The sequence below is a fragment of the Sphingobacterium sp. UDSM-2020 genome (genome assembly GCF_016132525.1).
Classification (GTDB): Bacteria; Bacteroidota; Bacteroidia; order Sphingobacteriales; family Sphingobacteriaceae; genus Sphingobacterium; species Sphingobacterium anhuiense.
Map to the genome: position 1 here is coordinate 5124578 of NZ_CP066166.1, position 57671 is coordinate 5182248.

Here is a 57671-nt window from a genome sequence, read left to right on the forward strand (position 1 = left end):
CAATGCACAATTGGGGCTTGACTATATCTCAACTTTATATTAAATTTGGGGATAGACTAAAGCTCGACAGAGGCTTTTAGGAGTAAGTCAATTATCCAATGACACAGTTGAAGTTACACTCCCGCGACTATACATTCACAACCATGTACTATATTTCCAGAAATAATGCAACTATCACCTTCTTTCATGACATGTACAACATTACCAATAGTATAGTGAAATACCCCAGATTTAACGTATGAAATTTGTGTATGAGGATGTTGATGCAATTCGCCCCTAGCCCCTTCTTCAAATTTGACTTTAGTGAGCATCATAACTTGATTATGTACTGCAATTTGTCTTTGAACTCCCTTACCTAAATCTTCCCAACCATTGCTATTTTCAAAGTGAAATACTTCATTTTCCATATGTACTTGTATTTTTACTATATTTTTTCTGCTAATATATAAAGGATTCATTCAATAAAAAATACCCTCAATTCATACATGAGAACTAGTTACGACAAAAATAGACCTCTCTTTAATTTGTGATTTTGTCATAACTCTTTCCTAATTATTAAAAAACATTAAGCACTACGTTTCATCCACCACGTTTTTCTATTAATTTCGAAAGGAAACTGCTTATTTATTTTATAAATAACTGTGCAAAAGATCGCGATGATAATGGTTAAAAATCTGAAAAAGTTCGAATAAGTTCCTCCTAAAACATTAGTATCAACATCAAAAATAAGCCAGTATAAATTCATGAAGCAATGTAAAAAAATAGCTGTCCATAAATTGAATTTCCATTCAGCATAAACCCAGGCGAATAAAACTGAACCTGAAAATGTCATCGCAAATATTCCGATCAACTCGTTGATATCATTCCCTTGATATAAATGTGCAGACCCGAATAATAATGAACCTAAAAATACAGAAGGAAAAAAACCTAGACGTGTATACCTGTATAATTGTCCAAAAAGAAATGCACGATAGATAACTTCTTCAAAAAAAGCAGAAGAGATGGTATTAACAATAATTGTATCAAAAGATAGTTCCTTGTTTAATGGAAATTTCACAATAAAACCGATTAACATGGGTAGTGTGGTTATTAAGGCAAATAAAGTAGCTGTCCAGATACCTTTGGATATTCCCAATTTCTCAGAAATGTTTCGATAATCTTTATGAAGAACCCCAACGGTCATAAATAAAGGTATCAATGTTATACCATATGCAACAACATGTCCTACGGCTTTTGAGTGAGTTACTATGAATATTTGTTTTAATATTAAGGTAAAGAAATTGGTGTCGATGTAAAAGTAAATTACAAATCCGATAATGAATACTAAATAAAATCTTAATCTGTCCATAACTGTTTTTTTTTATAATTACGAAGATAAAAGACCTAAAACACCATGGCAAAACAAAGTGGTGGCTAACAACAATTAGGGACGAATAGCAAACTTTTTTAAAAGAGGCGCAACCGAACTAATGTAGTTTCTCGACACTCTTAATTCTTTATTCATGTTTTCCAGTGTTATACTATATCCTGAAGTATTTCCTTTAAATTTTATAACCTTTTTGAGATTTACAATTAATGAACGGTGCACTTTTCGTATGTTATCACGCTGAATTTGATCCAATAATTTTGTAAGTGAAATTCGAATTATTTCATTTTTAAGGATATCATTTTCATAAAAATGAAGAACACAATAATTATCAGCAGCTTCTGCAAAAACAAAATCCTCAACAGCTATCTCCATGAAAATATTGGAATTTTCGGAAATGATACATAGTTTTAAACTACGTTCTATCGCTAGGCAATGATCTGTGTCTGCAATGTTGTCGTTTTCAAGATTTCCTGCCTCTTCATTAAATTGGCTATTATTGCTGAGATAAATATATTTTGCCAAGATATAAATACACGAAACTGGAGTTCCAATTGCCACAGAATATGCAAACATGTACAAAAAATTCTCACATGAGAGCCTCACCCTACTTAAGAATAAAGTATTGTAGAAGTATGCGAATATTGAAATTATAAATAAAATGAAAAAAATTTTTAAAATTTCTCGACCTGTTGTCCATTTCTTTTTCCATTGCATAGATAAGATATTGACAATGTAAAACGAAAATGTGGTAATAATTGCATAAGGAGCTAGTAATAAATATTTAAAGGTATGTTCAAATTGACTTGTACCAAAAGGTTGATATACAATCAAGAGTATGTAAAATAAAATACCTACCAGTGAAGATGTTAAAATAATTTCTTTACCTGACCTGCTTTCAGGGTATAAAGTGCTTAATTTCATGCTTAATTATAATTGAAAATGGTAATAATTAAATATCTGAAATTTTAACCACAAAAATTATTAATCTCTCACTTATTATCCAGGTCAATATCGAGATTATCTGTTCCATTTACGGCATCAATACCGACACTTACCGCTCATAAGGTAGCATTTACCGAATACTACCAAACAAAATGAAATAATCCTTTGATATTTAATCAATTAAAATACTGCAAAAGAAAAAAACAAAAGATAGCTCACTTTAAATAAACAGGAATGAAATTAACTATCCTCCTACTCTTTATTACATTTTTTACCATATCCTTAGTTTATCCTCAAGTCTCTGAGCGAAAATTGGTATCCATTAATAATAAAAAAATGGCTTATATTACATTTGGTCTTGAGAAGAGAAAAATTGATGAACCGATTGTCGTATTTGAAAGTGGACTCGGTTCTTCTGGAGGAAGTAATGGAAGTTTATTTCCATTTATTCAGGATAGTTTTGCAGGTATCGTTTATGATAGAAACGGAATTGGTGAATCTGAATTAGATAGTGCAGTAAGAACCGATGCGGATGTGATAAAAAGACTTCACGATTTACTGACTACTTTAAAAATAAGCCCACCCTACCTGCTAGTTGGACATTCGATAGGCGGACCCTTTATTCGATTGTTTACTTCAAAATACCCTGAAGAAATAGCTGGTTTATTTTTCATAGATCCAACAGATTTTATGTTGACCAAAGAAGAAGATGATGAAGTAAAGTTAAAAACAAGTAGTAAAACAGGATATCAGGAACTTTTGAGTATAAACCTCCAAAATATCCTAAAAGATCCTACTATATCTAGAGGTTTCCGACATGAACTGAAGAGAGAGTTGGATGAAAGCACCCCATATTTTTTCAAAAATTATACTTCTTTACCACCACTACCCGACATTCCGGTTACCATAATGATTGCATACAATAAGCATATCGAACAATACGAAACTAAAATGAATGAAGAGTTGAAATTGGGTATCAACTTAATCCAGTGGTGGAAAGCACTCGATCAACTTCGTATACAACACTATGCGGAAATGATAAAAAATAACCGTAACAGTAAATTAATCTTATTACCAAGGTACAGTCATGGTATCCATCAACAGGATCCTAAACTAGTAGCTGAAGCTTTAATTTCAACATATAAAATCTGTATAAAACGATGAAAATCAAATCATTCCTTAAAATAATTTGTACAAACTATTTCTAGATTTACGTTACATATACGATCAATCCAAGCACATTGATAATAAAACTATAAATCACTAAAGCAATTAATTTAGAATAACAATAAAAGCCGCATCTCACGACGGGGCTTTTTATTTTCTAAACATATGATACTTATGAGGGTTACGCTATTTATATTAAAAAAATCAATTACCCCCAGAATTGATTAGAACTAAAATTCTATTGATAAGTATGAATAGAAGCTATAACTTTCCAGTTTCCATCTTCATTAATTAAGGTGATCAGATCAATCTTCGTAAAAGATTCAAATTTCATGATAACCTTAGCAATCATATAATGTGCACATTCATCAATAATTTGAAGTGTCGTTTGACAGTTCATCTTCTCTCCTCTTTGCTTTTTCAAAAAACTAATAATTTCCGAACGGCTATAATTTGAAAATTTCAAACCTTGCACACGTTGACAAAAATCAAGCGCAAATAATTCCTCTATCCCTTGATATTGCCCCTCAGTTATTACATCCATATAGTGATGGATAGCATGTTTTGCCATTGAAAAGTTGATGCTCCTTTTGACAGGTCTTCCGTCAGCCATGGCACAAAATGACAGTATAACTAAAAATGCTGCTAAACCTATTTTTATTGAAGTCTTCATTGGTTCTTTTCTTACAGGTTCCCTTTGAGACTAACATCCCTAGTTAAAGTGATCAAAGTGAATAGATCAACTACAGCATTGATTACATTAACGTCTATTCTGAACTACATCATAACTTTTGCAATTCCAAGTTATTATTAGATAGTAATATCCCATAAATCTCACTCCATGACAATTAGAGTCGTTATTCTGTTATAATCATGATAGCGCAAAGTTTCACAAATTATAAAATAAAAAATAACCCTCCGAAACTTTAGTTCCGAAGGGTTACAAATAATGCTTGCAATAACCGCAAAATAGGTATTAAAATGAATTGAGGATTAGCTTGTTATTTTAAGCGACAATGCGTTCAATAGAGCTTTAGCTTCGTTTAGATTCGAATTCCAAACTTTAGTTCTTTCTGCACTATTTAACTTTTGTATCGCTGCTTCGAAACGTTTCAAATCTTCTATTAATCCCTTCTCTTTAAGCGCCTTCTTTACGATCTGCACTTTTTCGTAGTCCTGAACACCTTCGAGTGTTCTTTCATAACGGATCGAGCTTCTCCCATTTGGATACACGATATAGGTATCACCTGCTGGCCAGGTGCGGAATCGGGAATCTAAAATCGGGTTTTCCACCCATGAGTTGAATGCCCAATGCAATAATCCATCAAAATCAGCAGCTTCAGCATACCATCCCATGTAAGCAGACTCTGCAGGATCTGAAAATGTAAATTGATTTGGAAAATTATTCCCACAGTACACATAAAAAGTAGTGATCAAACCTCTTTTTTTACGATCGAGCAGATCTTCATGAGAAAAGGGATGATTTGCAGCAATACTAATATCTTTACTGTCAGGATAGCGCTGATAGGTTTTCTGATTATCCGCATAAGAAACACCTAAAGTTGGTGCCACCTTTTTTAAAAGAGACAAAGCACCATCTACTTCTTCTTTTGTACGTTCGTCCATGGCGATATTTGTAATTCCCAACCAACCTTTTGAATCCAAATGTTTTACAAGGTCTTTTAAGAAAGGGGTCCATAATTCCTCAAATGCAGGTGTTCCTGGTTTTGCAACAACATTGACAACTTCATTTTTTGCTACATCGCGATAATGTATTTCATTATTCCATGGAACAATTGAATATATATTAATCATCTTTTTAATGCCTAGGTCCATCATAAACTGAACCCAGCGATCAAATACTTTATAATCATAAGCCCAAGTACCGTCTGCATTTTTATTCCAAACAATCATGTCAGCATATGGATCATAAGTCTGTACATTCCATGGATCTTTATTCATGGTTGCAGTGATCACTTTCTGTCCTGCATCAGCTAACATTTTCATAACTGGTTTCATCGCTTCAAAATGGGCATCACTCCACATTTCTAATCCATGCACACGTGCTACAGCCGATGGATGTTGCCATTGATCCAAATGGAAGACCCATTCACTAGGCTTTGGCAATATATTTTCTAAAACAGTAACTTTTAATGTTAATTGGTCAGTAACCTTTCCTTTACTCTCGATGCGCACTTTAGCTTGATATTCTCCAGGGGTAGCATCACTCGGGATCTTCACCGTCAGCCAAACAGGGCGGACCTTGCTAGCTTCAAGATCGAATGATGTTAAATCATCTAGCATATCTGGTGATAATGAAGAAGCAAAGTCCTCTTTCTTCCGATATCCACAGCCAGCGGCAAATTCATCAGTCATTACGTAGCGAACAAAACGTGCTGAAGCAACATTTGAAGACATTTTAGCACCCTTTATACCTTTGAAATCTGATATAGTCACCGTGACATCGGGCGCAGTATCTTTCGTCCATAATAACACTTGTGATGAAACACGTTCTCCACGCCAACCTACTACTTCATCGCTAACTTTCTTCTTCAAGTCAGGAACCAACGATTTAGGATACCGTTTATCAATTGTTACGAATGAGCTATGTACGCCCTTCTTAACCGCAGACCAGTCTGACAATGCATCTTTCGTTGGATCCGCCATTTCTTGAAAATTTACCATTTCAAAGGCCGGTGTCTGTGCCTTCACCGTTTGTACAGTCCATAGCGCTCCGACAAGAAGTGCTGACACTAAAGTTGTATTCTTAAAGCTCATATTTATATAACTTATTTTTCAATTCAGATTTATCCTACCGATTTGATTAGTTTTTAAACAAGTATATTTAAAAACTAATCACAAAATATATTTTCACAATATGAAGCAAACTAATTAAATTTTAAGATGTATACAAATGCTAAACAAGAACAAACGATTGCTCATTTTTATCACCCCGTTAAGTCCATACTTTTTCATTGTAAGCAGCCTCCCAAAATTGATACTCCAGTCTAGATGCTAAAACAAATGCTTCACTCATCTTATTACGAATAGCAACAGTCGTATTTGCAGCTACTTGATCACACATAGCAATTGCTTGTCGTACAGAAATAGCAAAATCTTCTCCTCCATACGTATCAATCCATTTTTGATAAGGATTATCAACTGTTTTTTCTTGTCTAGCAATATATTCCCCCACTTCTTTATATATCCAAAAACAGGGTAAAGTTGCGGCCATCCCAACCTCTACAGGATCTAACGCTGCTGTACTTTTTAGGTAATGCACATAATGATGGCAAACAGGCTGTATATAACCTTTTTCGGTGACACCAAAATCCTTAAAATAAGAATCGTGCAAAGCATTTTCGACAACAATCGCATTTTCTCCAAAACGCATATAGGATAGCGCATCTTGAACATCATATGCCCGAGCACCAATAAGGGCTAATGCTCGACCAAAATGTTCAAGATAAAGCGAATCTTGAGCCATGTAAAATTGAAATTTTTCTTTCGGCAAATTTCCTGTCGTAAGTTCCTTTATAAAAGGCATGTCTAATATAGACTGATATTTATCTGAGATACTATTCCAGACCTGTTCAGACCAATTCATATTTAATTTGTTTTTGAGGATTAAAAAAATGATTTAAAGGACCGTTTCCCATCCCTAATTGTACATCTGCTCCCTGCTCTATTGCCATAAAAACATAATTTTGCGCTAAAGAAACGGCTTCAGATATCGTATGCCCCTGTGCCAGATAAGCGGCTATTGCAGATGATAGTGTACAACCGGAACCGTGTGTATTCTTCGTTTTAATTTTTTTACTTTTAAATATTTCTGGGTGACTATTCTTATCAAATAATATAGATTGCAGCGTATCTTGTTCCAGATGCCCCCCTTTTACCAAGACACGCTCACAACCTAATGCAAGGATGCTTTCCCCTGCAACGTACATATCTTCTAAAGTTTCCACTGATACCTTGGCAAGTATACCTGCTTCATCCATATTCGGTGTAATCACATCTGCTAAAGGGAATAGTAGGTCGATCATTGCAGCAATAGTTTCTTCCTCAATAAGCTTGTGGCCACTGGTCGCAACCATAACAGGATCAAATACAAGGGGTACTTTTTTATATTTTTGAAGCGTCTGTGCGATCGTAATAACCAATTGTGGTGTATGCACCATTCCTATCTTTATGGCATCAGGAAAGACATCGTCCATAATAGATTCAATCTGATCTGCTACAGCTTCCAGCGCTATAGGATAAATTTTGCGGACACCCATCGTATTTTGTACAGGCAATGCTGTCAGTACTGAAGTAGCGTAGCATCCTAATGCTGAAAAAGTTTTGATGTCGGCTTGGATTCCGGCTCCCCCACTGCCGTCGAAACCTGCGATCGTCAGCGTACTTGGATAACGGTATTTTTTCATTTCAAAATTTCATTTTTAAGTTCATAAGCTGCTTTTTCTGGATCTTCACTTCCACATATAGCAGATACTACAGCTAAACAATCGGCACCTGCTTGTATAACACGACGAGCATTTTGTATGTGAATATTGCCGATAGCAACCAGCGGTTTGTCTGTACGTTGCCGAATCTCTACAATACCCTTTAAACCCCATTCTGTGATAGTGTCTTTTTTCGTTTCAGTATTAAATACAGGGCTGATACCCAGGTAATCGGATAATGGAATTTGCTCATTTTTTAACTGTTCAAGATTTTCAATAGAATAACCGACTAGAGGTCTTGGGCTATACCAGACTTCTCTAATACCACGAGGAGAAATATCACGATTACCAACGTGAATACCATCCGCACCTACTTTTTGGGCCACTTCAAGATTATCATTGATGATTAGCGGAATTGTGTATTTATCAGTAATCTCTTTCAATTGTTTAGCTTTTGCTAAGTATAGTTCAGATGTTAGATTTTTTTCTCTAAGCTGTATGACATCGACACCACCCAGAATTGCTTTCTCTGCTACGTGAAGGAAATTTTTCCCACGGCAATCCTGCTCTGAAATTACGAGGTATAGCTGATAAGGAAAAGATGTATCTAAATTCATAATATGCCAAATTTTAATGTATTATTAAATTCAGCCTCAGTGATATTATATAGTTTATCAAGAAGTTTAACTTGCAAACTACCCGGCCCATTACTTTCCTTCTCAGCTAACTCCCCCGCTACTCCGATTAGAGCCATTGCAGCAGTTACAGCCTCTGTTTTATTGGTGATTACAGCCATAAATGCGCCAATAAGCGCAGTTGCAGAACAACCTAAACCGGTTACTTTTGTCATCAAAAGATGTCCATTTTTTAGATGAATCTCCTGACTCCCAGAAATCACGATATCTGTTTCACCAGAAATACAAACAATGGAACCATATTGTTGATGAAGATCCAATGCTGCCAAAACTGCTTCACCACTTTGAGAAGTACTATCCACTCCTTTCGTCTTTATAAGATTAGTTTTGTTTAGTGCGATAATTTCAGATGCATTACCTCTTATGACAGTGGGTTTTTCACGAAGCAATTCTTTTAGAATATGATCGCGATAAGATGTCGCCCCCGCTCCAACAGGATCTAAAACCCAAGGTTTTCCTAAATGAGAAGCAGTATTTGCGGCCAATAACATAGATTCGGACCAAACTTCGTCTAATGTTCCTATGTTAATAACAAGTGAATCGCTGATTGTCACCATCTCGACTACTTCAGATTTAGCATGCGCCATAATGGGTGAAGCACCAACAGACAACAAGGCATTGGCAGTATTATTCATGACCACAAAATTACTGATATTATGTACGAGTGGCGATTGCGCTCTTACTTGTTGGATATACTTCCAAAGTGTTTTTTCCATGTTCATTTCATTTAATAAAAAATCGAATGCTTTAGGAAAAAACCACATACAAAACAGCACAGGTGTACTGTATTGCTTTTCCCTACGTCGGTATTAGCCGTATCAGGTTCAAAGGGACTCTCTCAATTCTTTTTAGAATACCCCTAAAGCATAACAAAGATATAAAATATTAACATTCATTCTTATAGCTATGAAAGTTTATATTGATAACCACAGGATGTATTTTAATACAAGATTGACACCATAATAAAACAACATCAATTCCTATCAAACAGTTGTTTTAACTAAGCTGGCTAATTTTTTCCACTTGTTTTGAGGTAGATGGGTTAATTTATTCATACTATAAAGATGCAAATAAGTAAGATGAAAGAGCTATCAACAAACTATTTTGAATATATTAATTACAGCAACAGAAGAAAAAATACATATCTAATTATTGAGTTATTTGATCTCATCGATTAGAATCTCTTTCAACCAGAATATCAATATTTTTTAAAATAATATTATTCAAAATGTATAACCATTGAAATATACTATTTGTATCTCACCTAGGAGACTAATAAAAAGATGATAATAAAGTATAAAATTAGGGTAAAAAACTTTTATTTTTTTTTTAAAAAGTGTTTTAATCTTTATGTTTTATTTTATATTTGCAATGCCTATTCTTAACAAAAAGAAAATAATTTCATAAAGATTTTATTTTAAATAATATTTCTCTTTTAAGATTTTTTCTGATTGTTAAGTGCTAATCAAACATTATTACGCATTCTATTAATTTAAGATCTAATAATCTTGTTAATTTATGTCAACGATAATTTAACTATTCAAACTAGCTAATAAAAACATAAAGTCAATAAAAAACACACTAACCAAAGAAAAAATTATCAGAATAATACCAACTAAACAATTTTATTTTACCTATTTTTTTATGCATGTATTTTTAAAAAGAACCACAGGAATTGCGTTATGCACGCTATTTAGTGCAACCTCCTTGTTTGCCCAGCAAACCATAAAGGGCACAATTTCTAATGAAAAGGGCCCTATAGCGGGAGTGACAATTACAGTTATCGGCTCAAATCGAGCTGCACAAACTTCACATGATGGAACATTTTCTATCTCTGCTAATCAGGGAGAAAAGCTTCGTATTTCGATGATCGGATATCAAAGTGAGGAAATTACTATTGGTAGTAATAATAGTTTGAAAGTGAGTTTAAAAGAAACTTCTGCATCTTTGGACGAAGTTGTGGTAACAGGCTTTGGTGAGTCGCGTGAGAAACGTCAATTGGGTTATGCAATGACACAAATCAGTGGTGACGAAATCCGTCGAACGAATGCGATTAATCCTATTGCCGCACTACAAGGAATGGTTCCTGGTTTACAGGTTAATGTCGGCACTGGAGGACCACAATCGACTCCAAGATTTCAGATCAGGGGAGCGGGATCATTAAACCAATATGGTAATACTCCTTTGGTGGTTGTCGATGGGATTATTATGGATGAAGAAGTTGTGCTTCCTAATCGTGGTGGAGATCAGGATTTTGGTAATGTGCTTAAGAATATTAGTCCAGACGATATAGCAACAATCTCAGTTCTAAATGGAGGCTCAGTTACAGCATTGTATGGAAGTCGTGCAGCTGGTGGGGTTATTCTAATCACAACAAAAAAAGGATATTCACAAAGAGGATTTGGTATTGGTTTTACACATACTCAGGGCTTTGATAAACCATATGCTACTGCGGATATGCAAGACAAATATGGTCCTGGATCTAATCCAAATGCAGTATATGTGGCTGGAACAGATGGCTATGAACAAATTCCAACAACAAATTATGGGTATAGTTTCGGTCCAAAATTTGATGGTAGAACAGTCAAAGATATTGATGGTAGACTCGTTCCTTTTCAAACGAATAACAATCCATTAGATCTATTCCGTACAGGAAGATATAATAATTCCAACCTATCACTTCAAGGCGGAAATGAACAAACTACGTTTAGGATGTCATATTCCAATACCAATTCTACAGGAGTGGCGCCCAATAACAAGCTCACGAGAAATAATTTTAATTTGAGAGCTACACATCGTATGGGTAAATCGATTATTCTCGATGCAGGTGCCACATATGTCAATAGTCAAAGTTTCAACCCACAATATGGGGGTGAACGTTGGAATATGAATAACAACGTAATGTACGGTTTATCATATGGTATGCCACGTTCTTATGACCTTAATTATTGGAAAGATAATTATAAAGATGCTATAAATGGAGGTGTCACGCAAGATGATCCTACCGGTAAAGCAAGTCTTCTGTTTACGCTTTATGAACAAAAACAACAACAAATAGAAGATAATTTTAGAGGAACATTTAATGCTCGTGTTAATTTTACAGATTGGTTGATGTGGGAGAGTAATTTCACAGCGAATCTTTTTAATACTAACCGTCAAATGAAAAATCGAGGACAGGAAGAAGGTTTCAACGGAGGTTCTTATAACAACAGGAGTTCACGGGTTCTACAAACTAGGTATCGCTCAAATTTAAATTTTTCAAAAAAAACAGAAGATTTTGAATTTACAGTACAAGCAGGTGGAGAGGTTAATCATTCCTTACGCAATGGTCTGTATGGACGAACTGATGGGATGCTTATCGCCGATGTATTTCGTTTATCAAACTCTTCAAGCAGAGCTTTTGTCGATGAAGATAAACCAAATCAATCCCGTATTGTGTCAGGTTTTTTTCAAACAGCAGTTACTTATAAGAACTGGTTATCGATTAACATATATGGTAGAAATGACTGGGATTCAAGTCTAGTATATCCTGATGGATCAGGTAATTTTTCTTATTTTTATCCAGGAGCAGATTTGTCTTGGGTATTATCAGATGCGCTGAAACTTCCTGACAATATATTTAGTTTTGCTAAATTAAGAATGTCCTACAATAAGGTTGGTAGAGGAACTAATGCCTATACTGCAATGACTGGGTTTTATAGAGCCAACAGTCCTTATCTGGATGTTCCAAACTATGGATTTGATTCAAAAACATTGGGAAACCGGAATCTAAAACCGGAAAGTAGTGATACCTATGAAATCGGAACCGAGCTTAAAATGTTGCAAAATAGACTAGGTTTTGACTTTACGTATTATACCAAGAATACGATCGATCAAATTACTTCAGTACCGATTTCACAAGAAAGTGGAGTTACTGCAGCATTGGTGAATGGAGGTCATATTAGAAGTCGAGGAATTGAAGCTCGCCTTTATGGAACTCCCGTTAAAACGCAAAATTTTTCTTGGGATGTCAATTTTAATTACTCTAGGGATCGCAATAAAATCATCAGTCTTCCTTTTGGCGCAGGTGTCCAAGAACTTGATGCAGATGATGGTATTCGCTCTATAGCTAAAGTTGGTGGTGATTATGGGACACTTGTTGCCAATTATGGTCATGCGCGTTTTCAAGCGAGAGATGGAGCCGGCAATCCAATTGACCACGTGAATAATGGCAAGCCTGTTATGGCAACTACGGGAAATATCGGTTACTATTTACGTTCTCAAAACTACGCACAGGGCCTAGAAAAAGAAGTAACAATAGGTTCTTCGCTACCTGATTTTATGGGAAGCTTATTAAATAGATTTAATTACAAATCTTTTTCTTTTAGCTTTATGTTAGATGCCAAATTTGGAGGTATGGTCTATTCTCCAACATATAATTATGGTATGCAAACTGGACAGATTGCAAGTTCTCTTTATGGTAGACAAGGAGAAGCAGGAAGTGTAGCCTATAAAGATGCTAATGGTAATGAAGCTTGGGGTATAATTCCTGATGCAGTATTCCGTCAAGGAACTGTTGTCAATGGTAATGATCTATCAGGGATGTCTTATCAAGAGGCTGTTGACAAAGGCTGGAGATTACCGATCAGTGCTGTTAATTATTATAATAATTCTTACGGATGGGGTAACGGTATTCGTGAACTATCAACATTTAAGTCATCTTGGTTGATTTTAAGAGATGTATCATTCAGTTATGATTTGCCAAACTCAACTGCTTCAAGATTAAAATTAAACAATTTAAGACTTACACTTACTGCCCGTAATTTAGGCTATCTGTATAATACTTTACCTGATAATATCAATCCGGAAGATAATAGATCATCTGGTTCTATCAATGCTTTCTTGGGTGGTGGCTCTCCAATGATTCGCAATTTTGCTTTCACTATTAATACAAACTTCTAATGATAATAAATATGAAAACCTCATTCTATAAATATGCTTTAATCCTCTTTAGCTTATATTTTGTAGGCTGCAGTAAGGAGAAGTTTGCTGAATATAATACCGATCCTGATGCCGTTATTAAGTTACCAGTTGATTACTTACTATCAAGAGCGATCATCGCTACGAATGATAATGATTTTGATGCCTACTACGACAACTATAGTTATGTGAGCCGATGGTCTCGTGTTTTCCTGCAAAGAACTGGAAATACATTTACTGTAACAGATAATGCCGCAAATGCCAATAATCGTTACGGACGCTTCTTTCAAGATGTAGGCCCCATTTTGGAGGATATAAAACAAACTATTGATAAAATGCCAGAAGAAGAGCGGGCTAGAAATCTTTACAAAAGAACCATAGCTACGATTTTAAAGGTCCAACAGGCTTGGTATGTAACTGATGTAAATGGTAGCATACCATATGAAGAAGCTTTTCAAGCAAGATATGGCGGCACATTGCAACCGAAATACAACACCCAAGATGAACTCTATAAAATATTTGAAGCAGAATTGAAAGAAGCTGCAACTATTTTAAACACACCTCAAGCTGTAGAACAGTTTAACTATGCTAAAGCAGATCTTTATTTTAATGGTGATGCGAAAAAATGGGCAAAAACAGCCAATTCTTTACGTTTAGTTATTGCTCTCCGACTTTCTAAAAGAGACCCTGAACGGGTGAAAGCTATTGTTCGGGATGTACTTAGCCATCCTGCTGGATTAATGGAAAGTGCGTCTGATAGTTGGATGTTACAAGCACGTAAGGATTTTACAGCTGGTGGTAATTGGAATATTACAGGTAATGGACGTCTCTTTGTCGGTGAATATGGGGTTATTAATTATATGTGGAATAACACTGATCCGCGTCTACGGTTCTTCTTCCGTCCAAATCAATGGAGTGAGGTTAACTTCCAAAAAGCAAAAGACCAACGTGTCATCAGTCAAACGGCAAAATTTGATACAAGAAGATACTATGGTCAGTTTTCTAATCCAGAAACACCTAATAATAATCCTATCAAGACTCGTTTTTTAAATCCATACCAAATTAAGGATGGTGAAAATACGATAATTTTAGATACAGTGTCGCGAATTCAGGATCGCCTTTTTCAACCAGAAAATAATGCTGGTACTGGGACGGGAATTATTCCGATCTTAACTTATGCTGAACTTTGTTTTGCTCGCGCAGAACTGGCTCAACGTGGTTGGTCTAATGAAAATGCGGAAGAGCTATATTATAAAGGAGTAGATGCTTCACTTAGATTTTATGATAATCTAGCAAAAACTGCACAAGTTTATGACTATGTTCCGTTAACGGATAGTGAAATTACTAACTTTAAATTACGTTCTGATATTGTGTTTAAATCTTCTACAGGTCTTGAACAGATTATACTTCAAGCTTATTTGAATTACTTTAGAAATTTTAATGAGGCGTGGGCTTTAGTTAAAAGAACAGGAATGCCTAATAAAAACACAAAACTTATTTTTGAAGATTGGATAAATGAAGGACAAACTTTAGAGGTTCCAAGAAGATTTGTTATCAATTATGCATTGGAAGGTGATTTAAACTTTGATAATAGAAACTCTGCTATTGACAATATGCGAAAGGATCCAGATTTTGGTGATCCATCAAGTATTCAAGGCCGAGTTTGGTGGGATAAAAAGTAGTAAATATTGAATTATCAAAAGAGGAGTGAAATTTTGAAAATTTCCACTCCTCTTTCATTTTATAAAATCTTATTATTGAATTCTTGGTGCCAGTTCTTAGTATTTATTTACATAGTTGAAACTATGAAAGTTATATTCTCAATCTTACTGAAAATTTCGTACTCCTTTTTCTTATCAACTTCAGAAAGCCCAACTTAGATATCAAAATCACATATTGCACCGACTCAGAAAAAGAACGAAAAGAAAACTTTCTTTACAGAAAAAACTCAAATTCAGTAACAAAAGAAAAAAGATCCGTTTTGAAAGAAACCTGTGACGAAAATAATATTAACACTTATTTTTAAAGATGGACTAAAAGAATTGACAGGATATTGCAGAGAGGTTTACTAGACAGATTTTTTTTCTATTCACGGTCTATGTGTAGCATGTCGTTTTTAAAATAGTAAATCGAACTAAAAAAACACTCCCAAGATAAGTTAAAAAAAACTCTATATATGAAGCGGAGTTAGTACAACTATTAAATCAGAGAGTTAATACAGATTACTTTCAACAAAACATTACAGTAGAGCAACCTCCGTTTTAGTTGCTCTTTTGTCATTACAATTATTAAACCTTTATCTACACAATTAGGCGCTTCAAACATTTTAAAATTCAAACTTGACAAATAAAGCTTTATGATCAGTAGACCAGCCTCCTGCAATTAGAGGGAATTCATAATGACTATCCTGATCTTGTTTTTTAACATATTTAACTGTTCCAGAAAAATTAACAATTTTGACTTAAGAAACTTTTACAGGCTTATTCCTTTATAATAAACATAATAACTACGATCCCTGCCAAATGAGAGTATATTTCATGCATTAAAATGCGAGGACATTACTTTTCTTCTTAAAAGTATTTTAAAAAATCTTAATCCAAAAGGGGGTAATGATAATATTTCTGCCCAAGCTACTATAGCAATTATACAATCATTTTAAGAAACAATAACCGCAACCTATAATGTTGCCTAATCTACTCATCCGTATTAGTTTTTGTAAAATCATATTAAAGCTGCTCTTTTTCATAGTGTGCCACTATCTCATAACCACAATCCTTTTATCGTATCAAAATAAAAAGAATCGACTATACTTATCCATTTACATGGTGATGATTCAGTAGATCACTATTTCGCTTCAGAAGCTATTTTTACCAGTTCAGTCAATTATTTCTTTATTAAACAATCTAATCTTCTGTTATTTGTATTTGAAATTTTAATCATAAAAAAATGGTAAAGCAAGAATTCAAAGCAAGAAACAATTTCAATCTATATATAGCCGTATTTGCTTTCGGTTTATTATTCATTTCATGTGGCGGACAAAAACAAGATGAATCGTATGAACAACAAGCTGTTCCTGCTGATTTCATTGAATTAAAAGAATCTCCTACTACGATCGTAGAAACTTATCCTGGTACCATAGAGGGAACAGTTAATGTCGATATTAGAGCACAAGTTTCTGGTTACCTTGAAGTAACATATGTGAAGGAAGGACAATATGTACAAAAGGGGCAATCACTTTTTAAAATTAAAAGTGATGTTTTTAATGAACAGGTGAACAACAGTAAAGCTTCGTTACAATCGGCACTAGCTGCACAGGCAAATGCACAGATTGAATTAGAAAAAATAAGACCGCTAGTTCAGGGAAAGGTTGTTTCAGATCTACAGTTAAAAACTGCTCAAGCGCAATATGATGCAGCAACAGCTCAGGTGGCGCAAGCTAGGTCGGCAGTGAGCTCTTCACAGTTAAACGCCGCTTTCGCAATTATCAAAGCACCAGTAAGTGGATACATCGGCCGTATTCCGAGTAGGGTCGGAAATTTGGTCACACCTTCTGATGTGAATCCATTGACAAGTCTATCTGAAATCGATCAGGTATTTGTCTACTTCAACCTTAATGAAGCAAAATTCATTGCTTTTATGAATGATCGAAAAACTGATGCTGGAATGAATACAGTGGAAATTATCATGGCAGACGGTAACCGTTACAATCAAAAAGGTCAGGTCGAAATAGCAAGCGGTAACATTGATCGTAACACCGGTACGATATCACTAAAAGCGATATTTTCAAACCCAGATAAAATTTTACGCTCAGGTGGTGCTGCACGCGTAGTTTTAACTAAAAGTCTAAATAGTGCAATTAAGTTACCTATGGCGGCAGTGAAAGATATTCAAGACAAATTTTTTGTCTATGTGCTCGCTGATAGCAATAAAGTGGCAATGAAAGCTATTGAAATAAATGGTAGAACTGGTGCAGATTATATCATCAAATCAGGCGTAAAAGCAGGCGATAAAATAGCCGTAAATAGTATTGATCAATTAACAGAAGGTATAGCAGTTCAACCTAAAGTAATCAGTCAAGACTCATTGAAAAATTAATTTTTAGACAAGTATCAACATGTTAAAAAAGATTATAGATAGACCAGTAATGGCCACCGTTATTTCGGTTGTGCTGTTAATATTGGGCGTTATAGGATTATTAAGACTTCCTGTAACAAGATTTCCAGATATATCTCCACCTACCGTAATGGTTTCGGGGAGTTATCCTGGAGGGAACAGTGAGGCCGTGATCCGCTCAGTGGTAACACCACTGGAAGAGCAGATCAATGGTGTGGAAAACATGCAGTATATCAAGTCTACTGCAAGTAATGATGGTTCTTTTTCCATTTCCATTATCTTCAAACAAGGTGTCAATCCAGACCAGGCTGCTGTAAATGTACAAAACAGAGTTCAACAAGCAACGCCGATACTTCCAGAAGAAGTAATCCGGATGGGGCTTACAACCTCAAAGCAACAGAATAGTATGATCATGATCTTCAACGTGTATACGGAAGATAATGAAAAATATGATGAGCTGTTTCTTCAAAACTATGTCAACATTAATGTCATACCACAAATTAAACGTGTACCTGGTGTAGGTCAGGCACAAGTTTTTGGTTTAAAGGACTATTCAATGCGTGTATGGCTCAATCCTCAGAAAATGGCATCTTATGGTTTAGAACCTGCTGATGTAAGTAAAGCCATTGGCACTCAAAGTTTAGAGGTGGCACCCGGTAAATTGGGTGAGGAATCGAATGCGGCATTGGAATACGTTATGCGTTATAAAGGTAAAAAGAGCCAACCTCATGAATATGAAAATATCGTTGTTAAACGTGATGGGGAACTTTTGGTACGCTTGAAAGATGTAGCACGTATAGAATTTGGCTCTCTTAGTTATAGTGGAAATACAACTATGAGTGGTAAAAATTCAGTTACTGTTGCAATTCTCCAAACTACGGGATCTAATGCAAATGACATCGAAATCGGTGTACGCGATGTATTAAAGAGTGCTTCCAAAAACTTTCCTCCCGGCGTAGACTACACGAGTTTGATGAGTACAAAAGAGCGTTTGGACGAAGCAACAGGCCAGGTGAAATCTACTTTGATTGAAGCATTTATTCTGGTGTTTATCGTCGTATTTTTGTTTTTACAAGACTTTAGATCGACCATTATACCTGCAATTGCTGTACCGGTAGCGATCATAGGAACATTTTTCTTTCTCCTTGCTTTTGGTTTCACCATAAACGTATTGACACTCTTTGCACTGGTACTTGCAATCGGTATTGTCGTCGATGATGCCATTGTGGTCGTCGAAGCCGTCCATAGTAAAATGGAAGGTACAAACATGACCGGAAAAGAGGCAACTCATAGTGCTATGGGCGAGATCACAGGTGCAGTTGTATCGATCACTTTAGTCATGTCTGCGGTATTTATACCGATTGGTTTTATGACAGGATCTGCAGGTATTTTTTATAAGCAGTTTGCCTATACATTAGCGATTGCAATTATTATATCTGCGATCAATGCATTAACCCTTACTCCTGCCCTATGTGCCTTATTATTGAAAAATAATCATGCCGAGGGTCAACATGGAGAAGTCAAAAAGAAAGGATTTGGAAAAAGATTCTTTACTGCATTTAATGCTGGATTTGAGAATTTAACAGGTAAATATATCAAAGGGTTACGGTTCTTAATTGTTAAAAAGTGGATCGGTGCAGGTTTAGTTATTGTGATTACTGCACTAGCAGGCTGGATGATGATCAGTACACCAAAAAGCTTTGTACCGATGGAAGATGATTCATTTATTATCTTCAGTTTAAGTATGCCTCCAGGTACTGCCTTAGATCGGACAACTACCGCTGCTGCACGTATAGATGATATGTTGGAAAAAGAAGAATCAGTACAGAATAGTACCATTATTACAGGCTTCAATATTTTATCAAATAGTGCCAGTCCAGCATATGCTATGGGTTTTATCAAGTTGAAAGATAAGAAAGATCGTGGTGCGGAGAAAGATATTGACGTGATTTTAGGAAATCTAACAGCAAAGTTTGCAACGGTTAAAGAAGCTACTATTATGGCCTTTAGAAGTCCACCGATAGACGGATATGGGGTTACAAGCGGTGCCGAAATCGTGTTACAAGATAAGGCAGGGAAATCTCCCGAAAAGCTAAAACAGATGTCTGATGAGGTTATTGGGAAAATTATGCAACAACCAGGGGTACAATTTGCTTATACAACATTCCGTACGGACTTCCCGCAATTAGAACTTGAAGTTGATGAGGATAAAGCCCAACAAATGGGTGTAGAAATCAGTAATATGATGAACGTAATCCAGACCTATTTCGCAGGTGATCAGTCCATGAACTTTACACGATTTGGCAAATTCTACCGTGTCAATGTGAAAGCTGATGGAATATTCAGAACAGACGAAGATTCCTTTAATGAAATATTTGTCCGGAATGACCAAAATCAAATGGTTCCTGTGAAATCACTTGTTACCCTACATAAAGCATATGGTCCTGAATCCTTAAGCAGATACAACTTATTTAATGCGTTGACCATTAGTGTAGTGCCCCTACCCGGCGCGAGTAATGGTGAAATCATGGATAATCTGGAAAAAAATGTATTGAGCAAATTGCCTTCAGACTACGGTTACGAATGGACTGGCTTAAGTTTAGAAGAAAAGTCAGCAGGAAATCAAACGTTAATTATTTTATCGTTGTGTCTCCTATTCGTTTACTTTTTATTAGCGGCGCAGTATGAAAGTTACCTTTTACCACTAGCAGTATTGCTATCTATTCCAACAGGTATCATTGGTGCATTTGCTTCAATTAAAGCTATAGGATTGGATAATAATATTTATGTACAAGTAGGATTAATTATGCTTGTGGGGCTATTAGCTAAAAATGCAATCTTAATCATCGAATTTGCCGTACAACGTCGAGCTGCAGGTTATTCTATTGTAGAGTCTGCTATTGAGGGTGCAAAATCAAGATTACGTCCTATCATCATGACATCTCTAGCTTTTATTGCTGGTATGATTCCATTAATGTTTGCTACGGGTGGATCTGCGATGGGTAATAGATCGATCAGTACAGGTGCTGCAATAGGGATGCTTTCAGGCGTCATATTGGGTGTATTTGTCATACCGATCCTATATATTCTCTTTCAATATCTGCAGGAAAAGGTATCGGGTAAAAATAAAAATCAAAAAATTCAAAGCGTTGAATAATGGCATTATCTATAAATAATATAATTTACGCTGTTGGAATGGCAACTTTATTGTCATCCTGCTCTGTAAACAAAAAGTATAGTCGTCCAGAGTTGGAGACCCCACAACATTATAGGAATACGATTGTGGTGACAGGTGATAGCATTAGTCTACCCTATAAAACCTTCTTTAAAGATACTCATTTGACGGCTTTGATCGATAAGGCACTTGATAAGAACAAGGATATATCGATCGCTATGATGAGTCTTCGTCAACTGGATCTTTCCTATAAACAGGCAAAACTGGGACTTCTTCCTACAGCTGATCTTTCGATATCTGCGGCAAGGAACTATTTATCAAAAAGCTCTTTGAACGGTTCTTTGAGTGAGCAGTTTACAGGAAATCAACACATGGACGATTATTCTGCTTCTCTTAATATTTCGTGGGAAGCGGATATATGGGGGAAAGTTGCGTTGCAAAAAGAATCTGCAAGAGCAAGCTTCTTCATGCAACGTGAAAATTTATCAGCATTGCGAACACGTATTGTAAGTCAAGTCGCACAGGCTTATTACAATTTAATTACTTTGGATGAGCAACTTAAAGTTGCTTCGCGAAATATTGCTTTGAGCGATACGACTTTGCACATCATAAAACTTCAGTTCGAGTCTGCACAAACCAATTCACTGGCAGTGGATCAAGCTGAAGCCCAGAAGAAAACTGCTGAATTATTGGTACCCCTTGCTAAGCAAAACATCGCACTACAAGAGAATGTACTGAGTATTCTTTGTGGGTCTTTTCCAGATAGCATATCACGAGCAAATACAATGGATACGACACCCTTTGCGGAAAGCTTTCCAATAGGTGTTCCTGCCGATATGCTCAGTAGACGTCCTGATGTTAGAGCTGCAGAATACGCTGTGGTAGTTGCTAACGCAGGTACTGGTCTTGCAAAGGCTCAGATGTATCCATCTTTGAGATTAACTCCTTCTATTGGAACAAATTCATTCCAGTTTGAAAATTGGTTTGATTTACCCGGTTCATTAGTAAAGAATATTGCTGGTAACATTACCCAACCTATTTTTCAAAATAAGAAGTTAAAAACAGCTTATGAAATAGCAAAAATCGAACAGGAAAAATCTGCCGAACAATTTCGTCTGGCAGTCATGACTGCTGTGAGTGAGGTATCTGATGCTTTAGCTAAAAGAGAGTACGCAAGCCAACGTATTACACTGATAGAACAGAAAAAAACGGCATTGCAAAAGGCCGTTAGTGATGCAATGTTGCTGTATAGAAGTGGAATGGCCACATATCTTGAAGTTATCACTGCACAGAATAACTCCCTTCAAAATGATCTAGAGGCCATATCGATTCAAAAAGAACAGTTTGATGCTTCAACAGATCTTTATCGTGCATTAGGTGGAGGAACAGAATAAATAATCACAGCATATCAAAAAAGAGGATCGACATACTATCGATCCTTTTTTGATTTAATCATATCTCTTTTCTTACCCTCGAATCTATCCAAAAGAGATCATGCATAGGCAAAAGATCTTGTGGCGCTATGCGATTGTAAATTAACTGCTCAGTATCACCAGAAATGTTCCATCTATAATCATCTCCCTGAACAGCTAATACTTTTAAAATAGCATCTTCATCACAGACCCAAATATCCGATTCTATTACTGCGACATTGTGCATCATAAACCAGTTATGTGCTTGAGTAGAATCAAGACAGATTAAAGATCGGGTCAAAGACTCCAAATCTTTCATTCCTACAGCAACATGTTCTGGATAATGTAATTGAAGGTAATCCAGGTACATGCTATGATCCCCAGTATGTAAGGCATAATTGCGGATAATCAATCTTTGTGGGTCGAATGAAAAATCATAGACTTCCGGATTGGCTACAAATTGATAATATTGATTATAGATGTGAAGCCGTTGATTCAATCTTAAGTAATGATCATCTTCAATAAATACTTCCCCATCAAGCTGTTCATCTTCCACATTTAATAAAGCGTCTTCAATAACAAGGACAGCCGGTTCCTGAAAACTCATTACCTTTGTTTTACCATCTAGTTGCAGCAGGTAATCCCATACATTGGGTACACTAATCGGATACCAAGTAGGATTCTCATCATCAATCCTGTTCTTAGATGTTAAAATATTGTACCCTTTAGACTGCAGGTCTAACAGGATGGATCTGGTCAGAGTAGCAAACTGCATAACGTGATCTTTAGGAGGTTCAACTTAATTCATTTAACACATAAACACTAACCGTTGCAGATCAGGTGTTTATGACTAAACACTTAAATAACAAAGTTGTTTTACCTAGATATTGTTCAACAAATGAAGGTCCTAATCGAATCTATCCCATAAATAAACCCATTCGTCACATATAATTTGACAACTGATAAAAGGTTGATATTCTTGTATGGTCAATTAATACAAGAATATATGAAAACGAAATTAATAATGGTATTTCTCTTATATGTAATTATTCTAAATCATCTTCATGCGACTGCGCAAAATCATAAGGACCTAGATCGTGATTACGTAAAAAAGGATAGTATCTTATGGAATGAATATGAAAAACGTATGGATAGTATTGTTAGAAATATTGCAGATAGACAAAAAAGAAAAGCAGACCTTATTGCTAATCTTGATGAAACAAATCGTAAAAACAAAGAATTAGCGATCTCGTTCAAGAATACTATTGGTGGAATAGAACGTATATTTATGACCCGAGCACAGTTTACAAAAACTGAACTCAAAAATGTTTTAGAAAGCACGTCCTTAAGAGTAAGAAAAACTTCAGCATTTAAAGCAATTCAAGACCATCTTAATATTGATCAGATAAAAATCGGAAATTTATGGCCAGAGCATCTCACGATAGTCGATACGGCAAATTTACCTATAAAATTAAAAAAGAATATCACAAATATCATTATCTATAATGGATCAGGAATGAGTGACTGCATGGGAGAATCCAATAGATCTGAATTGAACAAACTTGCTAAAGATGCACAATTCTCTAACCGGGCTAAGATTTATTTATTTTACAATACAGAAAATATAAATACATTGAAAAACATTAATGCTAAATTTAACGATCATTTAGAATATATCAGTGACCTGACTGGTGATTATAGCAACTTTAAAATAGCAATGGGAAGCGAAGCAGTACCAACTGTTTATATCTTTAATTCAGATGGTAAGCTAGAAGCTATTCAACTTGGTGTTGAAGATCTAATCACGAAGTGGCAAAATAACTAACCTTAAAATCAAAAAAAATGAATCTGAGAAGAATTGAATTTATCATACTAACAGGTATATATCTATTTTTAATGCTCTTGATATATACACGAACCGCTAACGAACAAAGCCATGCAATGTTCTATCAAATCATCGGTCTTACTATCTTTTTGACCACAATATCCTTTATCTGTTATCTACGTCCCTACCTGTTTGGTAGAGGTAAAATAGATTGGGGAATTGGTGCTACGATACTACTTTTCATACTGTCATGGTCTGCAATTACATGGTGCTATTCCAATATTAACATCAACAATAATTCATGGAAAGATAATTTTTTTGATTCACCTTCTTTTCCTATTTCTTTGTTTACTTTCTTAACTCTATTTGCCTATGAAGGTATAAAAACTTGGTTTTATTACTTCTCTTGTAAAAAAGAAACTCTTATTAGAAAAATAGCAAAAGAGGCATTTATAGTAGTTATCTCAGGAGCTCTACTAACCTTTATATCTTTTGGCCTTTCCAGTTATTTAGCTTATCTGACTTTAGCAATTCCTTATGGATACTGCCTATATGCTCTACAGCAATATTTGCTACTAGAACATTTAGAATCCGGCAAGTTAAACCGCGCACTGTATACCATATTTACCATCATCAGCGCTATTTTAACCTACATCCCTTTTGCTTCCATAATCAAGATAGCTTCAGGAGCGAGATTGCACAATGAGATCATTCTCACAGGTGTATTAATAAGTATTATGATCATTCCATTGACCTACATCTTATATTTCAATCAGCGTAAGCAATCTAGACAACTTGTTAATCTTCGTAATGAACTTGGGCAGACTGAATCAGATCTTAAACTTTTACAATCTCAGATTAATCCCCATTTCCTCTTTAATGTAATGAATACGATATATGGGATTGCCCTTCAGGAAAATGCAGAGCGGACTGCTGAAGGCATACAAAAATTAGGAGATATGATGCGATTTATGTTACACGAAAATCAACAAGATTCGATACTATTGGCTAGAGAAATAGAATATCTAAAAGAGTACATCGATCTACAAACATTAAGAACCGCGCCTGTAGAAATGATTAAGATTACTTATGAGATTCCTGAAGTACTCGAATCGCATGCTATTGCCCCGATGCTCTTAATTCCATTTATAGAGAATGCTTTTAAGCATGGTATAAGTCTTAACAAGCCGTCATGGATCCGTATTCATTTAAATATAGACAAAGACATATTAAAACTGAGTGTTTACAACAGCATTCATAGATTGAACGAACGCGATCCCGAAAGCAACAAATCTGGGTTAGGCTTAGATAATGTCAAACATCGATTAAATTTATTATACCAAGGCAACTATGAATTACATATTGAAGAAACTCCAATTGAATTCTTTACATTTCTAACTTTGAAAATTGGAAAAAATAGTACGCACGCTTATTCCTAAGGTCTTTTTATGTATATTAACTTTAAACCGATTAGAATATAAATATGATAACAGCTATTGCAATAGATGACGAACCAATTGCATTGGATATTGTCGATCGCTATGCACAGAAGGTGCCTTATATTACTTTGGAAGCAAAATTTTCAAATGCATTTGATGCTTTAGCATACTTGAGGAGAAAACAAATTGATCTTTTGTTTCTCGATGTAAAGATGCCTGATATTTCAGGCATCGATTTTTTCAATAGCCTAAGTAAAAAACCGATGTTAATATTCACAACAGCGTACTCAGAACATGCTGTAACAGGGTTTGAACTAGAAGCAATTGACTATTTACTAAAACCATTTTCATTTCCCAGATTTTTAAAAGCCTGTAATAAAGCAAACGAAGAAAAACAACCAGTTTCTACTGTAAATCATATCTTTGTTAAAGATGGAATTAATATGGTGCGGATTGATTTTGATCAAATTTTATTCGTAGAGGCAACAGGCAATTATATAAAATACATCTTAAGAGGTAAAAGTATTTTAGTTCGTATGACCGTAAAAGAAGCGCTAGAATTATTGCCAACACATCAGTTCTTACAAGTACACAGGTCATATATCATCAATCTAAAGCTGGTTGAAAAAGTCGAAAGACATCTTGTTTTAATCGCTGATTATATAATTCCAATAAGTAGCTCCTATTTCAGTGATCTCAAAGAAAAATTAAAAGGCAATGTTAACATTAAATTATAAATTTCTCGATAATTCATTTATATGGGTCTAAAGTGAGTACTTCAGGATTGAAGTAAATAAATATTACCATTATATCACTAATTAATACAATTAATTTATAAATTTGTCATATTGAAGAATTTGAAGACTCATATTGGTATAATCTTATTATTCTGTCTTGGCTTTTTACTCCTGCCAAGTACGGGGTATTCCTGTGATATGGATCATACCAACACGCAGCAGGCTTCCACCGCACAAGAACATCAGCCCACACATTCAAAAACAAGTAATTCCTGTTCAGAAAATGCTTCTAAGAAAGCTGATCACGGAGACTGCAACCATAGCAAGTGCGACCATGTCACGTGCAGATGCCTCTCTTCTTCTTGTTCTGTTTTCTTAACCATCCCATTTGATATAAATCTGAAAGAGTTTTCTTTTGTTGCCAAACAAAAATTCGGATTTCAGCAAAATAATTATTACTCAGAATTTTCAAGCATCTGGCTACCTCCCAAAATAGGTTAAAAAGGGCTCTTAATGCCCAAAGTACGTCATATCAAAAGCTAAAGTTAGCTTTTGGAAATCTTTAATTTATTTTAATTATTAAAATCATGAAATCAATATCAAAAATATTGGTAGTAATCACTGTATTATTATCATCCATAAATACGTATGCCCAAATCAATAATGCAAAAACAGAAACCGTCAATATATATGGTGAATGTGACATGTGCAAAGCAACCATAGAAAAAGCAGGAAATAGTAAAAATCTCGCTCAGGTGGAATGGGATGTAGACACAAAGAAAGCAGTAATAAATTATGATGCTCAAAAAACAAGTAGAGAAGAAATCTTAAAACGTATTGCCTTAGCAGGGTATGACAGCGAAGATTTTCTAGCTCCCGCAGATGTATATATGAAGCTTCCCGAGTGTTGTCAATATACAAGAGAATTAAAGACTGGTACAAAAACTGATGCCGTACAGTTGAAAGATCACAACGAGATGTCAAATCATGCAACGCATATTGCTACCACAAACAAAAATCAAATACAGACAGTTCTTAACAGCTATTTTTTAGTCAAAGATGCTTTAATACAGACTGACGCGACGGCGACCTCCACCCGAGCAACGGCATTACTTGCTGCTGTCAAAGCAGTAGATATGAATACACTATCTTCAGAAGAGCATCAGGTATGGATGAAAGGAGTTAATGGCTTAACTGTTAATGTCGAAAATATTTCCAAATCTAAATCGGTTGCAAAACAACGTGAACTATTTGCAAACGTTTCCAAAACAATTTATGATCTAGCAAAAACATCTAAATTGGAAAGTCCCATTTACTATCAGCACTGTCCCATGTTTAACGCGGGAAAAGGTGCACATTGGTTAAGTAAAGATAGTGCCATCAAAAACCCATACTTTGGTTCTAATATGTTGACTTGTGGTAGCACAGTGGAAACGTTGAATTAATAAATACAATTCTAAAATAACATAGACAACGTATATCATATTCCTATACGCTATATGTAACTATTAAATGCAAAAAAAACAAAAATCCTTTTTCACTGGTTAAAACTAGGAATAACTTCCATTAAAAAATAAATAAACAATGTATATAGCTAAGCATGTATCTATAAAAGCATTACAGACATTGATTATACTCATTTGTGCAACAACTGCGTTTGCACAAAAAGTTGTCAAATATGACCTGTATGTTCGAGATACGACTGTCAATTTTACAGGGAAAGAAAAACGGGCAATTTCGGTTAACGGACAAATTCCTATGCCCACCCTTACATTTACAGAGGGTGATACTGCTGAAATTGTGGTCCATAATGAGCTAAAAGAAAATACATCCTTACACTGGCACGGCATATTTTTGCCTAATAAAGAGGATGGAGTACCTTATCTTACCCAAGAACCGATAAAACCCAATACCACATATACCTATCGCTTTCCTATTATCCAACATGGTACGCACTGGTACCACTCCCATTCCGGGTTACAGGAGCAGATCGGCATGTACGGCAGTTTCATTATGAAAAAGAGAAGCGATGATAAAACTTTCAGAAAAGGAATTGACGATTTACCTACTATACCCATTATATTAAGTGAATGGACTGACCTAAATCCGGATAACATACATCGCATGTTGCATAATGCAAATGATTGGGCCGCTATCAAAAAAGGTGCAACCCAATCTTATACCGAAGCTATCAAAGAAGGTCACTTTAAAACTAAAGTCAAAAATGAATGGAAACGTATGATGGCTATGGATGTAAGTGATGTGTATTACGACAAGGTTTTAATGAATGGCAACGAGTTCTCCGAATTGCAAAAAATCGAGAGTAAAACTTTGAAAGCTGGAGATAGGGTTCGCCTTCGCGTATCAAATGGTGGTGCATCATCTTATTTTTGGCTTCGCTATACAGGAGGTAAAATAACCGTTGTCGCAAATGATGGTAACGATGTAGAGCCTGTACAAGTAGACCGATTAATGATTGCAGTATCTGAAACCTACGATATAATACTCACAATCCCTAATGAAGGCATTTCGTATGAATTCATGGCGACGACAGAAGATAGAACAAAATCAACAAGCTACTTTATAGGAAACGGAAAAAAACAGCTCATATCTCCCCTGCCTAGACTTAAATATTTTGAAGGAATGAAGATGATGAATGACATGATGAAAATGAATGGGGATCTTGATGATATGGGCATGAAAATGAGCCTAAACCAAATGGATATGAACGTAGTCATGTATCCTGAAATATCTGGTGATAAGACAAAAAAAGAAGATCATAGTCAACATGGTTCACATAAAATGACCGAGGATAAAGATCGATATAATGCCAATGCTATAGGAGATATTGTAACGCTAAATTATGCCATGCTCAAATCTCCTTATAATACTACACTCCCAAAAGATGCACCGGTAAGAGATCTTAAATTTACCCTAACTGGAAATATGAACAGATATGTCTGGAGTATGGACAATAAAGTGCTGGCTGAAAGTGATAAAATTCCTGTAAAGAAAGGTGAGGTATTACGCATCACACTATACAATAACTCCATGATGAGACACCCAATACATCTACATGGGTTTGATTTTAGAGTACTTAATGGTAAAAAAGAAAATGCACCTCTTAAAAATGTTATTGATGTCATGCCCATGGAAGTCGACACTATTGAATTTTTAGCTAACGAAGAGGGAGACTGGTTTTTTCATTGCCATATTTTATACCACATGATGGCGGGCATGAACAGGGTTTTTGAAGTTGGAGATTATAAAAACCCCTTACTTCCAAATAAAGAAAAGGCCTATAAAGCCTTACAGAAAGAAAGTAATATGTCCCACTTCATGGCGCAGAATGATTTCGCAACAAATGGTAATGACGGTAGTGCAATGATTCAAAATGCAAGATGGTCATTAGGAACAGAGTGGCGATTAGGCTACAATGATATGCATGGATATGAAGTAGAGACCCATCTTGGACGATACATCGGAAAAATGCAATGGTTTATGCCATTTGTAGGTTTCGATTGGAGATATAGGAGAATGGGCGAAGATGAGCATGAAAAAAACATCTTTGGCCAAGTTAATAAAAAAGATGTCAGAAGAGCTGTCAGTGCCGGATTTATGTATACACTTCCGATGCTTGTAAATTTTCAAGCTGAAGTTTATCATGACGGAATAGTACGCCTACAATTGATGAGAGAAGACATTCCTATTTCACCCAGATTAAGAGGAGGTTTTATGGTTAACACAGATCTAGAATATATGGGTGACCTTACGTATGTGATCAATAAAAATATGGGTATACGTACGCATTATGATAGTGATATGGGCTGGGGATTCGGATTATCATTAAACTATTAAAACTGATATATTTCTCTTAATGTATTGTATCGTTAATAAGGAAATAAGAAAACACGAAACAACTGAACGCACAAATAAAGGGTCTATTTTTTCATTAGACCCTTTTTGTTAAACATTTTTACTTTCTAATGTATGAAATGACAGTAACTTGAATTTTTGTTTTAGAAAAGAACATAAACTCGCGGAAATGGTGTCGAAAAACTTTTTGCAGGAACAGTTTGTTCCTACAGTAGTTATATTTCTAAAAAATAAATTATGTATACAGATACTGTTACTGCAGGAATTCTAATAGATTTGATTCAGATTAACAACGACAGAATCGAAGGCTACACGCTAGCTTTAGAAAACCTAAAATCAAACCGTGATAATGACTTACGCTCCCTATTCGAAGGTTATATCCAAGAAACCATCTTGTTTAACTCCGAACTTGCTCCATTTACCGTAGTCGATGGCGAAACTCCAACAGTACCGCCACGCATTTCTGGTAAATTGCATCGCTTCTGGTTAGATCTCAAAGCAACACTAAGCGGTCATGATCGTAAACAGATTCTTGAAGAATGTGAGCGCGGTGAAGACGCTAGTAAAAAAGGATATGAAAGGGCTTTAAAAGAGGCTCCAGATCTTCCTATTGCTATTGTCACCATAATTCGAAATCATGCAGAAAAGCAAAAAAAGGCACACGATCAGATTCGTACCCTCAGAGATGAGGCTGATTAAACTGGGTATACTAAAAATCAAAGTTCCTTTAAGCCTAAACTTATAAATGACCGACGGTATCTGTAGCATCATCTCGCTCAAGATTATTGAGAGGAAGACCTGATTTATTGTCATTAACATCAACAATTGAGTCCCCAGTTCTACTTCGATGAAGATTATCAAGAGGAAGTCCTTTCAGTTGCTGATGAACTGTATCTTGAGTCTTAATTATATCTGAACTAGCTTTTGTCCGATCGCGACAAGACGAAAAGAAAAAAGCATTGATGATCAGTATTAAAGCAATATTTAAATTTTTCATTTGTATATTTAATTGAAATTAGCATTTATAGATTTACAGCAATTGATAATAAATATCACCTATTTGCTCCTAGCTTTTTCAATAGCGTTGCTTCATCAGTCAAGTCTAATCTCAGTGGAGTTATAGACACCATATCATTCTCCACAGCCCATCTGTCTGTACCTTCATCAGCTGGTTCAAGTGGAGATACCGTAAACCAGTAGTGCTTACGCCCCAATGGATCAGTTCCTGGTATTATTGTACCATCATATAGACGTACAGACTGTCTCGTCCAAATAATATCTTTTGGCTTTTCTGGAAAATTAACGTTATAGAGAGCCAATTCTTTGTCTTCCAAAAGAAGCGCTAATGTTTTTTCTACAAAAGGTTCTAATGCTTCAAAATCAGGTTCTGTTTTTCCCACGGGTGTACTCAGTGCAATGCCCTTAATACCAAATAAAACGGCCTGCTTTGCAGCAGCCAACGTTCCTGAATGCCACATCGAATTACCTAGATTTGGCCCCATGTTAATACCAGATAGAACCACATCAACATCGTTCCATAGATGAGTCCCCATAGCAACACAGTCTGCTGGAGTGCCGTTTACCCGATAAGCTTCCACATCATCAAATATGATGGGAGATTTTTTATAACTCAACGGTCTAGAATGCGTGACTGCATGTCCCATGGAAGATTGCTCAACATCTGGTGCCACTAACTTCACCTGGCCAAATTTCCTAGCCACTTTAGCCAGCGCGGCAATTCCTGGACTGTAAATACCGTCGTCATTTGTAATTAAAATTCTCATAGTCTCTATCGTTTCTGCAAATAAATATTTTATATAAATAACAACAAATGGATAAGCCAAATGTTGTTATATAAATTAAATCTATGGAACAAGCAATTTTATTACACAATCCCGGAGCAGGCGATGAGGATCATCTGAAATCTGATTTAATAGCGTTAATTGAGCAAGAAGGTTATGCTTGTGTATACTTTTCGGTAAAAAATGGAGATCAATGGATTCATCAAATAGATCAAGCAGATTTTGCCGTAGTAGCCGGTGGCGATGGGACCGTAAGAGGAGTCGCTAAGGAATTGGTTAAAAGAAATTCTCTTGAGAAAAAGATCCCTATTACCATATTACCGATGGGGACTGCCAATAACCTATCTATAGCATTGGGTATTGACAGTACTAAAAAAAACCTAGATCATATTAAAAATTGGAAAAATACGAAACAGCAACGCTTTGATGTAGGTGTCATTAAAAATGCAGATTCTACAGATTTTTTCTTGGAAGGAGCAGGATACGGTGTTTTTCCACATTTAATCCAGAAAATGGAATCGGTTGATAAAAGTAAAGTTGAAAATGCCAAAGATGAGTTAAAATTAGCTTTAGAAGTCCTGCATGAAATTATTAAAACTGCCAAAGCAGAAAAATATTGGATAAAAGCGGATGATAAAATCTACGAAGGTAAATGTTTATTACTAGAAGTGATGAACATCCAATCTGTTGGCCCCAATTTAATATTATCACCACAAGCAGTAACAGATGATGGCCTTTTTAACGTTGTATACGTTGATGAGGATCAGAGATCAGATTTCGCTAATTTCATTAAGAAAAGATTAAACGATGAAGAAGTGACGTTCGACTATAGAACATTTGAAGCGAAACAACTCACCATTGATTGCGAAAGCACCTATATGCATATAGATGATGAACTGGTACTACCCCTCAAGAATGTTGCAATTTTGGAAGTAAGGGAAAACGTACTGGAGTTTCTTGTTCCGCAATCATAAATAAACATTTAAATTAGGGCTTTCCAAATTGCAGGAGATAAATGCTGATGAACTATAATAATTGAAGTATAAAAATATAGAACTAAATTAAAAAAGGATCCTGAACAGGATCCTTTTTTAATGCATATACAATAATCAATTCATCTAAACATTTAAATCTGATTTCGATAAGTTCAACATAGATTTAACAGCATTTTCAAGATCATCCAAGTTAAATGGCTTCTCGAGATAACTGTCTGCACCCGCTTCTTCTGCTAAGAGCTGAATATCATTATTAGCGGATACGTATATAACAGGAATATGATTGAAATCTGGATGCTGTTTAACAAGTTGAGTAGCTTTGATACCACCAATCTCAGGAATCCAGTTATCCATTAAAATAACATCAGGTTTAACAGCCGTTACTTTTTCAATAATATCATGTGATGTCTCAGATGTAGCCACCTGATATCCATAATTTTCTAAAATAATGGTGCAAACTTCCAAGATGTTCACATCATCATCAAAGAGCAATATAGTCTTATCTTTCATCGTAAATCAAAGTATGGGAAAACGTTAATAAGTCGCTAATATAATAAAAAACTAATGCAAGATTAGTTGCGTCAAATACGCAATTGATTGATATAAGACGCAATTTCGGTCGGTTTTAATACCTGGTCTACCTCCATAGCTAATAGGGCGTGCTTAGGCATATAATCTATTTCTGCTGTCTCTGGATCTTGCACCAAAATAGTTCCGCCATATTTTTTAATTTCTTTCAATCCATTTACACCATCAGCATTTGCTCCCGATAATAGCACTGCAACCGCATTTTCCTTAAAGGTTTCTGCAGCTGATCGAAATGTAATATCGATAGAAGGACGTGAAAAATTTAATTTTTCTGAAAAGTCTAAGGATACCTGAGTTTGATTTTCAAACAGCATATGATAGTCAGGTGGAACGATATAAATACTCCCTGGCAAAATAGTCATCTTATCCTCCACCTCCATAACCGGCAATTTACTGCTATTAGCTAATAATTTATTGAGTACAGATCCAGGGTAAGATTTACGGTGCAAAATGATAACAATAGGAAATGATAAACCCATATCAAGTTGAGGCAATACCTCTAGTAATACTTTGATACTTCCTGCTGAACCTCCGATTACGAATATTGAATCACCCATTTAAAACGAGAATTATGATGAACGTGTTTTCCTCCAGATTCGTTCATCGTTAATTTGTTTATATTTTTTCTCCAAATTAGAAAAACGAATAGTTTCCTTAGACCCCAATGCCAGATATCCTAACGTATCTAAGCTTTCATCAAATAAATCAAAAACACTGTTCTGTAAATTCTTGTCAAAATAAATCAGAACATTCCGGCAAAGGATTAGCTGAAATGCATTGAAAGAGGTATCCGATACTAGATTGTGTGTCGAAAAGATCATTTTATCTTTTAAATCACCGTTAAACTTTACAGAATCATAATTAGCGGCATAATATTTAGAAAAATCCTCTAAACCTCCAGATTGTATATAATTCTCCGAATATTGTTGCATTTGACTGATGGGAAACATCCCACTGCTTGCCCGTTCTAAGACTCCTGGATTAATATCTGTCGCATAAATCAATGATTTATGATACAAATTAGCCTCCTTGAGCAAAATTGCAATTGAATAGGCTTCCTCTCCAGTAGAACACCCCGCTACCCAAATCCGTATAAAAGGATAGGTACCTAATCGCGGAAAAACATCTTCGCGTAAAGCCTTATAAAAATTTGGATCACGAAACATTTCGGTGACGTTGACGGTAATTTCCTCAACAAAACGTTGCAGGTATTCGGGATCACTTATTACCCGATATCTCAGTTCGGCAAAGCTTGTAAATTTATCGATCAGACACAGTCGATTTAACCGCCTTTTCAATGAAGCTTTACTATATTGCGTAAAATCATAACCATACCGTTCTGCCACATCTGTCAAAAGTAGCTCGATATCCTCATTTTTTATAATACTAGGTTCCCACATCTAACTATTCTGTTCAATTATACGGATTAAGAGATCTAAATCTATTGGTTTTGGCACATAAGCACGAGCACCCGCCTCCAAACATTTCTCACGGTCTCCCTGCATGGCTTGAGCTGTTACAGCAATCACTGGAATATGACCATAAGTCTTGGATGCTCCAATCACCTGAATAGCCTCATAACCATCCATATCTGGCATCATCATATCCATTAAAACAATCTCAATGTCGCTATTCTTATCCAATAACTCCAACCCTTCTTGGGCACTGTTACAGGAAAGTGATTGATATCCTCGCGACTTTAAAGCCAATCGCAATGCGAAGATGTTGCGATTATCATCATCGATAATCAATACTAACTTAGCTTTCTTCATCACCTATTTTATGCTCTTAATTATCATATAACCATACGCGGAGTAGAGATAGCAGTTGATCGGTGTCAACTGGCTTAGATATATAGTCAGATGCACCTGCTACAATACACTTTTCCCGATCACCAGTCATTGCTTTTGCAGTAACAGCCATGATAGGCAGTTTTGAATATTTCGGATTATTTCGCATTAGCCTGATCGTCTCATAACCATCCATTTCTGGCATCATCATGTCCATCAGAACGATAGATACATCGGGATTATTTTCAAGCTGTACCAAAGCTTCCTTCCCATTTGTAGCTGATATAACATTCATTTGATACTTTTCTAATGCTTTTGACAATGAAAATATGTTCCTTACATCATCATCTGCGATCAAAACCTTCTTTCCTGTTAATACCTCACTCAAAGAACCTAACTTATTCACTTTTCTTTTCTGTACGTCAGCAGAATTTTCTTCAACTAGGTGAAGAAAAAGTCCTACCTCATCTAAAATTCTCTGATAAGAATGGGCAGTTTTAATAACAATGGAATCTGCATATTGTTTAATTTTGACCTCCTCCGCATGTGACAGATTTTTTCCTGTAAAAATAATAATAGGAAGATTTTCCAAACCCTTATTATTTTTGATTGCTTCTAACGTTTCATAACCAATCTTATCGGGCACCCCCATGTCTAGAATTACACAATTTGCGCCATCCGAACTTAATGCCTGAACACTTTCATCAACATTTGTCTTAATTTCAGCAGTAATATTAAAATTGCTCAAAAAATAAGAAAGTGCTGAAGCATGCTTTGGATTTTCCTCAACAATCAGAACCTTTCGCGGGTAACGCGTTAGCGCATCCTCTATTTTTTTAAACATAACCCCGATCTGCTCAACGGCAACAGGCTTATTAATAAAATCTATTGCACCTTTGAGTAGACTCTCTCTTTTGACCTGAAGAGAAGACATGATGTGAACAGGTATGTGCCTAGTAAGTGGATTGCTTTTTATTTCATCCATAACCTGCCAGCCATCTTTTATAGGCAACTGAATATCTAGCAAAATAGCTAAGGGCAAATAGCGAGCAGCAAATTCTGCAGCAATATCTCCTCTTACCACAACTACCCCTTTATAATTCTGTTTACGTGTATACTTGAGCAAAGCCTTCGCAAATGCAGTATCATCCTCCACAATAAGAATAACTTTATCTCCTTTTACAATATGATCGCGATCATCTTCGACCTCTTCAGGAATAGTATAAACGACATTTGGGGAAACTGATTCACCAACAATGCTCTTCATTTCATCTATATCGGAAGCAATGATATCGATCAATCGCTCAGACGTCGGTTTTATTATGTCAGCAGTTTTCCTTTTCGGAATAATTAGTTTAAAGACACTACCCTCGCCCTCTTTACTAGTCAATAAAATCTTACCACCAAGAAGGCGGGCTATCTCCCGGCTGATAGACAGTCCTAATCCAGTACCGCCAAATTTTCTCCGTGTTGAACCATCAGCTTGCTGAAACGCTTCAAAGATAATTCTCTGCTTGTCTTCAGCTATACCAATTCCAGTATCCTTAACCTCAAAAATCAAATTCTCCGGATGGTCTTTATCTTCAGAAATTGATAAACTAATCTTACCTTCAGACGTAAATTTAACCGCATTTGATAACAGATTTCTTAAAACTTGATCCAGTCTTAAACGATCTGTCTCTATAGTATGAGAAATATTCGAATCAATAGATATATCAAAAGAAAGTGATTTTTCCTTGATTAATGGTAAAAACAGATTCTGCAAATCATGGGTTATATCGTGTAATTTTACATCTTGATAATCCAGTTCCATTTTACCAGATTCGATCTTAGAAAGATCTAAGATCTCATCTATTAAACTTAATAAACTTGTTCCTGAACTCTGAATAACTTTTGCTGATTCAATTTGATCATCATTCAAATTACCATCAGTATCCTCTGACATCAACCTGGATAAGAGAAGGATAGAATTAAGCGGTGTTCTAAGTTCATGCGACATGTTCGCCAAAAATTCCGATTTATATTTTGTGCTCAGTGCCAACTCTTCAGCTTTGCGCTGTATCTCTAAATTACGCTCGGCGATAAGATGGTTTTTTTCTTCAAGAGATTTAGACCGTTCTTCTAATTCGTGATTCGACTGTACTAATTCTTCCTGCTGCACCCGCAATTCTTCCTCCGAAGATTGTAATTTTTGAGTCTGCGCTTCAAGTTCAGTATTTAAATTCTCCAATTCAGCATGTTGTGCTTGTAATTCTTCCGTTTGCGTTTGCGTTTCCTCAAGAAGTTGCTGTACTTGATCACGGCTTTTAGCCGCAGCTATTGCAATCCCGATATTTCGGGTTGCTTCTATGAAATAAGGTAATTTTACATTTTCAACAGGATTGATAGATCCCAATTCAATAACACCAATACAATTATAATCCGCAAAAACAGGTAATAAGAGCACATGATCGATACGAATCTGACCACTGGCAAAACTCACGACATAATCACTGTTCGATAGATTTTCAAACCGTTTAACCTTTCCTTCCTTAAAAACCTGACCAATCATACCTTCTCCCGGAGTAAAATATTTTACCATACGGTCTTCTAAACCATATGCATTTTTAAGTACAATGCGATTTTGCTCCCACAGGTAAAATGCACCATTGGTACAATTACCGTAGGTGATAAGTTGATCTAAAGCATCTGATATTAAGATTTGTTCTGTTTTATTTCCAACAAGAGTTTCATTAAGTTGAGCTAACCCTGTTTGTCGCCATTCATTGTTATTTAGGTCATCAAATGATCGTTTTAAAGCATCAGCCATCTGATTCAACGAACCGCCGAGAATACCTAGATCATCTTGCTCCGTATCATTCACATTCACGGTATAGTCTCCTCCTGCAATCTTATTTGCAATCCTTTGCGTAATTTTTAGCCTACGGCTAATTTCTTCATCTTTATCTTTCAGTGATTTTTGTAACTCTTCTCGCTTGATAAAATCTTCCCGAATACGTAGATAAAAAACTATGGTGATCAATAGCGAAACAATAGCCGCAATAACGACAAAAATTGAGGTATAGAACGACGATTTATTAAGTTCATCAGATCTTCTATTGAGTAGAACCTCTTCAGCATCAATAAACCTGGCAATAATAGCACGGCAACTATCCATGTATTGCTTACCCTCTTCCAATTGTGCTAAAGAAACGTCTCCCCCCTGTCTTTTTATGGTAATGAGATTAGCTAAAATCCCAAGCCTTGAGTTTACTAAAGAGGATAGACTATCCGCTACTTGACTTTGTTTAGGATTATCAGTCACAAGTTCCCTTGTCAAGATTAGTGCTTGAGGTAAAGATTTTTGACTATTAATATACGGTTCTAAAAAAGTTTCCTTTCCGGTAAGATGGAACCCCCGCTGACCGGTCTCGGCATTTTGCAAATCATTTAAGATTTTATTTGCTGATGCAATAACGCGCCGACTATGATCAACTTTTGTACGGTTATTGATCTGCTCTTTAATACTTATATAAGATGCAGTAGAACTTGCCAATAACAGAACCAAGGAAAAACCAAAGCCAATCTGTAAATTTCTTAAAAATGGTTTAGACATTTTCTTACTAATTTAAAGGTAGAGTAAAATAAAAAGTAGATCCCTGACCCAATTCACTTTGGATACCTACAGTACCATTATGTTGTTTAATGATCTCCGAACAGATATAAAGGCCTATACCAAGTCCCTGAAATCGCACGGATGATTCTTCTACCCGATAAAATTTACCAAATATATTCTTTTGCTTATGTTCAGGAATACCGATACCATAATCCTTTACACTAACGATTAATTGATCATCCTCTTTTTCTGTACGTACAATGATCCGATCAGTATTTGGCGCATATTTAATGGCATTTGTCAAATAATTGATCAAAACCTGTTCGATACGAACTTCATCACCTAAAAAGAGCTCTTCTATTCGATCACCTTCCCTCTCAATAGTAACGGTATTATTTTCATGGGTTTGATAAATAATATCAATAGCATTGGTTAGTAAGTTTTCAAAATCAAAATTCTTTTTTGTAATCTTCAATTTCCCGTTTTCAATTTTTGAGATGTCCAACAAATCTGTAATAAGTCCGCTAAGTTTGGTGACCTGGCTTTGTACCCTATTGATATATTTGACTGCTGTGACGTCTTTAGCAGTATTAATTGTTCGCTCCAATAGCTGGGCATATGCCTTAATACTTGTTAATGGGGTTTTCAATTCATGACTGGCTATACTTAAAAACTCATCCTTCTTCTTTTCCATCTGTTTTTGATCATCAATATCCGTAAAGGTACCGACCCACTTAACCTGATTATTCTTTTCTTTAATGGGAATGATTCGTAATAAATGAAATCTGAACAGCTCTGCTTTTAATTCTTTAATACGTACTTCAAGCTCTATTGGTGTTTCAGCAATTAATGCTTCTGCCCAAGATACATGTATATCCGGATCATCAGCATGCGTTGCAGGAAATTTATTTGATGTTGCATAGGATAGCCATTTACTGTTCACAAATTCTATTTCACCATCTCCATTTGCCGTAAAAGCCAGCTGTGGCAGTGACTCTAATGTCGAATGCAAATTTTCAACTTGTTCTTTTAACTCCTGCTGCGCTTTTTTTCGCTCCTCAATTTCCAATCGTAGTATCTGCTGCATATCATTCAGAGCCACTGTCTGCTCATATAAACGAGAAAATGTTTTCACTTTCAGCATTAAAATATCTGGATCAATAGGCTTGGTAACATAATCTATACCACCTGATGCATAACCTTTCGTAATAAACTTTTTATCCTTATTGACAGCAGATAAAAAAATAATCGGAACATCCTTAGTTTTATTAAAACCCGATAACGTTTCTGCAACTTCAAAACCATCAATTCCCGGCATCTGAACATCCAAGATAATTAATGCATAATTATTCTTTAAAACCTTTTTTAGTGCCTCTTCTCCAGATAGCGCAGTATCAACTGAAAAATTTTGAGATTCGAGTAATTTCTTAAGTGAATAAATATTCGCTTCTTGATCGTCAACAATTAAAATCATAGCAGTTTAGTTCAATTCGTCTGTAAACAACAATCGTGTAAACACAGGTATTCGAATGATAAAGTTTAAAAATAGTATTTTATTTTTTAATAATGACACCTAGACACAAAGCAAACTATATTGGTTCAAAAATATTACTTTGCAAAAAGCGATATTTTCCAATTATGAACAATAAAAAGGAATTATTTAAACGATAATTCTATGAGTTACTGACAAATAAAGAGACAACCTCGGTGATAACAGTAATTTATACCTGTTTATAAGAATAAATGCCTGTTTACATCACCGGATTCGATTCGAATTGAACTTAACAGCGTTTACCCTGTTCTTAATACAAGAAGAATGTACCGAAATATTCCATATCATTCAATAATTCTTGTGGATTTAATTTATACTAAAAAATGAAAATAGCTATTATTGGAACTTACCCACCTAGGCAGTGCGGAATTGCAACGTTTTCACATGATCTTTATCACTCCCTGCCACGATCTTTAGCGAATGAACATCACATATTTGCGGTATCTGATGGTTCGGAATATGTGTTTCCTGAAGAAGTAACTTATATCATAGAGAAAGAAAATTTAGATAGTTATATTCAGGCGGCCGATGTCATCAACAATGCATTTGATGCCTGTATCATCCAACACGAGTACGGAATATTTGGCGGAGAAACAGGGAGCTACATTATTGACTTACTTCAACACTTAAATGTACCCGTTCTGACCAACTTACATACCGTGCTGGAACATCCCCATCATAATGAATACCGTATTCTCCGTGAACTAGCGCAGTATAGCAGTAAAATCACGGTTATGACGAGTCGTGCCATCAATATGCTAGAGACAATATATCAAATTGATCGTAATCAGGTAAGTCTAATACCACACGGTGTTCCAAACTTCGATTGCGACCAAGAGATGGCGAAGAGAAAATTAGGATTTCAAAATAAAAAAGTCATGCTCAGTTTCGGCTTTTTAGGTAAAAGCAAAGGTTTTGAAACAGCGATTCAGGCAGTTTCTGAAATTGAGAATGACGACTTCGTTTATATTATATTAGGTTCAACACATCCAAATGTTTTAAAGCATGAAGGTGACTCGTACAGACATGATTTGATGGATATGGTGATGGCCCTTAATATTGGTCATAAAGTGCAATTTGTCAATCAATTTGCATCCGAAAAACTATTAAAGGAATATTTGAGCGCTTGCGATATTTATGTCACTCCTTACCCAAATGAAAACCAAATCAGCAGTGGAACACTGTCATTTGCACTGGGTGCTGGAGCGGCCTGTATTTCGACTCCATATTGGTATGCTAAAGACCTCTTAGCAGATGACCGTGGGTTATTCTTTCCTTTTAATGATGCACATGCACTTTCGGCAGTTGTCAATGATCTTTTAGATCAACCTGAGAAAATGCATTATTACAGAAACAATGCTTTAGAATATGGAAAACAAATGTCTTGGGCAAATGTAGGAAAGAAACAATTTCAGTTACTGAATGAGCTATGCACAGCACCGAAAGCTTCAACAATTTGTTTCAATGACACTGTTCAGCAAAACAACATTACGAACATATTTCACAGCAATAAAAGACTATCTTCATAATGAAACTACGACAATGATTTGTTTATATGAAAAATAAAGCTCTAAAAACAACAGCAAAAATTCCCAAAGAGAAATCTAATGATGTATCTCAGAACAAAGTGAAAAGCAATACCGGTACACCACCAAAAAAAGACACAAATCCGCTTCCGCCAAATCCAAATGAAGTGGACAATCACGATACGTAGTGCCATGGCTATCATGGCACTACATTCCAATTATTGAGCTCAAAAATTTATTCTTTACCTTCAAACTTTTTATACAGATCATAATCAAACGGAATACGCATCGTCAGATCTTTAGCTTCCCAAATATCGCTTTTTGACGGCTGATAAAAATCATACGCGGGCTTAAGAAAATTATCTCCATCAGGTGCTTCCTGCCAATCTTTCTTATCTCTATTATATAACAAAATCATACAGCTTACACAATTGTAATTGCCATCTGTATTTGGGTTATCGTAACACTTACCAACTTTTATATTGATCTTTTGATTAATAATAACGTCCGTTAATCGGCCATCAGTATGGCGGATCAACGCAGCCTGTGCATCTTCATGATCAGGTCTAATTTTAGCTTCAACAAGACGATCAAAATTTGCTTTTTTAATCTTTTCAAGTTCACTTGCAACAACTTCAGGTGCCACACGGCTCGTATCTAACGAGTAAATATCATCAGGAGAAACTACCGCAGCTACCTCAGTTTGAATATTACCGTCTGTTGGATTATTTGCTAATATTCTTTTATTTTCTTCATAATTTTCCCAATCAGCTTTTGAATAGGTTACATATTGCTGCGCTTTATAGAGCAATGTTTCATTTGGCGTGATATATATAAAATTACTAGCAATAAGCAATACGATTAATACAGCTACTGTTCCTAAAAGAATCATTTTGGTTTTGTTACTTTTCATTTAAATTTATCTTATGTTTTAATTATTTATATTACTGAGGTTTTTACACCTGCAATCGTAGTCTTATCCAATTGATTACAAACAGACCAATAAAACAGATCAGGATATAAAGCTGAATTTTATTTACTTTTCTTGTTCCAAATTTCCAAACACAAATTCTGTCAATCACAATGATGAGCAAAACAGGAATCAGTCCAAAAAAAATGTACATCGCGGCTAACTTATCTGGAGCAGAAACCCCCGTAGCTAATATAATCGCAATTAAAATTCCGATCAAAATCGATAATGCACTTAACGTAAAAAAGATCGTTATTTTATTTTTAAAAAAATCTTTCATTTTTCAATAGCTTTAATAAGCAGATTTTCGCAACGTTATTATGATACATAATAAGGCTTAAAAAAAAGTGTTCATTATTTTTTTTTAATTATTCCATTTTCATTTACATCATATTCTATACCTTCTGATACAAGTGTTACGCTACCATTTTCAAAACGACTTGGATAAGAAAAACGAGGTGGGCTAATTATTTTTTGATTAAAATCCATAATTCCCCATTTAGCGGTATTGTTACCATTACCTATAGGAATCAAAACTTGAAACATGATCAAGCCATTCTTGCCCATCATAAATAAATCATCATATTTTACCGGAACAATAATTTGACCAGCGGCATTGATGTAGCCCTTCTTATCATTTTTACTGACTTTTATCAATCCAAATTTTGTATCCATCGAATCGGCCGCATTATTCCCAAAATAGATATCATCAAATTGAGGGTTTACAATTTCAACACCCTCGCTATTGACTATACCATAATTATTAAGGGAATCACTAACGACGAAAAAATCATTTTCCGCCCTAATGCGCATCGTTACACTGCTGTAAATAGGCTGTATAATAACTTTCCCACTCTTATCAATAAGACCCAGACCCAAACTATTTCCATCTTTATCCAACTTACTGAATGTGGCATAAAGATCTTCTCCAAATGAAGAATAAGCATCATAATTGGGATCGCTGTTTTCCCATGCATTATCCTGCACATTATAATGTCCTGGCAATTGCACTATTTTAGATTTTCGCATGTCCTGCTTTTGTATCGTATTATTGGTACAGGCAGATAAAATCGTAAAGAAAAATAATAATAAATAGTTCATTTATATAATTTGAAAATGACACCATTAGCAATCTCGATGATGTTCAATTGTTACTATTACAAAAATACCTTAAACATCGACAATATTGTGATGGGTTTACAATTCGCTTAAGAGATCTTACAATCCGTGTTCGACTATTTTAAACGAAAAAACTAGTATATGATTTAGCTATGAAAATATTAATACTGAAAAGTACACTTCATACTCTTGCTAAAAATTTACTAATGACAACTGGCAGAATAACCATTAGTATTAAACAGCAAAGCGTTAGGATATGATCTTTACCATTATCTCCGAAGAAATAGATAACAAGTGCCAAAATGAGGATAGGACTAAAAATATAAATCTTATGAATGTAATATTGATTTTCTTTACTTAGATTTTGTTGAATAAACTTGTCTCTATTTAAAAGATTTGGATAATTAATTTTTACAAAATCGTAAATCTGTTCTAGATCAATTGTTGTTAGCGCTCTAGGTCGTATCAATAGATCATCTATTGCAATGGTCATATCTTTTCTTCTGAAAGAGATAGCGCTAATTTTTTCTGCAGCATACTTCTTTAAATAACTTCTAGGATCTAGTGCATAGCCTTTATAATCTGCATCATTCTCCGTTGATAAACAATGTAGCTCTCTGCTATCCAAATAGAAAATTTCAAAACTATCAAGTGCTTTATAAGTTTGATAACTCGATTTTATGAAAAATAAAAAAGTTAGAAAAATCGAAGAAAGGACGATCTGTAAAAATTCAATATCCTGCCATTCACTCAACAGATATATAGCAACAAAGGACAAGCCAATAAAGTAGAGAAAATAGTTGAACTTGACGAAGCTATGAACAACATATAGTACAGTTACTAAAGCAAGTCCGGAAAGTCCACTTTTCCAATCTATTATAATGCCAATGACTCCTAAAAGAGAAAACATAATGACAAAAATTAATGAAATGGCACTATTATTCTTTCCAAACTTTTTTTTCGAAATACTGATAGAATTATTTTTTTTACTCATTATCAATTGACTTCAAAATATCATCAATGTATGGTATCAAAGTATATAAGCAACAACCTGAATTTTTTAGCGCATAGCCTCAATTAAAAAGAAATGATTCCATGTACACATTGATCTATCTAGGACAAAGAGAAAGATTACATCGTCTATGAAGGTTTATATTATTTATGGATCTTTTTACTATTTTTCTCATTCCCCGTATTAGTTTGTTCGACCGGCAATGTCATGATAAGAGGTGCCACAACCTCCTTCAGCTCTTCATCATCGACCTTCTTCAATACTTTTCCTTTATAACGATATGACTTTTCGATCTCAGTACAGCTACTGAAAAAGATAGTTGAATCGGAAAATACTAATTCTTCTCGTCCCTTCATAACCCTATCCATAAGATTCTGTTTAAGAAACTGACTCAAGATACGATCATCCTGATACACATTATCTTCATAATAGGCATCATTATCCGGGTCATCCTGCCGCATATACTGGTTAGTAAATTTGTCCAGACGATAGGTAGAAAGATCCCTTTCAAAAGTGCCATAATGCTTATTAACAAGCATAAAATCACGTGATTTAAACGATGTAAGATATTCATTTTTCATCATCATGATATCATTCCATTCATGATCACTTTCCTGTTTCTTATAACCGTCTTCCCCTCCATAATTAGAAAGCTGGATCACCAATTGATTATCTTCATTCTTATATAACGCTCCGGAAAAATCTTCATATTCTCGTCGGGCTTTATTGTGTACGAGCACAAAATTATTAAAGCCTTTATCATTCTGATAATTCCATGAAGCTAGAGAATCGTCCTGACTATTTTCTGCGGCATATAAACTAATACTTCTCGGAAAAGTATTTTTTTCATATACAAATGGGCTACTAAAGCAGTTCGCATCGTCATTAAACACTTGCTGTACACTGTCTTTATCAAACTTGACATAGGTATTTCCATCTTCAAAACCTACAAAAGCCATTTTCGTTCCCGCGCCTAGAGATGGATCTTGGTGGGCATAGATCTCAAATAGATCTTGTTTATCCGTATAAAAAAGTAAGTAGTCCTTTTCAAAACCATAATGCCCAAAAACTGCTGTAGCATAGCCATAAAGCATAAAAGTACCATCTTCAAAAAGACAGATGCCGTCATTACTCCCGTACCGTCCACTGATTTCTTTATATCTTTCTTGATTTTCTCCCTGCGGAAGATAACCCTTCCGCTGTGCCGATACAGAAATTCCCATCATCATAACACATACCATTAAAGATGTCTTTATCATCATTTATATTTAATAATTGAAAAGTAATTCAACTGCCAGATATCTTTACCGCAGATCGGAAAGAAAATAGCATTGATAACAACAAACTTATCATTAATATTAACCTTTTCGAAATAGTATTATCAAAAAATTTATACACCTCCTATTCATGAAAATCGAAATAACAGCATAAAATCCTGATAATCATCTGACAACATTATATTAAGACACACCTTGATCAGCGGGTTTGGCCGGAATTTCTTCCACCACACGCTCACGCTCCTTTTCTTCTACATAAACCGCATAGTCAGCAGGTTTAATCGGTATACCGTTTGCAATGGCATTTTCACGTGTGTAGACCGCACCAAAATACAAGATAGCAGCAGTATAGTATACCCATAATAATACTAATACAAGTGCACCTGCAGCACCATAGGTTGACTCAGTTCCGGAAGATTCTAAATATAATCCAATGGCATACCTACCGATAATAAATAATAAGGCTGTAAAAAGAGCTCCCGTGCGTACAGTCTTCCACTCGATCTTAACATCAGGCAATGTTCTGAATATGATTCCGAATAAAATAAATATAATTCCAAAGCTTAATGCAAAATTAACTGCATTCATAAAGAAAACTGTTATATCAGGGAAATAGACCTGCAATCGATCTGTAAAAGCTAGAATGATACCATTGACAACCAATGTGACCATTAATAAAAATCCAAGTCCAACAACTAGAGAGGAAGATAGCAATCGATCCGTAATCAACTTGAGCCAGCCTCGTTTTGGTTTTGCCCGAACATGCCATATCCTATTAATGGAATTTTGAATATCTCCAAATACAGTCGTAGCTCCAATTACCAAGGTGATGATACTAGCAATCAATGCAAAATTTGATTTACCTGATAGTTTCAGATTGCTGATCACTTCCTGAATTTGTCTGGCGGCGCTTGGACCAACCAAACCTCTCATTTCTGAAAACACTTTCCCTTGAATCGCGTCCTCTCCAAAAAAGATCCCTGCAAGGGAAATCATAAGCACGAGAATCGGACCGATTGAAAATATAGTGTAATACGAAAGTGAGGCACTGTATTTAAGACAATCTTCATTCATAAATCCCGATACTGTCGATTTAAATATGTTTATGTATTTACTTATAAATCCTTTTTTTTTATTTTCCATAGTCCTGATCACTTTGTTAAACGCCTAGAAATCATTTTTTATCATTTATCTATAACACAATGTCTCTGTAACACTAAATTTGTGGCACAGGAGCATTGTTATAAATTAAACCTTCATTTTTTAATTCCTCCCAAAGTTGAGGGGGAATTACGGTATTCAAAGCCTCGACATTGGATCGTACTTGATCTGTAGTACTTGCACCAGGTATGATTGAAACGAAATCCTCACTTGCAAGCACAAATTGAAGGGCAATAGGGATAATTCCGACACCATGAGAAGCTCCTATTTGTGCAATACGCTCACGTTTTTCAATCATGCCCTTTGGTATAAAAGATTTGTAATTATATCGGTTTCTCCCAGCAATAAATCCTGAATTATATCCAGCACCAGAAACGAGCTTTACTCCACTTTTTTGCACAGCGGGTAGAAGGCGGTCGACAGCATCTTCATGTTCTAAAATTGAATATTGAGTGGCAGACAGACAGATATCAGGGTCCGCTACTGCAAGACAGTCCAAAATAGGTTCAATTTTATTGACACCAAGTCCCCAGCCTTTTATTATACCTTGGTCACGGTAGTCGGATAATACTTTAAATGCGCCATCTGCTGCTTGTTTGAAGTAATAGTCATAGCGGTCACCAACCTGATCTTCGGACAGATCATGTACAAATACAATATCAAGATGATCAACGCCCATCCGCAGTAAACTATCATCAATCGAACGCTTAGTTCCATCTGCAGTATAGTCATGTTCGAAATCAAATGGAAATGGTGCCTTCCACATGGTAGGCGGAACAGCTTCGGGTATCACTGGATCAAATAATCGACCAATTTTTGAAGAGAGGATATAGTCAGACCGATTTTGATCTTTTAAAAATTCTCCAAATCGCGCTTCACTTTTTGTTAGACCATACCAGGGAGACGTATCATAGTATCGAATACCCAAATCCCATGCCTTTTGCAGTATATCATATGACTGCTTATCTGATAATACTTCAAAACCAGTTCCTATAGCCACGCCACCTAAGCCCAAGCGATGTTTTTCATTAAATAAATTCTTCATATACAATTTTTATAGCCTGCTTCCTGTATAATAACCCAAAATCCATAAAAATGTTCCCTTTATGAAATCGGAAAATACCATTCTAAAAAACACAAACAGGAAAGTTGAAAACAAAAAAAGAAAGGCTTCCTAAGGCCTAAACCCAAGGAATGCCCTTCTTTTCACAAAATGGAAATTAATCCTGTTTAATTTTTATATGTTGATAAAGTTCCCTTTAGTCTTTTTCTTGCAATATGGATACGAGTTTTCACTGTACCAATAGGAAGGTTAAGATGTTCAGCAATTTCATTATATTTATATCCTTCGTACAACATAGTAAAAGGTATATAGAACCCTTCATCCAATTCTCCCAATGCTTTCTGAATATCTTCCATCACAAATTTATCTTCTCCACCATTTCTTACCGAAGAATATTGCAAATGCGAAGTACTGATCTCTTCTTCTGTTGTAATAAAAGAACGACTTTTAGTTGTACGTCGATAATTATTAATAAAAGTATTGCGCATGATGGTATAAAGCCATGCTTTTAAATTAGATCCTTCTTGAAAATTACGGAAATAGCTTACCGCTTTTAACATGGTATCTTGCAAAAGATCATTGACCTCGTCATAATCATTTGTAAAACGCTTTGCAAAAACTTTGAGCTCATTTGTTTGCTCGATCACTTGGGTGTTAAATTCTGTCTTTGTCATAAAGGATAGTTTTTTATTGCTGTACTTGCGTACATCTTTGTTAACACTTAATCTAATTTTATCTAGCATGGATCATTTTAATATTCATGCATTGTTGATAACATTAAAGCAATCGCTGTGCTATATCCTTTAATATTTTTTCAAAAAAAAGAGTATTAATACCCCCTAAACCACAAGTTAAATCATCAACACTATTTTCAAACAATTAGAAATGTGTATTCAACCATTGAATTTATACGCAAGAGCGGGTATTTAACCCCAATGAAAGATCATAATTTTTCACATAAATGGTTAAATTTCTTTATGGTATTGCTATTCAACAAATAAACCGTCTACTTCTCTATACAATTTACTAAAAGTAAGACAAAAATTGATATTTATAAATCTTAAAATATTCAAATACCCATTAAATGTTCACGCTTTGACAATAGTTATAAGTTCGCTAAAGCTTCTTTAATATTACTAGGTGTGTCGAAAAAGGTTTTCCATGGATCCTCCACTTTCTTCAATCGCTCCGTTATAGTTTTTAAATTAAATTGTCTGATGTCCAAACCTTTCTTTACTTCCTCCCAATGTAAAGGCGTGCTGATAGTAGCACCAGGTTTAGGACGTATAGAATATGGAGCTGCGATGGTCTGTCCTCTTCTATTTTGTAAAAAATCAAGATAGATTAAACCCTTTCTTTTCTTAGGATCCCGGATAAGGCTTGTTGTATCAGGATGCTCCTCATGAATCATTTCTCCGATGAGCTGGATAAAATCGCGTACAACCTCATAAGTATACCGTTGTTTGACATACAAGTAGATATGTAATCCTGTCGAACCAGATGTTTTAATATAATCTGCAACTCCAACTTGTTGAAAAATTCGATGAGCAGTCAGCCCTATTTCAATTACCGAATCAAAATCTGCTCCATTTGGATCAATATCCAGAACTGCAAAATCCGGATTTTCAATCTTTTTATACGTCGATAGCCATGGATTTATCTCAATAGAGCCGAGATTTGCAATAAACAAGAGGGTTGCTTTATTATTGCACACCATATAATCGATATTTTTATCCGTACTTTCAGCATATATGGGCACGGTCTTTACCCAATCTGGAATTTGTTTTAAATCGACATCCTTTTGAAAAAAACTATCAGCTCCTATTCCATTAGGAAAACGATGAAGTGAAATTGGCTTATCTTTTAAGTAAGGCAATAGTAAATCACCATATTGTTCATAATATTCAAGCATTTCACCTTTCACATATCCTTCATCTGGCCAATATATTTTATCAAGATTAGTGAGTTTTACACGATGGCGGTTTATAGAAATTATCTTCTCTTTTACCCTTTCATTTCTGACCTCTTCCATGACGATCTCCTTAGCTTTTTTATCTGTACGTAATCCCTTGAAAACCGGGTGACGTAAATGATGGTCCATTGTCCACTCCGAATAATAAACTTCGCAGACGAGATCCGGCTTCACCCAAGTCACTTCCTTTTCCTTCGCAACAGATACATCTTGAGGAAACGGCTTCTTGCTTATTATAAGCCCTTTCAATTTATCCATTAATATTTCCAACAACTCATCACTAAATCCAGTACCACAGTTACCTAGATAGGTTAACTCCGAATTGTCATAGCAACCCAAAACTAGAGCTCCAAAAGAAGAACGGTTTCCCTGCGGTTTTGTAAAACCGCAAATAACAGCTTCCTGGCTTTGTCGAATTTTAATCTTAAGCCATTGATTGCTTCGTTTTCCAGGATGATAAAAACTGGTAAGATCTTTGGCAATTACTCCTTCCCATCTCTTTCGTTCCGCTTGACGATAAATGGACATAGGCGTCCCTTTTAGTAAGTTAGCCAACTCAATCATTTGACTTTTGAATCCTTTAAAAAACAAAGTCAATAGTTCTTTTCGCTCAGATAAAGGGTATTGACTTAAGTCATTTTCATCCAAATTCAAAATATCAAAGATATAATAATGCAGTTGATAGGAACTACCCAATGGTTCGCCTGTTGCCAACATCTGAAAATACGATTTACCTGTGCTATCTTCTATCACCACTTCCCCATCTAACCAAACATTCCTATTTAAAGCCATTAGCTCCTTCACAATGGAAGGAAATAGTTTGTTCATATTTTTTCCATTTCGGGAATAAAGAAAAATATGTTCATCCTTTTTTACTGCAATAATGCGAAAACCATCAAATTTCTTTTCAAATAACCAATCATTCCCTTCGGGCATAGCATCGGTTAGCTTGGCCAACATTGGCGATAGCTCAGTCAGCTCTGGTTCACTATTATTCGATGGCTTAGCTATTCGTTTTGACTTCTTCTTTGCTCCTACTTTTTTATATTCTAATCCTTCTTTTTTTATTTTTTCAGGAACTGCATCTTCAGCATTATAGGATACTTCGGTTGCATATTCATCTTTATGTTTAATGAGTAACCACGACTTACCTTCTTGATCACTTTTTATTCTGACAAGAGCAAATTCTCCTTTGAGCTTATCTCCATGTAGGACAAATTTAATAGACCCATCCGCTAAATTACTTAAAAAAGCATCTTCATCTTGTCCATTTAAAGGCTCATAATACCCTTTATCAAAAACACTTACGATACCAGCACCATAATTACCTTCCGGAATTGTTCCTTCAAAATTTGCGTAATCGACGGGATGATCTTCAACTTGAACAGCCAATCGCTTATCGGTAGGAAACAATGATGGTCCCTTTGGTACAGCCCAACTTTTTAGTACACCGGCTACTTCCAATCTAAAATCATAATGCAATCTACTGGCATGATGTCTTTGTACAACAAAGCGCAATTTTTTATCTCGTTTAATCTTTAACTTACCTTTAGGCTCTTCTGTACTTTCAAAATTACGTTTCTCGTGATATTGCTTTAGTGTATCCATGTTTTTAGTTATTGATGTACATGAAACCCTCGAAGGGCTCTATCCTGACTGAATGAAAAACTAGGTGACGATAAAGTGTTTCCTTTTATAATTATAACGCTTAAATGCATCATTTTGTTAGTTTTGGCGGACAACCTTTTGTCCCAACTTTAAAACATGAGTTATACCCTCTTTTCTATGGTCATTTTCAATCACTCTAAACTTCCATCACAATAGTCTTACATAAAAGCATATCAGATTTTAACATTGAATACTTATATTTACGTGAAATCAATCTATTACAAAATGAACAAAATTTATATATCTTGCTGTGTCCTCAGCACGAGCCTAATTGGTTCTTTAAGTTATGCCCAAACGAAATTTCAACCGCAGGATACCGAGTTTTATACTCCAGTACTGCGTACGGTGACAACTACTGAGAACAAAGCCCCTTCTGATGCGATCGTTCTTTTTGACGGCTCCAATCTGAACCAATGGGTAAGTTCCAATAACGTAAAAGAGCAGGCACCCTGGAAAGTACAAAATAACGTTTTAACGTCCACCCCAAAAACAGGGAATATCCAGACAAAAGAAAACTTTGAAGATTTCCAGCTTCATGTCGAATGGAAAAGTCCGGAAGTCATCAAAGGTGAAGGACAAGGAAGAGGAAACAGCGGTATCTTTTTGCAGGGTCAATATGAATTACAGGTCTTAGACAACAATAATAACCCAACCTATGTCAATGGACAAGCAGGATCGATCTATAAACAACAGCCACCCTTGGTCACAGCAACCAAACCAGCTGGACAATGGCATACTTACGACGTCTTGTATACCGCTCCACGATTTAATGCCGATGGTGTATTAATCAAAAAAGGCATCGTAACCGTTTTACACAATGGTGTTGTGGTACAGTACAATACGCAGATCGAAGGAACTACAGAGTACATCGGATTACCAAAAACATTAGTTCACGGTCCAGGACCAATCGTATTGCAAGACCATGGCGATCTTGTTGACTTCCGCAATATCTGGATAAGACGTCTTTAATCAGTAAAAAAATTAAAATGGCCGAGTGAATTACACTAGGCCATTTTACATTCATATTTATAGCTTGTACCTACAAAACTGTTTTTACAGAATACAGACTACCTTAGTTTGTTCCTGAATAAGGGTTTTGATCAGCCTCTGAAAGTGCCGTATTATTGGCAATTTCCAATTGTGGTATTTGACAGAGCATACGGTAGTCATTAGAAGGAAAAGTTCCCGTTGGTGCCGGACTGCTTGCAACATAACCGTTCAAGTTCGTCACACCCCAAGTATAGTGACCCTCTACATAAGTTGCTGTTTCCTGAATACGGACAAGTGGTTTTTGCAAACGCAATAAATCATAAATTCCAGTAACTCCCTCACATAACAGTTCCTTGCGTCTTTCCACATAAATAGCCTCTAGCAACGGAGTTCCAGAAGCGGCAACTGTCAAGCTTTTAACTCCACGAGCCGTTTGCAATCTATTTAAATAACCCAAACCCTCACCATTATTTAATTGAGCTGAAGCCTCAGCCATAATCAATAACATCTCAGATCCACGCATTAAAGAAACCTCAGGTCTCGTATTTCCCTGTTTAGCACCATTCGCATCACCATAATGTTTGTACTTATTATACGCCCATTTTGTCGACCATTCTTTAGAAGCATTTTTAGTACGTTTCCAAAATTGGTAACGATCTTCCGTTTTTTCAAACAGTTTTTCATATTGACCATCAGCAAAGAAATCCAAAAATGAGTAAATAGGCCCATCCGTATAACCCTCGCCATAGCTTTCATCCTGGTTATACCAGAAGTTAAATTGTGTTCCTCCACCTAGGTTATTAGTCGTTGTAAATGGAACTGCCCACATCACCTCAGCATAGTTGTTTGTAATCACATCATCAAATCCAGACTGATACTGTGTCTTGGTCATCAATTGACTATAATTTGTATAAGCAGTTTTCGCCTCTTGATAAGCACCTTGCCAATTGTTCATCACCGAATACACACGTGCCAACTGACCAGAAACCACATACTTATCAATGGTCCATTTATTAGGCTGTGTATAATTAGCTAATAACGATTTTGCATCCGTCAAATCTTTGACGATTTGTGCATAAGTCTGTTCTACAGTAGCTCGAGGTAAATTTTCACTTTCCTTAGGACTCAAACGCAAAATAACACCTGGTTTCTGCTTAGCCAACATATAAGTTTGCTGATAATTTTGAATCAGATGGAAATAGCAAAGACCACGAATCGCTTTTGCCTGACCCATAATCTGGTTTTTTAATGTCTCTTCCCCCTGCGCGGCAGGCAACGCTTCAATAATGATATTTGTTTGATTGATGATTTTATACATCATCGTCCAAATTCCATTAGATAAACCCGTCGTCTGTGTTTTTTGCGGTTCATAAGTATATGCTGTTACCTGATTGCCTCCCATATTGGTGTGACTCACAATATCAGCACCCCCTAAATCAACATACATCTGCAAACCGGGTAAACCAGCATATACCCGATCCATTCCTTGATCATTGAAATACAATTGTCTATAAGTAGCAGTCAATACACGCTCCAATTGAGAAGCACTTGATAAAACAACATTCTCCGAAGTCGCTGTTGAAGAATTAGCATCAAGGAAATCCTTACAGCCTGTTTGCATTAAAACAACAGTTCCTAATGCAATATATTGTAAACTTTTAACGATATTTTTCATTTTCTATTCTTTCTTAAAATGACACTTGTAAACCAGCCATATACACTCTTCTTGAACCTTGGATTCCGTTATCTTTATCTGCAGAACCATTATAATTATTACCAGATAAAGCCGTCTCCGGATCAGAATAGCGATTCTTAGCCGACCCAAACGTTAATAAGTTGTCTCCAGAAACATACAGACGCACTTTAGACAGCCCCAGTCTCGCCATTGTAGCTGTCGGCAGCGTATAACCTAGAGAAACATTTCGAAGTCTTAAGTAATCGTTATCAAACACATAGAAATCAGAATTTTTACGGGTACTCGCATAGTCATCATTCGAAAATTTAGGTAATAAAGCCTGATCACCAGGTTTGCGCCAATGGTCTTCTATTAGATCCTGGATTACACCAACACCACCACGTACTGCTGTACGCTCCACATAAGCATAATCAAACATTTTAGAACCTAGCGAATAGTACAACATGAAGGACATATCCAACCCTTTATAATTAAATGCATTGGTCAAAGAACCATACACTTTAGGAAGAGCAGACCCTATACGTTGATAATCATTCGAAGTGACATCCTTATCATAGTTTTCCGTCATTTTCCAGTTTTCACCATCACGTATCCAGTAACGCATGTTTCCTGTTTCAGGATTAACACCTGCATTTTTCACCATATAAAATTCATACAAGGAATATCCCTCCGAAAGTTTATAACCAGCACCACGGTTGTTGTACGTAAATTCACCTCCTGGCAAATAAGTGATCTCATTCTTCAACGTCGAAAGATTCGCATCAATTTTCCATCTAAAGTTTTCATTACGGATCGCATCAGCACCCAATGAGAATTCAAAACCCGAATTTTTCAAATCACCTAAGTTTGTATTCAAACCATTCGCATTACCGACCTGTGCAGAAAGTGGAAACTCTTTGTAGTAAAGCAAATCAGAAGCAGTACGGGAGTAATACTCAATGGTACCGTAGATGTTTTTCAGAATACCAAAATCAAATGCAGCATTAAATTGCTTGTTCTTCTCCCAGATCAAAGCAGGCGTAGGAAATGCAGATGGTTTTAAACCCGCTTGACCATATAGATCACTTGCTTCATATACACCCTGATAGGCATAGTAAATATCACCGGTTCCAACACCGTTATCTCCTCTACGGCTTAACTTATCATTACCGGTAGTACCATAACTGGAGCGGAAGGATAAGTTATCTAACCAGCTCACATCCTTTAAGAAATCTTCCTTAGCGATCTGCCAGGAAAGTCCTGCGGAAAAGAAATTCCCCCAGCGGTTATCCGGATGAAAACGGGAAGATCCATCACGACGGAATGAACCCGATAAATAGTATTTACCGCTATAATTGTAATCTAACTTTCCAAAGTAAGATAATAAAGCAAAACGGTTTTTATTGGACTGCACCTGCCAGTTCTTGGTTGTCGAACTTAGTTCATATTGCCCCAATTGCATAATGCCTTCACCATAACCATAGTCGTAAAGACTGTTGTTGGTATACGATTCCTGACCGGCCAATGCAGAAAAATTATGATTACCAAAATCCTGATTCCAGCTTAAGATATTGTTAAACGTCACTGATTTAGTGTTCGTATTCGAGCGAGTCGCATTTCCACCATTAGTAAGCACCGTTACACCATAAGGAGCGAGCTGTCCTGCTCCATGAACTGCAGATCCGTACAAAAAGTTTTTAGAACTGTTATCGTCAATACTGAGACTCGTTTTGAAACTCAAGTTATAAGGCAAGGTAACCTGAGCAAAGAAACGTGATGCCATCATCGTACGCATAAAATTATTGAAATCTTCATCATTGTCATTATTCCAATAATCACCATTATTCTGTAACACATTGGCTCCAAAGAAATTATTAACATAATCGCCATAATCGTACATGCGTTTACCTGTTTTTTCGGAGTAAACCCAATCTGTATTATCGCGATTACGTAAATAAGGTGAATACATCGATGTCGTAAACACTAAAGCACGTGCTGCACCAGAAACATTCTGTCTAGACCCACTGTAAGAAACATTTCCACCCACCTGTAACCATTTGTTGATTTGAGTCGTCACATTCGCACGGAAGCCATAACGCTTAAAGTACTGATTGGAAGCATATCCTTTATCATCTAGGTACGAAGAGGAAAGGAAATAATTTGTCTTTCCATCACCAGCAGTTCCCGACACATCCATGCCATAATCCTGTCTTAGTTTTCTAGAAAAAACAGCCTTATACACATCATAATCTTCTTCATTCCAGATCATTTTCAAGTTTGGATTGATATAGGGATTACCCTTACCATCATGCAACACATAGTCTTCATTGATATGCTGAAAAGGAGAAACATATGTAGGTTCACCTTTCGAATTGGTCACCTGCTTAAGCAGTTTACTCAAGACATTGTCCGAAGCCCAATCTCCGGCCTTGTCCGATGTTAAGTTATATTTATAGAACTGATCATTGTACATGGCTTCCCAAGTATTCAGTAATTGTTCCTGCGGAGAAGCTTTTGTCGGATTTTTGACTGCATTGTCCGAAGTACCCCATGCCGATCTAAAATTCAATTGCGGTTTAGCTGTTTTTCCCTTTTTAGTTGTCACCACGACCACACCATTTGCTGCGCGCGAACCGTACAATGATGATGCTGCAGCATCTTTCAATACTGTAACCGACTCAATATCCGAAGGCGATATTGAATTCAGTTGTCCATCATAAGGCATACCATCCACCACATATAGCGGATTAGAATTACCCGAC

General features: G+C 35.7%; 46 protein-coding genes and 1 riboswitch (1 of these 47 cut by a window edge). Of the genes, 17 read left to right on the forward strand and 29 right to left on the reverse strand.

Annotation, left to right across the window (positions count from 1 at the left end; translation table 11 throughout):
- Positions 1-113: 113 nt before the first annotated feature.
- The 3 genes from JAZ75_RS21650 to JAZ75_RS21660 form a co-directional block, all read right to left on the reverse strand.
- Positions 114-407, reverse strand: coding sequence for a cupin domain-containing protein (locus tag JAZ75_RS21650; RefSeq protein ID WP_208698457.1), 294 nt, complete (start codon positions 405-407; stop codon positions 114-116).
- A 158-nt stretch (positions 408-565) separates the two neighbouring features.
- On the reverse strand, positions 566-1348 hold the full coding sequence (locus tag JAZ75_RS21655; RefSeq protein WP_208698459.1) for a CPBP family intramembrane glutamic endopeptidase: 783 nt from the start codon (positions 1346-1348) through the stop codon (positions 566-568).
- 75 nt (positions 1349-1423) lie between these two features.
- A complete protein-coding gene (locus tag JAZ75_RS21660; protein ID WP_208698461.1) occupies positions 1424-2290 on the reverse strand; it encodes a LytTR family DNA-binding domain-containing protein in 867 nt (288 codons plus the stop codon).
- Between the two features lie 255 nt (positions 2291-2545).
- Between JAZ75_RS21660 and JAZ75_RS21665 the strand changes: the two genes are divergently transcribed.
- Positions 2546-3475 (forward strand): alpha/beta fold hydrolase, encoded by a 930-nt coding sequence (locus JAZ75_RS21665; RefSeq protein WP_208698464.1) that lies wholly within the window; start codon positions 2546-2548, stop codon positions 3473-3475.
- 241 nt (positions 3476-3716) lie between these two features.
- Here the strand turns inward: JAZ75_RS21665 and JAZ75_RS21670 are convergent, their stop codons facing one another.
- The 6 genes from JAZ75_RS21670 to thiM all read right to left on the reverse strand — a co-directional run bounded on the left by JAZ75_RS21670 (position 3717) and on the right by thiM (position 9334).
- Entirely contained in the window at positions 3717-4151 is a 435-nt protein-coding gene (locus tag JAZ75_RS21670) for a nuclear transport factor 2 family protein (RefSeq protein ID WP_208698466.1), read from the reverse strand.
- Between the two features lie 320 nt (positions 4152-4471).
- Positions 4472-6256: a DUF4091 domain-containing protein gene (locus tag JAZ75_RS21675; RefSeq protein WP_208698468.1), complete on the reverse strand. Its 1785-nt coding sequence runs from the start codon at positions 6254-6256 to the stop codon at positions 4472-4474.
- 178 nt (positions 6257-6434) lie between these two features.
- Positions 6435-7085 (reverse strand): thiaminase II, encoded by a 651-nt coding sequence (tenA, locus tag JAZ75_RS21680; RefSeq protein WP_208698470.1) that lies wholly within the window; start codon positions 7083-7085, stop codon positions 6435-6437.
- Positions 7072-7905: a bifunctional hydroxymethylpyrimidine kinase/phosphomethylpyrimidine kinase gene (gene thiD / locus JAZ75_RS21685; RefSeq protein ID WP_208698472.1), complete on the reverse strand. Its 834-nt coding sequence runs from the start codon at positions 7903-7905 to the stop codon at positions 7072-7074. The genes tenA and thiD overlap by 14 nt, the downstream gene beginning before the upstream one ends.
- On the reverse strand, positions 7902-8540 hold the full coding sequence (gene thiE, locus JAZ75_RS21690) for a thiamine phosphate synthase (protein ID WP_208698473.1): 639 nt from the start codon (positions 8538-8540) through the stop codon (positions 7902-7904). Before thiE ends, thiD begins: the two co-directional genes overlap by 4 nt.
- Positions 8537-9334, reverse strand: a complete 798-nt coding sequence (thiM, locus tag JAZ75_RS21695; RefSeq protein WP_208698475.1) for a hydroxyethylthiazole kinase — start codon at positions 9332-9334, stop codon at positions 8537-8539. Before thiM ends, thiE begins: the two co-directional genes overlap by 4 nt.
- A 62-nt stretch (positions 9335-9396) precedes the next feature.
- Positions 9397-9489: riboswitch (TPP riboswitch) on the reverse strand.
- Positions 9490-10262: 773 nt separating this feature from the next.
- On the opposite strand from thiM, the gene JAZ75_RS21700 reads away from it, so the two are divergent.
- The 5 genes from JAZ75_RS21700 to JAZ75_RS21720 all read left to right on the forward strand — a co-directional run bounded on the left by JAZ75_RS21700 (position 10263) and on the right by JAZ75_RS21720 (position 22259).
- Positions 10263-13559, forward strand: a complete 3297-nt coding sequence (locus JAZ75_RS21700) for a SusC/RagA family TonB-linked outer membrane protein (protein WP_208698477.1) — start codon at positions 10263-10265, stop codon at positions 13557-13559.
- Positions 13560-13570: 11 nt separating this feature from the next.
- Positions 13571-15259, forward strand: coding sequence for a SusD/RagB family nutrient-binding outer membrane lipoprotein (locus JAZ75_RS21705; protein WP_208698479.1), 1689 nt, complete (start codon positions 13571-13573; stop codon positions 15257-15259).
- A 1264-nt stretch (positions 15260-16523) separates the two neighbouring features.
- Positions 16524-17672 (forward strand): efflux RND transporter periplasmic adaptor subunit, encoded by a 1149-nt coding sequence (locus tag JAZ75_RS21710; protein WP_208698481.1) that lies wholly within the window; start codon positions 16524-16526, stop codon positions 17670-17672.
- Between the two features lie 19 nt (positions 17673-17691).
- The gene (locus JAZ75_RS21715; RefSeq protein WP_208698483.1) at positions 17692-20847 is read left to right on the forward strand and encodes an efflux RND transporter permease subunit; all 3156 of its coding nucleotides are present in this window, start codon (positions 17692-17694) and stop codon (positions 20845-20847) included.
- Positions 20847-22259 carry an efflux transporter outer membrane subunit gene (locus tag JAZ75_RS21720; RefSeq protein WP_208698485.1) on the forward strand — a complete coding sequence of 471 codons (1413 nt, stop codon included), beginning with the start codon at positions 20847-20849 and terminating at the stop codon, positions 22257-22259. Before JAZ75_RS21715 ends, JAZ75_RS21720 begins: the two co-directional genes overlap by 1 nt.
- 58 nt (positions 22260-22317) lie before the next feature.
- Here the strand turns inward: JAZ75_RS21720 and JAZ75_RS21725 are convergent, their stop codons facing one another.
- On the reverse strand, positions 22318-23052 hold the full coding sequence (locus JAZ75_RS21725; RefSeq protein ID WP_208698487.1) for a hypothetical protein: 735 nt from the start codon (positions 23050-23052) through the stop codon (positions 22318-22320).
- A gap of 231 nt (positions 23053-23283) precedes the next feature.
- Here JAZ75_RS21725 and JAZ75_RS21730 point away from each other — a divergent pair, with 231 nt between their 5' ends.
- From JAZ75_RS21730 to JAZ75_RS21760, 7 genes are all read left to right on the forward strand, one after another.
- Entirely contained in the window at positions 23284-24102 is an 819-nt protein-coding gene (locus JAZ75_RS21730) for a hypothetical protein (RefSeq protein ID WP_208698489.1), read from the forward strand.
- 17 nt (positions 24103-24119) lie between these two features.
- Positions 24120-25541, forward strand: a complete 1422-nt coding sequence (locus JAZ75_RS21735; RefSeq protein ID WP_208698490.1) for a sensor histidine kinase — start codon at positions 24120-24122, stop codon at positions 25539-25541.
- A gap of 44 nt (positions 25542-25585) precedes the next feature.
- Entirely contained in the window at positions 25586-26278 is a 693-nt protein-coding gene (locus JAZ75_RS21740) for a LytR/AlgR family response regulator transcription factor (RefSeq protein ID WP_208698492.1), read from the forward strand.
- Between the two features lie 111 nt (positions 26279-26389).
- Positions 26390-26779 carry a hypothetical protein gene (locus JAZ75_RS21745; protein ID WP_208698494.1) on the forward strand — a complete coding sequence of 130 codons (390 nt, stop codon included), beginning with the start codon at positions 26390-26392 and terminating at the stop codon, positions 26777-26779.
- Positions 26780-26865: 86 nt separating this feature from the next.
- Positions 26866-27723 carry a DUF3347 domain-containing protein gene (locus JAZ75_RS21750; RefSeq protein WP_208698496.1) on the forward strand — a complete coding sequence of 286 codons (858 nt, stop codon included), beginning with the start codon at positions 26866-26868 and terminating at the stop codon, positions 27721-27723.
- A 139-nt stretch (positions 27724-27862) separates the two neighbouring features.
- Positions 27863-30136 (forward strand): multicopper oxidase family protein, encoded by a 2274-nt coding sequence (locus JAZ75_RS21755; protein ID WP_208698498.1) that lies wholly within the window; start codon positions 27863-27865, stop codon positions 30134-30136.
- Between the two features lie 255 nt (positions 30137-30391).
- Entirely contained in the window at positions 30392-30853 is a 462-nt protein-coding gene (locus tag JAZ75_RS21760; protein ID WP_208698500.1) for a ferritin-like domain-containing protein, read from the forward strand.
- A gap of 40 nt (positions 30854-30893) precedes the next feature.
- Here the strand turns inward: JAZ75_RS21760 and JAZ75_RS21765 are convergent, their stop codons facing one another.
- A complete protein-coding gene (locus tag JAZ75_RS21765) occupies positions 30894-31151 on the reverse strand; it encodes a hypothetical protein (RefSeq protein ID WP_208698503.1) in 258 nt (85 codons plus the stop codon).
- Between the two features lie 55 nt (positions 31152-31206).
- Positions 31207-31938, reverse strand: a complete 732-nt coding sequence (gene surE / locus JAZ75_RS21770; RefSeq protein WP_208698505.1) for a 5'/3'-nucleotidase SurE — start codon at positions 31936-31938, stop codon at positions 31207-31209.
- 83 nt (positions 31939-32021) lie between these two features.
- Between surE and JAZ75_RS21775 the strand changes: the two genes are divergently transcribed.
- Positions 32022-32930 (forward strand): diacylglycerol/lipid kinase family protein, encoded by a 909-nt coding sequence (locus JAZ75_RS21775; protein WP_208698507.1) that lies wholly within the window; start codon positions 32022-32024, stop codon positions 32928-32930.
- A 144-nt stretch (positions 32931-33074) separates the two neighbouring features.
- On the opposite strand, the gene JAZ75_RS21780 is transcribed toward JAZ75_RS21775, so the two are convergent.
- The 6 genes from JAZ75_RS21780 to JAZ75_RS21805 form a co-directional block, all read right to left on the reverse strand.
- On the reverse strand, positions 33075-33461 hold the full coding sequence (locus tag JAZ75_RS21780; RefSeq protein WP_132842392.1) for a response regulator: 387 nt from the start codon (positions 33459-33461) through the stop codon (positions 33075-33077).
- 71 nt (positions 33462-33532) lie between these two features.
- Entirely contained in the window at positions 33533-34096 is a 564-nt protein-coding gene (locus JAZ75_RS21785) for a chemotaxis protein CheB (RefSeq protein WP_208698509.1), read from the reverse strand.
- Between the two features lie 12 nt (positions 34097-34108).
- The gene (locus JAZ75_RS21790) at positions 34109-34939 is read right to left on the reverse strand and encodes a CheR family methyltransferase (RefSeq protein ID WP_208698511.1); all 831 of its coding nucleotides are present in this window, start codon (positions 34937-34939) and stop codon (positions 34109-34111) included.
- Positions 34940-35311, reverse strand: a complete 372-nt coding sequence (locus JAZ75_RS21795; protein ID WP_183912197.1) for a response regulator — start codon at positions 35309-35311, stop codon at positions 34940-34942.
- 16 nt (positions 35312-35327) lie between these two features.
- The gene (locus JAZ75_RS21800) at positions 35328-38924 is read right to left on the reverse strand and encodes a response regulator (RefSeq protein ID WP_208698513.1); all 3597 of its coding nucleotides are present in this window, start codon (positions 38922-38924) and stop codon (positions 35328-35330) included.
- Positions 38925-38931: 7 nt separating this feature from the next.
- Positions 38932-40398 carry an ATP-binding protein gene (locus JAZ75_RS21805; RefSeq protein ID WP_132842385.1) on the reverse strand — a complete coding sequence of 489 codons (1467 nt, stop codon included), beginning with the start codon at positions 40396-40398 and terminating at the stop codon, positions 38932-38934.
- A 401-nt stretch (positions 40399-40799) separates the two neighbouring features.
- Between JAZ75_RS21805 and JAZ75_RS21810 the strand changes: the two genes are divergently transcribed.
- Together JAZ75_RS21810 and JAZ75_RS21815 are read left to right on the forward strand one after the other, a co-directional pair.
- Positions 40800-42005 carry a glycosyltransferase family 4 protein gene (locus JAZ75_RS21810; protein ID WP_208698515.1) on the forward strand — a complete coding sequence of 402 codons (1206 nt, stop codon included), beginning with the start codon at positions 40800-40802 and terminating at the stop codon, positions 42003-42005.
- 26 nt (positions 42006-42031) lie between these two features.
- Positions 42032-42190, forward strand: coding sequence for a hypothetical protein (locus JAZ75_RS21815; protein WP_208698517.1), 159 nt, complete (start codon positions 42032-42034; stop codon positions 42188-42190).
- 47 nt (positions 42191-42237) lie between these two features.
- Here JAZ75_RS21815 and JAZ75_RS21820 read toward each other — a convergent pair whose 3' ends face one another.
- From JAZ75_RS21820 to ligD, 9 genes are all read right to left on the reverse strand, one after another.
- The gene (locus tag JAZ75_RS21820) at positions 42238-42915 is read right to left on the reverse strand and encodes a hypothetical protein (protein WP_208698519.1); all 678 of its coding nucleotides are present in this window, start codon (positions 42913-42915) and stop codon (positions 42238-42240) included.
- Positions 42916-42958: 43 nt separating this feature from the next.
- The gene (locus JAZ75_RS21825) at positions 42959-43252 is read right to left on the reverse strand and encodes a hypothetical protein (protein ID WP_132773818.1); all 294 of its coding nucleotides are present in this window, start codon (positions 43250-43252) and stop codon (positions 42959-42961) included.
- Positions 43253-43326: 74 nt separating this feature from the next.
- Positions 43327-44073, reverse strand: coding sequence for a WG repeat-containing protein (locus tag JAZ75_RS21830; RefSeq protein WP_208698521.1), 747 nt, complete (start codon positions 44071-44073; stop codon positions 43327-43329).
- A gap of 199 nt (positions 44074-44272) precedes the next feature.
- Positions 44273-45085, reverse strand: coding sequence for a hypothetical protein (locus JAZ75_RS21835; protein WP_208698523.1), 813 nt, complete (start codon positions 45083-45085; stop codon positions 44273-44275).
- 161 nt (positions 45086-45246) lie between these two features.
- The gene (locus JAZ75_RS21840; RefSeq protein WP_208698525.1) at positions 45247-46365 is read right to left on the reverse strand and encodes a hypothetical protein; all 1119 of its coding nucleotides are present in this window, start codon (positions 46363-46365) and stop codon (positions 45247-45249) included.
- Between the two features lie 198 nt (positions 46366-46563).
- Positions 46564-47523, reverse strand: coding sequence for a YihY/virulence factor BrkB family protein (locus JAZ75_RS21845; RefSeq protein ID WP_168126924.1), 960 nt, complete (start codon positions 47521-47523; stop codon positions 46564-46566).
- A gap of 73 nt (positions 47524-47596) precedes the next feature.
- Entirely contained in the window at positions 47597-48586 is a 990-nt protein-coding gene (locus tag JAZ75_RS21850; RefSeq protein WP_208698527.1) for an aldo/keto reductase, read from the reverse strand.
- A gap of 185 nt (positions 48587-48771) precedes the next feature.
- Entirely contained in the window at positions 48772-49278 is a 507-nt protein-coding gene (locus JAZ75_RS21855; RefSeq protein ID WP_168126926.1) for an RNA polymerase sigma factor, read from the reverse strand.
- Positions 49279-49709: 431 nt separating this feature from the next.
- Positions 49710-52184, reverse strand: coding sequence for a DNA ligase D (ligD, locus tag JAZ75_RS21860; protein WP_208698529.1), 2475 nt, complete (start codon positions 52182-52184; stop codon positions 49710-49712).
- 285 nt (positions 52185-52469) lie between these two features.
- Here ligD and JAZ75_RS21865 point away from each other — a divergent pair, with 285 nt between their 5' ends.
- Complete coding sequence (locus JAZ75_RS21865) at positions 52470-53213, forward strand: DUF1080 domain-containing protein (protein ID WP_208698532.1); 744 nt, start codon at positions 52470-52472, stop codon at positions 53211-53213.
- Between the two features lie 103 nt (positions 53214-53316).
- On the opposite strand, the gene JAZ75_RS21870 is transcribed toward JAZ75_RS21865, so the two are convergent.
- Positions 53317-54909 (reverse strand): RagB/SusD family nutrient uptake outer membrane protein, encoded by a 1593-nt coding sequence (locus JAZ75_RS21870; protein ID WP_208698534.1) that lies wholly within the window; start codon positions 54907-54909, stop codon positions 53317-53319.
- Positions 54910-54922: 13 nt separating this feature from the next.
- Positions 54923-57671 carry the 3' portion of a SusC/RagA family TonB-linked outer membrane protein gene (locus JAZ75_RS21875; RefSeq protein WP_208698535.1) on the reverse strand. Its footprint extends 551 nt past the window's final position, so the window shows 2749 of its 3300 coding nt (coding positions 552-3300); its start codon lies beyond the right edge, outside the window — the gene reads right to left on this strand; it ends in the stop codon at positions 54923-54925.

What these genes read in the sequence shown, in the direction of transcription:
- JAZ75_RS21650 (WP_208698457.1), bottom strand. Translation starts at nt 407, where the DNA reads ATGGAAAATGAAGTATTTCACTTTGAAAATAGCAATGGTTGGGAAGAT.
- JAZ75_RS21655 (WP_208698459.1), bottom strand. Translation starts at nt 1,348, where the DNA reads ATGGACAGATTAAGATTTTATTTAGTATTCATTATCGGATTTGTAATT.
- JAZ75_RS21660 (WP_208698461.1), bottom strand. Translation starts at nt 2,290, where the DNA reads ATGAAATTAAGCACTTTATACCCTGAAAGCAGGTCAGGTAAAGAAATT.
- JAZ75_RS21665 (WP_208698464.1), top strand. Translation starts at nt 2,546, where the DNA reads ATGAAATTAACTATCCTCCTACTCTTTATTACATTTTTTACCATATCC.
- JAZ75_RS21670 (WP_208698466.1), bottom strand. Translation starts at nt 4,151, where the DNA reads ATGAAGACTTCAATAAAAATAGGTTTAGCAGCATTTTTAGTTATACTG.
- JAZ75_RS21675 (WP_208698468.1), bottom strand. Translation starts at nt 6,256, where the DNA reads ATGAGCTTTAAGAATACAACTTTAGTGTCAGCACTTCTTGTCGGAGCG.
- tenA (WP_208698470.1), bottom strand. Translation starts at nt 7,085, where the DNA reads ATGAATTGGTCTGAACAGGTCTGGAATAGTATCTCAGATAAATATCAG.
- thiD (WP_208698472.1), bottom strand. Translation starts at nt 7,905, where the DNA reads ATGAAAAAATACCGTTATCCAAGTACGCTGACGATCGCAGGTTTCGAC.
- thiE (WP_208698473.1), bottom strand. Translation starts at nt 8,540, where the DNA reads ATGAATTTAGATACATCTTTTCCTTATCAGCTATACCTCGTAATTTCA.
- thiM (WP_208698475.1), bottom strand. Translation starts at nt 9,334, where the DNA reads ATGGAAAAAACACTTTGGAAGTATATCCAACAAGTAAGAGCGCAATCG.
- JAZ75_RS21700 (WP_208698477.1), top strand. Translation starts at nt 10,263, where the DNA reads ATGCATGTATTTTTAAAAAGAACCACAGGAATTGCGTTATGCACGCTA.
- JAZ75_RS21705 (WP_208698479.1), top strand. Translation starts at nt 13,571, where the DNA reads ATGAAAACCTCATTCTATAAATATGCTTTAATCCTCTTTAGCTTATAT.
- JAZ75_RS21710 (WP_208698481.1), top strand. Translation starts at nt 16,524, where the DNA reads ATGGTAAAGCAAGAATTCAAAGCAAGAAACAATTTCAATCTATATATA.
- JAZ75_RS21715 (WP_208698483.1), top strand. Translation starts at nt 17,692, where the DNA reads ATGTTAAAAAAGATTATAGATAGACCAGTAATGGCCACCGTTATTTCG.
- JAZ75_RS21720 (WP_208698485.1), top strand. Translation starts at nt 20,847, where the DNA reads ATGGCATTATCTATAAATAATATAATTTACGCTGTTGGAATGGCAACT.
- JAZ75_RS21725 (WP_208698487.1), bottom strand. Translation starts at nt 23,052, where the DNA reads ATGCAGTTTGCTACTCTGACCAGATCCATCCTGTTAGACCTGCAGTCT.
- JAZ75_RS21730 (WP_208698489.1), top strand. Translation starts at nt 23,284, where the DNA reads ATGAAAACGAAATTAATAATGGTATTTCTCTTATATGTAATTATTCTA.
- JAZ75_RS21735 (WP_208698490.1), top strand. Translation starts at nt 24,120, where the DNA reads ATGAATCTGAGAAGAATTGAATTTATCATACTAACAGGTATATATCTA.
- JAZ75_RS21740 (WP_208698492.1), top strand. Translation starts at nt 25,586, where the DNA reads ATGATAACAGCTATTGCAATAGATGACGAACCAATTGCATTGGATATT.
- JAZ75_RS21750 (WP_208698496.1), top strand. Translation starts at nt 26,866, where the DNA reads ATGAAATCAATATCAAAAATATTGGTAGTAATCACTGTATTATTATCA.
- JAZ75_RS21755 (WP_208698498.1), top strand. Translation starts at nt 27,863, where the DNA reads ATGTATATAGCTAAGCATGTATCTATAAAAGCATTACAGACATTGATT.
- JAZ75_RS21760 (WP_208698500.1), top strand. Translation starts at nt 30,392, where the DNA reads ATGTATACAGATACTGTTACTGCAGGAATTCTAATAGATTTGATTCAG.
- JAZ75_RS21765 (WP_208698503.1), bottom strand. Translation starts at nt 31,151, where the DNA reads ATGAAAAATTTAAATATTGCTTTAATACTGATCATCAATGCTTTTTTC.
- surE (WP_208698505.1), bottom strand. Translation starts at nt 31,938, where the DNA reads ATGAGAATTTTAATTACAAATGACGACGGTATTTACAGTCCAGGAATT.
- JAZ75_RS21775 (WP_208698507.1), top strand. Translation starts at nt 32,022, where the DNA reads ATGGAACAAGCAATTTTATTACACAATCCCGGAGCAGGCGATGAGGAT.
- JAZ75_RS21780 (WP_132842392.1), bottom strand. Translation starts at nt 33,461, where the DNA reads ATGAAAGATAAGACTATATTGCTCTTTGATGATGATGTGAACATCTTG.
- JAZ75_RS21785 (WP_208698509.1), bottom strand. Translation starts at nt 34,096, where the DNA reads ATGGGTGATTCAATATTCGTAATCGGAGGTTCAGCAGGAAGTATCAAA.
- JAZ75_RS21790 (WP_208698511.1), bottom strand. Translation starts at nt 34,939, where the DNA reads ATGTGGGAACCTAGTATTATAAAAAATGAGGATATCGAGCTACTTTTG.
- JAZ75_RS21795 (WP_183912197.1), bottom strand. Translation starts at nt 35,311, where the DNA reads ATGAAGAAAGCTAAGTTAGTATTGATTATCGATGATGATAATCGCAAC.
- JAZ75_RS21800 (WP_208698513.1), bottom strand. Translation starts at nt 38,924, where the DNA reads ATGTCTAAACCATTTTTAAGAAATTTACAGATTGGCTTTGGTTTTTCC.
- JAZ75_RS21805 (WP_132842385.1), bottom strand. Translation starts at nt 40,398, where the DNA reads ATGATTTTAATTGTTGACGATCAAGAAGCGAATATTTATTCACTTAAG.
- JAZ75_RS21810 (WP_208698515.1), top strand. Translation starts at nt 40,800, where the DNA reads ATGAAAATAGCTATTATTGGAACTTACCCACCTAGGCAGTGCGGAATT.
- JAZ75_RS21815 (WP_208698517.1), top strand. Translation starts at nt 42,032, where the DNA reads ATGAAAAATAAAGCTCTAAAAACAACAGCAAAAATTCCCAAAGAGAAA.
- JAZ75_RS21820 (WP_208698519.1), bottom strand. Translation starts at nt 42,915, where the DNA reads ATGAAAAGTAACAAAACCAAAATGATTCTTTTAGGAACAGTAGCTGTA.
- JAZ75_RS21825 (WP_132773818.1), bottom strand. Translation starts at nt 43,252, where the DNA reads ATGAAAGATTTTTTTAAAAATAAAATAACGATCTTTTTTACGTTAAGT.
- JAZ75_RS21830 (WP_208698521.1), bottom strand. Translation starts at nt 44,073, where the DNA reads ATGAACTATTTATTATTATTTTTCTTTACGATTTTATCTGCCTGTACC.
- JAZ75_RS21835 (WP_208698523.1), bottom strand. Translation starts at nt 45,085, where the DNA reads ATGAGTAAAAAAAATAATTCTATCAGTATTTCGAAAAAAAAGTTTGGA.
- JAZ75_RS21840 (WP_208698525.1), bottom strand. Translation starts at nt 46,365, where the DNA reads ATGATGATAAAGACATCTTTAATGGTATGTGTTATGATGATGGGAATT.
- JAZ75_RS21845 (WP_168126924.1), bottom strand. Translation starts at nt 47,523, where the DNA reads ATGGAAAATAAAAAAAAAGGATTTATAAGTAAATACATAAACATATTT.
- JAZ75_RS21850 (WP_208698527.1), bottom strand. Translation starts at nt 48,586, where the DNA reads ATGAAGAATTTATTTAATGAAAAACATCGCTTGGGCTTAGGTGGCGTG.
- JAZ75_RS21855 (WP_168126926.1), bottom strand. Translation starts at nt 49,278, where the DNA reads ATGACAAAGACAGAATTTAACACCCAAGTGATCGAGCAAACAAATGAG.
- ligD (WP_208698529.1), bottom strand. Translation starts at nt 52,184, where the DNA reads ATGGATACACTAAAGCAATATCACGAGAAACGTAATTTTGAAAGTACA.
- JAZ75_RS21865 (WP_208698532.1), top strand. Translation starts at nt 52,470, where the DNA reads ATGAACAAAATTTATATATCTTGCTGTGTCCTCAGCACGAGCCTAATT.
- JAZ75_RS21870 (WP_208698534.1), bottom strand. Translation starts at nt 54,909, where the DNA reads ATGAAAAATATCGTTAAAAGTTTACAATATATTGCATTAGGAACTGTT.